Annotated in this window: 56 protein-coding genes, 1 pseudogene, 2 riboswitches and 1 other annotated feature (1 of these 60 running past the window's edge); of the genes and pseudogenes, 18 read left to right on the forward strand and 39 right to left on the reverse strand. The window is 43.2% G+C overall.

Annotated elements, in window-relative coordinates:
- Positions 1 to 248 precede the first annotated feature (248 nt).
- The 3 genes from hemG to DK415_RS07900 are packed head-to-tail and all read right to left on the reverse strand — an operon-like array spanning position 249 to position 2,833.
- Entirely contained in the window at positions 249 to 761 is a 513-nt protein-coding gene (gene hemG, locus DK415_RS07890) for a menaquinone-dependent protoporphyrinogen IX dehydrogenase (RefSeq protein WP_109433158.1), read from the reverse strand.
- Complete coding sequence (locus tag DK415_RS07895) at positions 761 to 2,224, reverse strand: TrkH family potassium uptake protein (protein ID WP_109433159.1); 1,464 nt, start codon at positions 2,222 to 2,224, stop codon at positions 761 to 763. Before DK415_RS07895 ends, hemG begins: the two co-directional genes overlap by 1 nt.
- 12 nt (positions 2,225 to 2,236) lie before the next feature.
- Positions 2,237 to 2,833, reverse strand: coding sequence for a YigZ family protein (locus tag DK415_RS07900; RefSeq protein WP_239305714.1), 597 nt, complete (start codon positions 2,831 to 2,833; stop codon positions 2,237 to 2,239).
- A 101-nt stretch (positions 2,834 to 2,934) separates the two neighbouring features.
- Here DK415_RS07900 and tusA point away from each other — a divergent pair, with 101 nt between their 5' ends.
- Positions 2,935 to 3,174, forward strand: a complete 240-nt coding sequence (gene tusA, locus DK415_RS07905) for a sulfurtransferase TusA (protein ID WP_006719522.1) — start codon at positions 2,935 to 2,937, stop codon at positions 3,172 to 3,174.
- A 69-nt stretch (positions 3,175 to 3,243) separates the two neighbouring features.
- Here tusA and ribB read toward each other — a convergent pair whose 3' ends face one another.
- Positions 3,244 to 3,888 (reverse strand): 3,4-dihydroxy-2-butanone-4-phosphate synthase, encoded by a 645-nt coding sequence (gene ribB, locus DK415_RS07910; RefSeq protein ID WP_109433160.1) that lies wholly within the window; start codon positions 3,886 to 3,888, stop codon positions 3,244 to 3,246.
- A 108-nt stretch (positions 3,889 to 3,996) separates the two neighbouring features.
- Positions 3,997 to 4,144: riboswitch (FMN riboswitch) on the reverse strand.
- Between the two features lie 234 nt (positions 4,145 to 4,378).
- Here ribB and nadR point away from each other — a divergent pair.
- The 3 genes from nadR (at position 4,379) to DK415_RS07925 (ending at position 7,684) form a co-directional block, all read left to right on the forward strand.
- Positions 4,379 to 5,650 carry a multifunctional transcriptional regulator/nicotinamide-nucleotide adenylyltransferase/ribosylnicotinamide kinase NadR gene (gene nadR, locus DK415_RS07915; protein ID WP_109433161.1) on the forward strand — a complete coding sequence of 424 codons (1,272 nt, stop codon included), beginning with the start codon at positions 4,379 to 4,381 and terminating at the stop codon, positions 5,648 to 5,650.
- 12 nt (positions 5,651 to 5,662) lie between these two features.
- Complete coding sequence (locus DK415_RS07920; protein WP_109433162.1) at positions 5,663 to 6,349, forward strand: metallophosphoesterase family protein; 687 nt, start codon at positions 5,663 to 5,665, stop codon at positions 6,347 to 6,349.
- A 111-nt stretch (positions 6,350 to 6,460) separates the two neighbouring features.
- Positions 6,461 to 7,684: an aromatic amino acid transporter gene (locus tag DK415_RS07925; RefSeq protein WP_109433163.1), complete on the forward strand. Its 1,224-nt coding sequence runs from the start codon at positions 6,461 to 6,463 to the stop codon at positions 7,682 to 7,684.
- A 65-nt stretch (positions 7,685 to 7,749) separates the two neighbouring features.
- Here the strand turns inward: DK415_RS07925 and DK415_RS07930 are convergent, their stop codons facing one another.
- Both DK415_RS07930 and DK415_RS07935 read right to left on the reverse strand, forming a co-directional pair.
- Positions 7,750 to 8,157 (reverse strand): MerR family transcriptional regulator, encoded by a 408-nt coding sequence (locus DK415_RS07930; protein ID WP_109433164.1) that lies wholly within the window; start codon positions 8,155 to 8,157, stop codon positions 7,750 to 7,752.
- 39 nt (positions 8,158 to 8,196) lie between these two features.
- Positions 8,197 to 8,508, reverse strand: coding sequence for a DciA family protein (locus DK415_RS07935; RefSeq protein ID WP_109433165.1), 312 nt, complete (start codon positions 8,506 to 8,508; stop codon positions 8,197 to 8,199).
- A 91-nt stretch (positions 8,509 to 8,599) separates the two neighbouring features.
- Here DK415_RS07935 and secM point away from each other — a divergent pair, with 91 nt between their 5' ends.
- The 3 genes from secM to mutT all read left to right on the forward strand — a co-directional run bounded on the left by secM (position 8,600) and on the right by mutT (position 12,186).
- The gene (secM, locus tag DK415_RS07940; RefSeq protein ID WP_109433166.1) at positions 8,600 to 8,917 is read left to right on the forward strand and encodes a secA translation cis-regulator SecM; all 318 of its coding nucleotides are present in this window, start codon (positions 8,600 to 8,602) and stop codon (positions 8,915 to 8,917) included.
- A gap of 75 nt (positions 8,918 to 8,992) precedes the next feature.
- On the forward strand, positions 8,993 to 11,701 hold the full coding sequence (gene secA / locus DK415_RS07945; RefSeq protein WP_109433167.1) for a preprotein translocase subunit SecA: 2,709 nt from the start codon (positions 8,993 to 8,995) through the stop codon (positions 11,699 to 11,701).
- Positions 11,702 to 11,787: 86 nt separating this feature from the next.
- Positions 11,788 to 12,186 (forward strand): 8-oxo-dGTP diphosphatase MutT, encoded by a 399-nt coding sequence (mutT, locus tag DK415_RS07950; protein WP_032998008.1) that lies wholly within the window; start codon positions 11,788 to 11,790, stop codon positions 12,184 to 12,186.
- Positions 12,187 to 12,246: 60 nt separating this feature from the next.
- Here mutT and DK415_RS07955 read toward each other — a convergent pair whose 3' ends face one another.
- From DK415_RS07955 to pyrR, 9 genes are all read right to left on the reverse strand, one after another.
- The gene (locus DK415_RS07955) at positions 12,247 to 12,507 is read right to left on the reverse strand and encodes a DUF5339 domain-containing protein (protein WP_032998009.1); all 261 of its coding nucleotides are present in this window, start codon (positions 12,505 to 12,507) and stop codon (positions 12,247 to 12,249) included.
- Positions 12,508 to 12,607: 100 nt separating this feature from the next.
- Positions 12,608 to 13,648: a DNA polymerase III subunit delta gene (gene holA / locus DK415_RS07960; RefSeq protein ID WP_109433168.1), complete on the reverse strand. Its 1,041-nt coding sequence runs from the start codon at positions 13,646 to 13,648 to the stop codon at positions 12,608 to 12,610.
- Positions 13,648 to 14,151: an LPS-assembly lipoprotein LptE gene (locus DK415_RS07965; protein WP_109433169.1), complete on the reverse strand. Its 504-nt coding sequence runs from the start codon at positions 14,149 to 14,151 to the stop codon at positions 13,648 to 13,650. The genes holA and DK415_RS07965 overlap by 1 nt, the downstream gene beginning before the upstream one ends.
- Before the next feature lie 60 nt (positions 14,152 to 14,211).
- On the reverse strand, positions 14,212 to 16,800 hold the full coding sequence (gene leuS, locus DK415_RS07970; protein ID WP_109433170.1) for a leucine--tRNA ligase: 2,589 nt from the start codon (positions 16,798 to 16,800) through the stop codon (positions 14,212 to 14,214).
- A 118-nt stretch (positions 16,801 to 16,918) separates the two neighbouring features.
- On the reverse strand, positions 16,919 to 17,551 hold the full coding sequence (locus DK415_RS07975; RefSeq protein ID WP_109433171.1) for a glucose-6-phosphate 1-dehydrogenase family protein: 633 nt from the start codon (positions 17,549 to 17,551) through the stop codon (positions 16,919 to 16,921).
- A gap of 8 nt (positions 17,552 to 17,559) precedes the next feature.
- Positions 17,560 to 18,387, reverse strand: coding sequence for a bis(5'-nucleosyl)-tetraphosphatase (symmetrical) ApaH (gene apaH, locus DK415_RS07980; protein WP_109433172.1), 828 nt, complete (start codon positions 18,385 to 18,387; stop codon positions 17,560 to 17,562).
- A gap of 15 nt (positions 18,388 to 18,402) precedes the next feature.
- Complete coding sequence (gene rsmA / locus DK415_RS07985; protein ID WP_109433173.1) at positions 18,403 to 19,266, reverse strand: 16S rRNA (adenine(1518)-N(6)/adenine(1519)-N(6))-dimethyltransferase RsmA; 864 nt, start codon at positions 19,264 to 19,266, stop codon at positions 18,403 to 18,405.
- Between the two features lie 78 nt (positions 19,267 to 19,344).
- Complete coding sequence (locus DK415_RS07990) at positions 19,345 to 20,268, reverse strand: peptidylprolyl isomerase (RefSeq protein ID WP_109433174.1); 924 nt, start codon at positions 20,266 to 20,268, stop codon at positions 19,345 to 19,347.
- A 70-nt stretch (positions 20,269 to 20,338) separates the two neighbouring features.
- Positions 20,339 to 20,875, reverse strand: a complete 537-nt coding sequence (pyrR, locus tag DK415_RS07995) for a bifunctional pyr operon transcriptional regulator/uracil phosphoribosyltransferase PyrR (RefSeq protein WP_109433227.1) — start codon at positions 20,873 to 20,875, stop codon at positions 20,339 to 20,341.
- A 252-nt stretch (positions 20,876 to 21,127) separates the two neighbouring features.
- Between pyrR and asd the strand changes: the two genes are divergently transcribed.
- Positions 21,128 to 22,240 (forward strand): aspartate-semialdehyde dehydrogenase, encoded by a 1,113-nt coding sequence (gene asd / locus DK415_RS08000; RefSeq protein WP_109433175.1) that lies wholly within the window; start codon positions 21,128 to 21,130, stop codon positions 22,238 to 22,240.
- A gap of 255 nt (positions 22,241 to 22,495) precedes the next feature.
- Positions 22,496 to 24,673, forward strand: coding sequence for a YadA family autotransporter adhesin (locus tag DK415_RS08005; protein WP_109433176.1), 2,178 nt, complete (start codon positions 22,496 to 22,498; stop codon positions 24,671 to 24,673).
- Positions 24,674 to 24,731: 58 nt separating this feature from the next.
- Here DK415_RS08005 and DK415_RS08010 read toward each other — a convergent pair whose 3' ends face one another.
- Entirely contained in the window at positions 24,732 to 25,346 is a 615-nt protein-coding gene (locus tag DK415_RS08010; RefSeq protein ID WP_109433177.1) for a ComEA family DNA-binding protein, read from the reverse strand.
- A gap of 249 nt (positions 25,347 to 25,595) precedes the next feature.
- Between DK415_RS08010 and clpB the strand changes: the two genes are divergently transcribed.
- The gene (gene clpB, locus DK415_RS08015) at positions 25,596 to 28,166 is read left to right on the forward strand and encodes an ATP-dependent chaperone ClpB (RefSeq protein ID WP_109433178.1); all 2,571 of its coding nucleotides are present in this window, start codon (positions 25,596 to 25,598) and stop codon (positions 28,164 to 28,166) included.
- 97 nt (positions 28,167 to 28,263) lie between these two features.
- On the opposite strand, the gene DK415_RS08020 is transcribed toward clpB, so the two are convergent.
- A complete protein-coding gene (locus tag DK415_RS08020; RefSeq protein ID WP_032998013.1) occupies positions 28,264 to 28,764 on the reverse strand; it encodes a surface-adhesin E family protein in 501 nt (166 codons plus the stop codon).
- Positions 28,765 to 28,948: 184 nt separating this feature from the next.
- Here DK415_RS08020 and purM point away from each other — a divergent pair, with 184 nt between their 5' ends.
- A complete protein-coding gene (gene purM / locus DK415_RS08025; protein WP_109433179.1) occupies positions 28,949 to 29,989 on the forward strand; it encodes a phosphoribosylformylglycinamidine cyclo-ligase in 1,041 nt (346 codons plus the stop codon).
- On the forward strand, positions 29,989 to 30,627 hold the full coding sequence (gene purN, locus DK415_RS08030; protein ID WP_109433180.1) for a phosphoribosylglycinamide formyltransferase: 639 nt from the start codon (positions 29,989 to 29,991) through the stop codon (positions 30,625 to 30,627). The genes purM and purN overlap by 1 nt, the downstream gene beginning before the upstream one ends.
- Positions 30,628 to 30,662: 35 nt before the next feature.
- Here purN and DK415_RS08035 read toward each other — a convergent pair whose 3' ends face one another.
- Positions 30,663 to 31,478: a Cof-type HAD-IIB family hydrolase gene (locus DK415_RS08035; RefSeq protein ID WP_109433181.1), complete on the reverse strand. Its 816-nt coding sequence runs from the start codon at positions 31,476 to 31,478 to the stop codon at positions 30,663 to 30,665.
- A gap of 155 nt (positions 31,479 to 31,633) precedes the next feature.
- On the opposite strand from DK415_RS08035, the gene DK415_RS08040 reads away from it, so the two are divergent.
- Positions 31,634 to 32,320, forward strand: coding sequence for a phosphoribosyltransferase family protein (locus DK415_RS08040; RefSeq protein WP_109433182.1), 687 nt, complete (start codon positions 31,634 to 31,636; stop codon positions 32,318 to 32,320).
- Positions 32,321 to 32,429: 109 nt separating this feature from the next.
- Positions 32,430 to 33,014 (forward strand): Fe-S biogenesis protein NfuA, encoded by a 585-nt coding sequence (gene nfuA / locus DK415_RS08045; protein ID WP_109433183.1) that lies wholly within the window; start codon positions 32,430 to 32,432, stop codon positions 33,012 to 33,014.
- A gap of 48 nt (positions 33,015 to 33,062) precedes the next feature.
- On the opposite strand, the gene hisIE is transcribed toward nfuA, so the two are convergent.
- The 12 genes and pseudogenes from hisIE to brnQ form a co-directional block, all read right to left on the reverse strand.
- Complete coding sequence (gene hisIE / locus DK415_RS08050; RefSeq protein WP_005704737.1) at positions 33,063 to 33,665, reverse strand: bifunctional phosphoribosyl-AMP cyclohydrolase/phosphoribosyl-ATP diphosphatase HisIE; 603 nt, start codon at positions 33,663 to 33,665, stop codon at positions 33,063 to 33,065.
- Positions 33,665 to 34,288: a DUF2726 domain-containing protein gene (locus DK415_RS08055; RefSeq protein WP_109433184.1), complete on the reverse strand. Its 624-nt coding sequence runs from the start codon at positions 34,286 to 34,288 to the stop codon at positions 33,665 to 33,667. The genes hisIE and DK415_RS08055 overlap by 1 nt, the downstream gene beginning before the upstream one ends.
- A 176-nt stretch (positions 34,289 to 34,464) precedes the next feature.
- The gene (gene hisF / locus DK415_RS08060) at positions 34,465 to 35,238 is read right to left on the reverse strand and encodes an imidazole glycerol phosphate synthase subunit HisF (protein ID WP_109433185.1); all 774 of its coding nucleotides are present in this window, start codon (positions 35,236 to 35,238) and stop codon (positions 34,465 to 34,467) included.
- On the reverse strand, positions 35,220 to 35,966 hold the full coding sequence (gene hisA, locus DK415_RS08065; RefSeq protein ID WP_109433186.1) for a 1-(5-phosphoribosyl)-5-[(5-phosphoribosylamino)methylideneamino]imidazole-4-carboxamide isomerase: 747 nt from the start codon (positions 35,964 to 35,966) through the stop codon (positions 35,220 to 35,222). Before hisA ends, hisF begins: the two co-directional genes overlap by 19 nt.
- A 77-nt stretch (positions 35,967 to 36,043) precedes the next feature.
- Positions 36,044 to 36,499, reverse strand: coding sequence for an IS200/IS605 family transposase (gene tnpA, locus DK415_RS08070; RefSeq protein ID WP_109433187.1), 456 nt, complete (start codon positions 36,497 to 36,499; stop codon positions 36,044 to 36,046).
- Positions 36,500 to 36,679: 180 nt separating this feature from the next.
- Entirely contained in the window at positions 36,680 to 37,285 is a 606-nt protein-coding gene (gene hisH / locus DK415_RS08075) for an imidazole glycerol phosphate synthase subunit HisH (RefSeq protein WP_420884518.1), read from the reverse strand.
- Positions 37,273 to 38,271: an HNH endonuclease gene (locus DK415_RS08080; protein WP_109433188.1), complete on the reverse strand. Its 999-nt coding sequence runs from the start codon at positions 38,269 to 38,271 to the stop codon at positions 37,273 to 37,275. Before DK415_RS08080 ends, hisH begins: the two co-directional genes overlap by 13 nt.
- Positions 38,272 to 38,353: 82 nt before the next feature.
- Positions 38,354 to 39,442 (reverse strand): bifunctional histidinol-phosphatase/imidazoleglycerol-phosphate dehydratase HisB, encoded by a 1,089-nt coding sequence (gene hisB / locus DK415_RS08085; protein ID WP_109433189.1) that lies wholly within the window; start codon positions 39,440 to 39,442, stop codon positions 38,354 to 38,356.
- 142 nt (positions 39,443 to 39,584) lie between these two features.
- The gene (hisC, locus tag DK415_RS08090) at positions 39,585 to 40,640 is read right to left on the reverse strand and encodes a histidinol-phosphate transaminase (RefSeq protein WP_109433190.1); all 1,056 of its coding nucleotides are present in this window, start codon (positions 40,638 to 40,640) and stop codon (positions 39,585 to 39,587) included.
- 12 nt (positions 40,641 to 40,652) lie between these two features.
- Positions 40,653 to 41,939, reverse strand: a complete 1,287-nt coding sequence (gene hisD / locus DK415_RS08095) for a histidinol dehydrogenase (protein WP_109433191.1) — start codon at positions 41,937 to 41,939, stop codon at positions 40,653 to 40,655.
- A 75-nt stretch (positions 41,940 to 42,014) separates the two neighbouring features.
- Complete coding sequence (hisG, locus tag DK415_RS08100) at positions 42,015 to 42,914, reverse strand: ATP phosphoribosyltransferase (RefSeq protein WP_109433192.1); 900 nt, start codon at positions 42,912 to 42,914, stop codon at positions 42,015 to 42,017.
- A 30-nt stretch (positions 42,915 to 42,944) separates the two neighbouring features.
- Positions 42,945 to 43,084 (reverse strand) — a sequence feature (His leader region).
- Positions 43,085 to 43,210: 126 nt separating this feature from the next.
- Positions 43,211 to 44,739 (reverse strand): annotated as a pseudogene (gene brnQ, locus DK415_RS08105) (branched-chain amino acid transport system II carrier protein).
- 25 nt (positions 44,740 to 44,764) lie between these two features.
- Between brnQ and pyrG the strand changes: the two are divergent.
- The 3 genes from pyrG to eno all read left to right on the forward strand — a co-directional run bounded on the left by pyrG (position 44,765) and on the right by eno (position 48,876).
- Entirely contained in the window at positions 44,765 to 46,399 is a 1,635-nt protein-coding gene (gene pyrG / locus DK415_RS08110) for a glutamine hydrolyzing CTP synthase (protein WP_109433194.1), read from the forward strand.
- A gap of 144 nt (positions 46,400 to 46,543) precedes the next feature.
- Positions 46,544 to 46,643: riboswitch (TPP riboswitch) on the forward strand.
- Between the two features lie 58 nt (positions 46,644 to 46,701).
- Entirely contained in the window at positions 46,702 to 47,364 is a 663-nt protein-coding gene (gene thiE, locus DK415_RS08115; protein WP_109433195.1) for a thiamine phosphate synthase, read from the forward strand.
- Positions 47,365 to 47,565: 201 nt separating this feature from the next.
- Complete coding sequence (eno, locus tag DK415_RS08120; protein WP_109433196.1) at positions 47,566 to 48,876, forward strand: phosphopyruvate hydratase; 1,311 nt, start codon at positions 47,566 to 47,568, stop codon at positions 48,874 to 48,876.
- A gap of 102 nt (positions 48,877 to 48,978) precedes the next feature.
- On the opposite strand, the gene ruvX is transcribed toward eno, so the two are convergent.
- The 9 genes from ruvX to uspA form a co-directional block, all read right to left on the reverse strand.
- Positions 48,979 to 49,398, reverse strand: coding sequence for a Holliday junction resolvase RuvX (gene ruvX, locus DK415_RS08125; protein ID WP_109433197.1), 420 nt, complete (start codon positions 49,396 to 49,398; stop codon positions 48,979 to 48,981).
- On the reverse strand, positions 49,398 to 49,955 hold the full coding sequence (locus tag DK415_RS08130) for a YqgE/AlgH family protein (protein ID WP_204098405.1): 558 nt from the start codon (positions 49,953 to 49,955) through the stop codon (positions 49,398 to 49,400). The genes ruvX and DK415_RS08130 overlap by 1 nt, the downstream gene beginning before the upstream one ends.
- Before the next feature lie 16 nt (positions 49,956 to 49,971).
- Positions 49,972 to 50,706 (reverse strand): 16S rRNA (uracil(1498)-N(3))-methyltransferase, encoded by a 735-nt coding sequence (rsmE, locus tag DK415_RS08135; RefSeq protein WP_109433199.1) that lies wholly within the window; start codon positions 50,704 to 50,706, stop codon positions 49,972 to 49,974.
- A gap of 80 nt (positions 50,707 to 50,786) precedes the next feature.
- Positions 50,787 to 51,104 (reverse strand): met regulon transcriptional regulator MetJ, encoded by a 318-nt coding sequence (gene metJ / locus DK415_RS08140; RefSeq protein WP_109433200.1) that lies wholly within the window; start codon positions 51,102 to 51,104, stop codon positions 50,787 to 50,789.
- Positions 51,105 to 51,255: 151 nt separating this feature from the next.
- Positions 51,256 to 52,143 carry a UTP--glucose-1-phosphate uridylyltransferase GalU gene (galU, locus tag DK415_RS08145; protein WP_109433201.1) on the reverse strand — a complete coding sequence of 296 codons (888 nt, stop codon included), beginning with the start codon at positions 52,141 to 52,143 and terminating at the stop codon, positions 51,256 to 51,258.
- A 70-nt stretch (positions 52,144 to 52,213) separates the two neighbouring features.
- Positions 52,214 to 53,578 (reverse strand): phosphohexomutase domain-containing protein, encoded by a 1,365-nt coding sequence (locus tag DK415_RS08150; protein ID WP_109433202.1) that lies wholly within the window; start codon positions 53,576 to 53,578, stop codon positions 52,214 to 52,216.
- 40 nt (positions 53,579 to 53,618) lie between these two features.
- Complete coding sequence (csrA, locus tag DK415_RS08155) at positions 53,619 to 53,801, reverse strand: carbon storage regulator CsrA (RefSeq protein WP_006719623.1); 183 nt, start codon at positions 53,799 to 53,801, stop codon at positions 53,619 to 53,621.
- 138 nt (positions 53,802 to 53,939) lie between these two features.
- On the reverse strand, positions 53,940 to 56,564 hold the full coding sequence (gene alaS, locus DK415_RS08160) for an alanine--tRNA ligase (RefSeq protein ID WP_109433203.1): 2,625 nt from the start codon (positions 56,562 to 56,564) through the stop codon (positions 53,940 to 53,942).
- 212 nt (positions 56,565 to 56,776) lie between these two features.
- Positions 56,777 to 57,202 carry a universal stress protein UspA gene (uspA, locus tag DK415_RS08165; RefSeq protein ID WP_006719626.1) on the reverse strand — a complete coding sequence of 142 codons (426 nt, stop codon included), beginning with the start codon at positions 57,200 to 57,202 and terminating at the stop codon, positions 56,777 to 56,779.
- Between the two features lie 157 nt (positions 57,203 to 57,359).
- On the opposite strand from uspA, the gene mazG reads away from it, so the two are divergent.
- Positions 57,360 to 57,671, forward strand: partial view of a nucleoside triphosphate pyrophosphohydrolase gene (mazG, locus tag DK415_RS08170; protein WP_109433229.1) — the start only. The gene runs 483 nt beyond the window's last position; only the first 312 of its 795 coding nucleotides appear in the window; its start codon is at positions 57,360 to 57,362; its stop codon lies off the right edge, out of view.

A 57,671-nucleotide genomic window follows, 5' to 3' on the forward strand; every position in this document is an offset into this window, starting at 1 on the left:
TCAATTTTAAAATCTTTAATGATAAAAACGAATCTTCAAGTGCCCACACAGTTTGTCTGATTGATTGTTAAAGAACATTTGCATAAGCAAGGTTGCGAATTATAAGTAAAGTTTCCATTTATCGTCAAGAAAAAATTTATTTATTTTTTCTCCCTTGCGGTGCGGAGGCGTATTATAGGGGTCAAGATAAATGGATCAAGCAATTTTTTGCATTTTCTTATCAATAGGTTAGAAAAAATACAATTCGCTTATTTTAGCTGCAAAAACGCCTCAGAAAATGACCGTACTTTTTGCCAGTCCGTATATTCGATCTCTTTCGTTGGATCCGTTTCGCCTCCCGTAATTCGCATAATGAACTGAATCATAATACGATCAAAGAAATTGTAGCGTGGATAAAATAACGCACCGGCAAATACGGCTGACATTGTCGGTTTCCAGGTAATACGCTGTAAAAATTTACGCACATAAACGTTCGTCTCTGGTGTCGACTTTTCGGGTTTTCGTGCAGTCAAATTGACCCCAAAGAAAGCCGTAGTTTTTTGGTTCAAAAGTGCGGTGTGTTTTTCCAACGTTTTATAAAGCGCTTTATTAAAATGCCCATAACGGATCGAGGCCCCGATAATAATGCGATCATAATTAGCCAACTCATACATATCAGTAATTGACTTCACATCAACATTTTCGTGAATAATTCCTGCAATGTAGTTGGCTATTTTTTTAGTTTGTCCATCACGAGTTGAATATAAGATAAGTGTTTTCATTAGGATTTCCAAAATGCCGGTGTAAATAAGACTAATAGTGAGAAAATTTCCAAGCGTCCACAAACCATAGTTAAAGTGAGGATCCATTTAGCGCTATCGGGAATACTGACGAAATTGCTACTCACCGAACCAAGACCCGGTCCGAGGTTATTTAAACAGGCAATAACCGCGTTAAACGCATCGAACGTTTCAACACCACAACTGATAACCCCTAGTAAGCACACCACAAAAACCAGTAAATAGGCAGAAAAGAACGCCCAAATGCTTTGTATCACTCGTTCATCAAGGACTCGTTTGCCCAGTTTGACGGGGTACACCAACGTCGGGTGAATTAAGCGTTTAAGTTCACGTTTTCCCTGTAGCGAAAGAACTAAAATGCGTATGACCTTTAAACCGCCGCCTGTAGAACCCGCACATCCACCAATAAAAGAAGCAAATAAAAGTAGAATAGGCAAAAATAATGGCCATTGGTCAAAGCTAGATGTGGTGTAACCTGCTGTCGTTGAAATCGATACGGATTGGAAAGCAGCTTGTTCAAGATTCTTGAAAGTCCCATCAAAATGATGATTGGTTAATAACATAAAAAAGCAGATCGTCACCAAAGCGATCTGAATAAACATAAAGAAACGAAATTCCGGATCGCGAAAATAACTAACAAAAATATTCCGTTTACCAAGATTAGAAAACGCATTGAAGTGCAGCGCATAGTTACAAGCAGAAATCAGTAAAAAAGCAACGGTAATAAGGTTGACGGCCGGACTATTAAAATACGCCATACTGCTATCATGTGTCGAAAAACCACCGATAGAAACGGTAGAGAAGCTGTGGGTAATCGCATCAAAAGGTGACATGCCCGCGAGCCAGTAGGCAAAGGCACAAAGTAGAGTTAAAGAAGCATAAATAAGCCACAAAGTTTTAGCGGTTTCGGCAATACGTGGACGCATTTTGTTTTCTTTAAGCGGCCCCGAAATTTCCGCCCGATAAAGAGACATACCACCGATTCCTAATAAAGGAATGATCGCCACCGCTAATACAATGATCCCCATCCCACCAAGCCATTGTAATAACTGGCGATAGAACAAAATCGCTTTCGGCAGATTATCTAACCCAACAATATTTGTTGCGCCGGTGGTTGTTAAACCGGAGAAAGCTTCAAAAAAGGCAGAAGATACGGTTAAATCCGGATTATCAGAGAGAATAAAAGGAATGGCACCGAGGCTTCCCATAACAACCCAAAAAGCCACAACAATTAAAAAACCTTCTCGCGAACGCAATTCCTCCTTATGTTCATGACAAGCCCACCAAAGGATCGCACCGCCAATCGCACTCATCACAAAGGATTGAATAAAGGCTTTACCGCCGCCATCACCGTATAATAACGCGACAAATGCAGGCAATAACATGGTGCAGGAAAAGCACATCACTAAAATCCCGACAATGCGTAAAATGGATAAAAAATGCACTAAAAATCTCTCTTATTCTATTTTTACTAAACCTAACTGCCCCGCGAATCGTTCCGTTAACGCTTGCTGAAAAAATGCGAATTTATCCGGGCGAATCGCCAAACGTAACGTAACCTGAGCCTGAAAATCTTGTTCCAAAATCAACACCGCATGGTGCTCACATAACGCCTGCAGTCCGCTAATCTGTGGATAATCGCACCGCACTTCATAATGCGTATAGTTCACTTTCGTGTCAGTTTCCAACAATTTTAATGCTTGTTGAACCCCACTACTATAAGCGCGAACCAATCCACCGGTGCCCAACAAAATACCGCCATAATAACGCACCGTCACCGCACTGATTTCACCCAATCCACTCCCTTGCAACGCGGCTAACATCGGTTTTCCGGCAGTACCGCTCGGTTCGCCATCATCAGAAAATCCAAATTGTTGAGAATCATTCGGACTACCGGCAACAGCTGCCCAACACCAATGACGCGCACTTGGATGCAATGCCTTAATTTCCGCCCAGAACGCTTTTGCTTGCTCCAAGCCTTCCGTATGTTGCAAATAAGTAATAAAGCGGCTTTTTTTAATTTCTTCGGAAAAATCTATCGCACTTTTCGGAATTCAGTATTCAATCATACGTTTGATGCGCTTAAGGAATTTTGCTGATTTTGTATCATACTTTCTGTATTATATCCCGTAATTTTTCCTAATAAATAGCAAAGATGGATAATATCAAAATCACTCAAACACTTGATACGATTGGATTACGTTGCCCGGAACCGGTCATGTTGATACGCAAACACATTCGCCATTTACAAGAAGGCGACGTACTGTTGATGCTTGCCGATGATCCGGCAACAACTCGTGATATTCCTAGTTTCTGCCAATTTATGGATCATACGTTGCTACATAGCGAAACGGATCAAATGCCTTATCGCTATTGGGTGAAAAAAGGAAAATAACCCAAAACAAAAGTGCGGTGGGTTTTAAAAATGTTTCTAAAACCCACCGCACTTTCCATCAAAGATTCATCACAATTTTTGTTGTAATTTATACTCAACTAAATCTTCAATTGTCACCACTGCATAGCCAAACTTTTTCGCAAATTCGACGATCTGCGGTGCTCTTGCCATCGTACCATCATCATTCGTGATTTCACAAATCACCCCGGCAGGTTTAAAGCCGGCAAGACGAGCTAATTCAACTGACGCTTCTGTATGCCCGCGACGTTCCAGCAGACCACCATTTGCCGCACGTAATGGAAACACATGGCCCGGACGGTGTAAATCTGCCGGTTTTGCGCCATCGGCAATCGCTGTTTTAATCGTTGTCACACGATCTGCTGCAGAAACACCGGTGGACACGCCTTTCGCCGCTTCAATCGTCACCGTAAACGCCGTCTTATTCACACTGGTGTTATCAGACACCATCGGTGGTAAGGCTAATTGTTGGCACAATTCATCCGTAATACATAAACACACAATGCCGCTACCATAACGAATTAACATCGTCATTTGTTCGGGAGTCATGGTTTCTGCCGGGAAAATCAGATCGCCTTCATTTTCACGATCTTCATCATCAAGAACAAGCACGCCATGGCCTTGTTTAAAGGTATTGATTGCGTTAATAACGCGTTCTTCTGCGGTGCCAAATTGGGATAATAATGACTGATTCATAGTAAATTCCTTCGTTAAAACTTGAGATACCAGAACCAGGGCTGATGAGGGAGTGCTGCCAATACCAATCGCATATAACAACAAGAGCAACCTAATAAATTAAGTCGCTAAAATTCTCTTTCATCCAGACTTTTACTGTCGGCTTTGGAATTACACCAAATCTGCTGACTTTGCCTATAAAGGCAAACGCTCGTGGGCTTTATGTTTAAACATATTTACCACCGGTAGGGAATTTCGCCCTGCCCTGAGAATGCGGGCACAGTATAGCGCAAAGCAAATGAAGAAAAAATGTTTTTATTTAGAGCTGATTTGCATACAATAGCGTAAATCATTCACCAAATTGAGGCATCTATGCTAGATCCCTCAAAATAGTGCATGTTATACAACATATTCCTGTATTAACGCATCTTCATCATTAAACTACTTGCGTAAAAACACGATAAATCTCGACCGCACTTTTGCCCATGCTTTCTTTCATAAGGAGATGAGTATGTCCGCTTTTTATTATTTACAAGAAAAACGTAAACAACTAAACCTCAAGGTCAATGATATTTGCCAACGCGCCAATATCACCCGCGCTTATTTCAATCAGTTAGTGAGCGGAAAAATTAAAAACCCAAGCGCAAACAAACTGAGTGCGATTCATCGTGCACTACAAATTACCGAGCCGAATCATAAAAAAGTCGGTGTTATTTTCGGTAAGTTTTATCCTGTGCATACCGGTCATATTAATATGATTTATGAAGCGTTCAGTAAAGTTGATGAAGTACATGTGATTGTGTGTAGCGACACCGAACGCGATTTGAAACTCTTTTACGACAGCAAAATGAAACGTATGCCAACGGTGCAAGATCGCTTGCGTTGGATGCAACAAATTTTTAAATATCAAAAGAACCAGATTTTCATTCACCATTTAATTGAAGACGGTTTACCAAGCTATCCAAATGGTTGGTCGGCTTGGGCTGAACGCGTGAAGGACTTATTTAAAGAAAAAGGATTTGAACCTAGTATCGTATTCAGTAGCGAAATTCAAGACAAAGCACCTTATGAAAAGTATTTAAATCTAGAAGTTTCTTTGGTCGATCCTGAACGAGAATTTTTTAATATTTCTGCTACAAAAATTCGTAATAAACCGTTCCATTATTGGAAATTTATCCCGAAAGAAGTACGCCCATTCTTCTCTAAAACCATTGCAATTTTGGGCGGCGAAAGCAGCGGGAAAAGCGTATTGGTGAGCAAACTGGCCACCGTATTTAACACCACGTCTGCGTGGGAATATGGTCGTGAATTCGTCTTTGAACAACTGGGCGGTGACGAACAGGCAATGCAATATTCCGACTATCCACAAATGGCCTTGGGGCATCAACGCTACATTGACTATGCTGTGCGTCATGCGCATAAAGTGGCGATTATTGATACGGACTTTATTACAACACAGGCCTTTTGCATTCAGTATGAAGGTAAAGCGCATCCATTTTTGGATTCCATGATTAAAGAATACCCTTTTGACGTGACTATTTTACTTAACAATAATACCCAATGGGTGGACGATGGTTTACGCAGTTTAGGCAGCCAAAAACAACGACAACGTTTTCAACATTTACTCAAAAAATTGTTAGATAAATACAAAGTGCCTTACATTGAAATTGAATCACCGAGTTATTTAGACCGTTACAATCAAGTTAAAGCCATCGTTGAAAAGATACTCAACGAAGAAGAACTCCCCGAACTCAATAGCGAGCATGGGCATTCCATTTTTTAAATTAGAGAGACTATGATTTTATTTGCAGGCGATCCCCATGGCAGTTTTGACCACCTTTATCCGTTCATCAAAGAACATAAGGATGTGGCATTGGTCATTCTTGGCGATTTACAACTCACCACCCCGGAACCGTTGGAAAAACTGGCGCAATATGCGGATCTTTGGTTTATTCACGGTAACCATGACAGTAAAACCGTTGCTGCCTTTGAATCCCTTTGGGGAACAGAATGGCATACGCGCAGCCTACATGGTCGGGTACAAGAAATTCAAGGGAAACGCATCGCAGGACTTGGCGGCGTGTTTCGTGGGCAAATCTGGATGCCACCAAACAAACCGCTTTTCTTTGACCCAATTCATTATTGCCAATATTGTCCACAAGAAAAAATCTGGCGCGGCGGTGTGCCGTTACGTCACCGCACCTCGATTTTCCCTTCAGATATTGAAGTGTTAGAACAACAGCAAGCCGACATTTTGATTTGTCATGAAGCGCCAAAACCGCATCCGTCAGGTTTTGCCGTCATCAATCAACTGGCTGAAAAAATGGGCGTCACACAAATTTATCACGGCCATCACCACGAAAATTTTCAATATACGACACCGGCACAACAAAGTTATCAAATTATCAACGTAGGATTTCGCAGCTTATGTGATATACAAGGCAACTACCTCCATATCGGCGTTGATGACCGAAATTTATAATTTTCTCAAAAATCCCCAAAAATCTGACCGCACTTTGCATAAAAGCTATTTATTTATAGGTCTGATAGGGTTATTTTATGTTACCTACTCGTTTACCTTTTAGGATTTTTTATGTTGTTAAAAAATAAAACCTTGGGCAGTGCCTTAATTATCGCAGGAACCTCTATTGGCGCCGGCATGTTAGCCATGCCATTAACATCTGCCGGCATGGGCTTTGGCTTTACTGCCGCCTTGTTGTTCGGACTTTGGTTACTTCTCGCTTACAGCGGATTGTTGTTTGTAGAAGTGTATCAAACCGCACAACGTAAAGATGACGGTGTCGCCACCTTAGCAGAAAAATACTTCGGCATGCCAGGACGCGTCATTTCTACGGTCTCTTTGTTTGTTCTCCTTTACGCCTTATCGGCTGCCTATATGACCGGCGGTGGTTCATTATTAGCTAACGTATTACCGACAGATTTATTCGGTTCAAATGACAACACGCTGAAAATGTCTATTCTTGCTTTCACCGTGCTTCTTGGTGCCTTTGTCGTCATTGGTACCAGTGGTGTTGATGGCATTACCCGTTTACTCTTTTCCGGCAAAATCATCATCTTCATTCTTGTATTAGCCATGATGTTGCCCCGCATTAGCCTTGAGAACCTCATGGAAAAGCCGTTGGATTATGCATTGATTTTATCCGCCGCCCCGATTTTCTTTACCTCTTTCGGTTTCCACGTGGTCATGGGCAGCATCAATAGCTACTTAGATGGCGATGTAAAACGTTTCAAAAACGCCATTATTATCGGCACATCCATTCCATTAGTTGCCTACTTATTATGGCAGCTCGCGACTCACGGCATTTTAAGCCAACGTGAATTTGTCGCAGTATTAAAAGACAATCCGACGCTCACCGGCTTAATTAACGCCATCAAAGCCCTGACCGGCAGTTTGAGTAACGTATTAAGTGTCTTTTACTCGCTTGCCTTAATCACCTCCTTCTTAGGTGTGGCATTAGGCTTATTTGAAGGGCTCAATGATTTATTCAAACGCGCCAAAATGCCGGCAAACAGAATTAGCTTAACCATCACCACCTTTATTCCGCCGTTGCTATTCGCCCTGTTCTATCCAAATGGCTTCTTGGCAGCATTAGGTTATGCCGGTTTATTGTGTGCTTTCTACTGTCTCATTTTGCCTATCGGATTAGCATGGCGCACAAGAAAACAACATAAAAATTTACCTTATCGCGTTGCCGGTGGAAACTTCGCACTGGTTGTCGCTTTGCTTATTGGGATTTTAATCATCGTTATCCCATTCCTGATTCAAGCCGGTGTTCTCCCGCAAGTTATCGGCTAAAAAAATAAATAAAAAAAGCACCGCACTTTTTTACTAAGTGCGGTGCTTTTTTATGGCGTTTCAAATTATTTTATTGGTCTAAACTTCGCATGACTACGTTGCAAGATCTGCAGTAAATTCTGCTGCTTAGACTCACCACATTGCTGTTTTAACTGTAACAAATTCATGCGCAAATGCTGTAATCGGTGAATATGCTTGGCGATATCTTGAATATGCCGATCGAGTAATTGATTAATTTCTGTTTTTTGTTGTTCCGATGCAGTGTCCAAACTTAAGAGCAATTTGATTTCTTCCAGGGACATATCCAAAGATCGGCAATAACAAATAAATGACAACCGTTGCAAATGTTCGTCAGTGTATAAACGGAAACCACCGGCAGAACGCAACGGGCGTGGCATGATGCCTTTTTGTTCATAAAATCGAATGGCATCTACACTACAGCCAACTGCTTTGGCTAACTTCCCTATTTTCATCTCATCTCCGTAAAAACACCTGAAAAAGATACCGCACTTTTATGCCTCAGAACGAAATTCAGGGTTAATGTAAAAAATTAATTCGGTAATTTCCGGCAACTGCTGCTGAATAACAGCCAATAATGCCTGTTGGCGAAACAAAAAGCTTTGGCGAACCATGGCATTGGCCACCTCAATGCGCAAACTCTGTTGTTCAATATTGGCAATACGATACAACCCGGCGAATTCAGCGGGGAAGAAATCTTTCATTTGCTGATTTAATGCATTCAATCGAACGCCTTTTTGCATCATTTTCGCCAAGGGTGAATCTTGCAATAAGGTGTGAATGTTGATCGGTTTTTGATAACGCATTGCCTTGTTTTCCGCCTCTCTGCCCTAATATTTATGACATTGTAGCGAAATTCCGCTACAATACCGACAATTTTTTGATAGTGAAATCCCTATGATTATTTCCAACAAAAGCAAACACAATTTTTGGTCGCGACTGCTCCTCGGCATGCTGGCGATTTTTGTTTTGCCCACTACGCAGGAACTGAATTATCCGGCCTCTGTTGGTAATGAAAACTATCAAAATACGCAACAGCAAAATGCGCCTCAAATTTTAACGGCGGTGTCTTTATTACAACAAACCCGCCAGCAACAATTTCAACCGCAACATACCTTACCGGCAGTTGAAATTCTCTCCCAAAACGAACCGCACTTTACGCGTTCGCCTTTTATGCCTAACGCGCCAATTCGCGCCGGGCCTGCATTCATTTAACCTCGACTATCTAATTTACGCCATCGTTTAATATCATTAAACTATTTCATTTATCTGTTTTTAAAAGAAAAAATTATGCTTAGAACTATTGCAACCAAAATTTTTGGCAGTCGTAATGATCGTGTTTTACGTCGCCTCAATAAAATCGTCGTCAAAATTAATAAACTTGAGCCGGAATACGAAGCGTTAAGCGATGAACAACTCAAAGCCAAAACGGCGGAATTCCGTGACCGTTTAGCACAAGGCGCGACCTTGGAAAGTTTAATGCCGGAAGCATTTGCTACTGTGCGTGAAGCCAGTAAACGTGTGCTTGGTATGCGTCATTTCGACGTGCAACTTATCGGCGGTATGGTGCTTAACAGTCGCTGTATCGCGGAAATGCGTACCGGTGAAGGGAAAACCTTAACCGCGACATTGCCTTGCTATTTAAACGCATTACCGGCCAAAGCGGTACATGTGGTTACCGTGAATGACTATCTTGCCCGCCGCGATGCGGAAACCAACCGTCCATTATTCGAATTTTTAGGTCTGACTGTCGGCGTAAACGTGCCGGGCATGTCACCGGAAGAAAAACGCGCAGCATACGCAGCGGACATTACTTATGCCACCAATAGCGAGCTAGGCTTTGACTATTTACGTGACAACTTGGCGCATTCACCGCAAGAACGTTTCCAAAAAGATCTTTACTATGCATTGGTGGATGAGGTGGACTCCATCTTAATCGATGAAGCACGTACGCCGTTAATTATTTCCGGTCAGGCAGAAGACAGCTCCGAACTGTATATTGCTATCGACAAATTGATTCCTGTCTTAATTAAACAAGACAAAGAAGATACCGAAGAATATCAAGGTACCGGCGATTACACGTTGGATTTAAAAACCAAACAAGCTTATTTGACCGAACGTGGACAAGAAAAATGCGAACAATGGTTAATTGAACATGGGTTCATGAAAGACACCGAATCCCTTTATTCACCGTCTAAAATTTCTTTGTTACACCACGTTATGGCGGCACTTCGCGCTCATACCTTATTTGAACGTGATGTGGATTACATTGTAAAAGATGGCGAGATTGTTATCGTAGATGAACACACCGGTCGTACGATGGCAGGTCGTCGTTGGTCGGACGGCTTACACCAAGCCATCGAAGCCAAAGAAGGGGTTCGCATTCAAAGCGAAAACCAAACTGTCGCCTCTATCACTTACCAAAACTATTTCCGTTTATACGAGAAATTAGCGGGGATGACCGGTACGGCAGATACAGAAGCCTTTGAATTCCAAAAAATCTACGGCTTAGAAACCGTCGTCATTCCGACCAACCGTCCGATGATCCGTGATGATCGCACTGATGTGATGTTTGAAACGGAAGAATACAAATTTGATGCCATTATTGAGGACATCAAAGATTGTGTGGCACGTAACCAACCTGTTTTGGTCGGTACAATCTCCATTGAAAAATCCGAACTGCTTTCCAATGCGCTGAATAAAGCCGGCATTAAACACAATGTGTTGAACGCCAAATTCCATGCACAAGAAGCGGAAATCGTCGCCAATGCAGGTTATCCGGGAGCCGTTACTATCGCCACCAACATGGCGGGACGTGGTACCGATATCGTGTTGGGAGGTAACTGGAAAGCGGAAGTGGATAAACTGGAAAATCCAACAGCAGAACAAATTGAGGCGATCAAAGCCGCATGGCAAGAACGCCATAACATTGTAAAACAAGCCGGTGGCTTGCATATTATCGGTACAGAACGCCACGAATCCCGCCGTATCGACAACCAGTTGCGCGGTCGTTCCGGCCGTCAAGGCGACCCGGGTTCTTCTCGCTTCTATTTGTCCTTAGACGATGCGTTAATGCGTATTTACCTTAACGAAGGCAAACTTAACATGATGCGTAAAGCCTTCAGCAACGCAGGCGAAGCCATGGAATCTAAGCTGTTGGCAAAAGTCATTGCCTCTGCGCAAGCCAAAGTGGAAGCACACAACTTCGATGGGCGTAAAAACCTACTTGAATTTGATGATGTGGCAAATGACCAACGCCATGCGATTTATGAACAACGTAATGAATTGTTAGAAAATGACGATATTTCCGATACTATCGATGCGATTCGTCAGGACGTCTTCAACAGCGTTATCGATCAATACATTCCGCCACAATCACTGGAAGAACAATGGGATGTGCCGGCATTGGAACAACGTTTAAAACAAGATTTCGCGCTGGATTTACCTATTACCAAATGGCTGGATGAAGACAATCATCTGCATGAAGAAACCTTGCGTGAGCGTATTATTCAAGCGGCTACGGATGAATATAAACGCAAAGAAGAATTGGCCGGTGAACAAACTATGCGCAATTTTGAAAAAGGCGTGATGTTACAAACCCTAGATGAACTTTGGAAAGAACATTTATCTGCGATGGATCACCTACGCCGTGGTATTCATTTACGCGGTTATGCACAAAAAGATCCAAAACAAGAGTACAAAAAAGAGTCTTTCCAAATGTTTACCGAAATGTTGGATGCCTTGAAATTAAGCGTGGTCACCACCTTAAGTCGCGTCCAAGTTCGCACACAAGAGGAAATGGAAGAAGCAGAACGTTTACGTCAAGAATTGGCTCAGCGCGAGGCGGCAGCAATGCAGTATCACAATGAAGAATCACAGGATGAACAAGGCGCTCAAAATGAGGTGGAAGAACACCATAAAATCGGGCGTAATGAACCTTGTCCATGTGGTTCCGGTAAAAAATACAAACATTGCCACGGCAGTCGTGCCAGACATTAATTGGAAATAAATAAAAGTGCGGTTAGAAAAACAATTAAATTTTTAACCGCACTTTTTTTCATGAAGATTCAGTGAAGGATAGAAAAATGAGGAAACCGCTTGTACAGGTTGCAGCAGGGATTATTCGTAACGAATTCGGGCAAATTTATTTAACCCAACGCCTGGAAGGTCAAGATTTTGCTCAATCGCTGGAATTTCCTGGTGGCAAAGTCGATAAAGGTGAAACACCGGAACAGGCATTAAAACGGGAACTAGAAGAAGAAATCGGTATTGTGGTACTCAATGCACAGCTGTTTGAGCGTTTTGAATTTGAATACCCAACTAAAGTGATTTCTTTCTTTTTTTATCTGGTAGAAGAATGGGTTGGCGAGCCCTTTGGGCGTGAGGGACAAGAAGGTTTCTGGTTGGCACAAAACGAACTGGATGCCGGTCAATTCCCTCCGGCAAATGCCAAACTCATTCAACGTTTATTAGCCGAATCTTAACTCTCGCCCATAAAAAAGACCCAACAATTGTTGGGTCTTTGAGAAAAACAAAAAGCTTAATTATTTGCCCATTGCCGCTTTAACTTGTTTTAATTGTTCAGTTGCTTGGGAGCAAGCTTGCTCTTGTGCAGCTTCTGGCAAAGCAGATAATTGTTGTTTGCTTGCGTCATATTGTTGTTTCAACATCGCTTGTTGTGCTGCAGGTGCTGCACTCACAAAAGAATCGATTTCAGCAAAATATGCTTCGCAGCTTTTAGATAAGCCTGCAGATGCGGACATTGCAAAACCGGATAATAATACTGCAACTAATAGTTTTTTCATTTTTTTCTCCATAATGGTTTGAAAATATCGCCTCAAGTCAGGCGACGGTCTATTATACGAATTTTAGCGATAAAAGAGAAAAAATAATAACCATTAGGCATTATGAGGTACCACAAAACTCAATAGACAACGCTTCCAGTTGCTGCCAAACATCATCATTAAATTCTTGCTTTGCGTTACGCTCAACTTCCGCCAGCTGTTGACAGAAAAGATAAAGTTTACGGTAAGTTAAACGTTGGACGGCTTGCGTAAACAACGCCCGGCGGTTCTGCCATATTTTTAAACGATCAAAGTGTTCACGCAGCTGAGAGGTAGGTAATAACGAATCAAGCGATGGTCGTTGCTCAGTTTTGCCAAGTTCCAATAATGTCATTAAATCCCGCTGCAACGTGCGTAATAAAACAATCGGCTGAACATCTTCCTCTTTTAAACCATTTAAAATCCGGCAAGCGCGAGTCGCTTTCCCCGACAGCATGGCATCCACCCATTGAAACGGGGTAAATACCGAAGACTGCTCCACCACGCTATTAACACGAGCAAACGTCAATTTACGATCAGGATACAATAAATCCAGTAATTGCAGCGTTTGTTTGAGTGCCAACAGATTATTTTCATAACTATAACAAAGCAACTGCACCGCTTCCTGCTCAATACTTAACCCCAACGATTTTGCCCGATTAACCACCCAGCGAGGCAGTTGTTCCGCATTTGGTGTTTGGCAATTAATGACGACAGCTTGCGGTTCATATTGGTTAGCCGCTACAAACCATGCTTGTTTTTCCATAGCTTTGGTCAACTTAGCAAAACGAAACACCGGCAACACATCAGGCGTCAGTAAAGAGATAAACTCTGATAGTTTGTTTTGTAAAAGTGCGGTCAAATTTTCAGGTAAATCTAATACGATAGTCTGCTTATTGAAAAATAAGCCCATAGATTGCACCCGCTCGAACAAGTCATTCCAGTCGGTGGAGGCGTTAATTTCTAGCCCTATTTTTTCATCAAATAGCGCTTTCATTGCCGCTTGTTGAATGGCATCCAGACTTTCTTCAATTAATAGAGGATCTTCCCCCACTAAAAAGTAGAGCGCAGCTAATTTGCGCTCTAACGAAGGAATAAGTTGCTCAGGAAATAAACGGTTCATTATTTCGGTTGGATTTGATGTTGCAAGGCAACCATTTTGTTTATTAACTGACGTGCTGCTTGCTCGCGCATGTCTTGCCAAATCACCTCTTTTTCCGATGATTTCGCTAAGGCGGCACGTGAATAATCAAAGAACGTACGATTCACTTTAGTCGAAATTGGGAAAGCCTCTTTATTTGGCAATTTCACACTGGCTTCCACATCTAAAACTAATAGTTTTTCTGCTTCACGACCTTGTTTAAAAATAGAAACCACATGCTCAGATGTCGTTGTCTTATTCAAACGTAAAACCGGTACACCCGCCTTAGCTTCCACCAAATTAACATTATTCAACTGTAATTGACGACGCATAGATACCGCCATGTCACTATAAGGATCGCTACTTTCCAAGTGTAAGGTTTGCAATTCTTGCGGAATCAATTCACCGTTTTGGAAGTGAAATCCGCAAGCGGATAAAGCAAAAACACTGGCGGTAAGAAGTAAGGATTTGAGCTGTTTAAACATAAAAATCACCTTAAAAATCGACCGCACTTTGCGTTAAGTGCGGTCATTTTTTTGATTAGATTACTGCGGTTTCACCACAACATTAAGCAACTTGCCGGCAACATAAATCACCTTAACGATTTGCGTTCCGTCGGTAAAGCGTTTGACGTTTTCATCGGCAAAGGCGATCGCTTTCAGACTTTCTTCGTCTGCATCTGCAGCGACAGTGACTTTACCACGCACTTTTCCGTTCACCTGAACCACAATCAATTTTTCATCTTCAATCATCGCATCAGGCTCCGCTTCCACCCAAGGCGCAAAGTCAATAATGTCTTGATTACCCAGTTCTTTCCATAAACGGAAACAAATGTGCGGCGTAATTGGATAAAGCATACGTACGACAGCGCTCAAGGCCTCAGCCATCACAGCACGATCTTGTTCGTCATCCAACGGCGCGCGGGTCAACTTGTTCATTAATTCCATGATTGCCGCAATCGCCGTATTGAACGTTTGACGACGGCCGATGTCATCGCTTACTTTCGCAATGGTTTTGTGGACATCACGACGTAACGCTTTTTGAGCGCTAGAAAGTGCGGTCGGATTGACGGCTGTTTTTGTTGGATTTTTGCTGTATTCAAACACCAAATTCCATACACGCGCTAAGAAACGTTTCGCGCCTTCCACACCAGATTCTTGCCACTCCAAGGTCATTTCCGCAGGCGAGGCAAACATCATGAACAAGCGCACAGTATCCGCACCGTATTTTTCCACCATTTCTTGCGGGTCAATACCGTTATTTTTGGATTTCGACATTTTCGTCATACCGGCGTGCACCAGCTCATGACCTTCGTCATCCACCGCTTTCACGATACGACCTTTGTCGTCACGCTCTAAAGTCACTTTGGTTGGTGAAACCCAAATACGCTCGTTGGTCGGGCTGGTGTAATAGAACGCATCCGCTAACACCATGCCTTGGCATAACAATTTATTTGCCGGTTCATCACTGGTCACCAAGCCTGCATCACGCAATAATTTATGGAAGAAGCGGAAATACAATAAATGCATGGTCGCATGCTCAATACCGCCGATATATTGATCCACAGGCAACCAGTAGTTCGCTTCTTCGCTATTTAACATGCCTTGTTGATATTCCGGGCAAGTGTAACGGGCGTAATACCAAGAGGATTCCATAAAGGTGTCGAAGGTGTCGGTTTCTTTTAACGCCGGCTTGCCTTGATAGGTCGTTTTCGCCCATTCAGGATCCGCTTTAATCGGGCTGTTCACGCCATTCATCACCACGTCTTCCGGCAGGATGATGGGTAAATCTTCCATTGGTACCGGCACTACATCGCCATTTTCCAAGGTTAACATTGGAATCGGCGCGCCCCAATAACGTTGACGGGAGACGCCCCAGTCGCGTAAACGGTAATTCACTTGGCGTTTGCCCACGCCTAATTTTTCTAATTTGTCGGCAATGCCATTAAATGCCGCATCAAATGGCAAGCCATTAAACTCACCGGAATGAATCAGTTTGCCGTGTTCGGTAAAGGCTTGTTTAGTTAAATCAATTTCTTCACCGTTCATCGGTTCGATCACTTGTTTTAGCGCCAAACCGTATTTTTGCGCAAACTCATAGTCGCGCTGGTCGTGTGCCGGCACAGCCATTACCGCGCCGGTACCGTAATGCATTAATACAAAGTTCGCCACCCAGACAGGCACTTGTTCACCGGTTAACGGATGCACCGCATACAAACCGGTAGCCATACCTTTTTTCTCCATGGTGGCAATGTCCGCTTCCGCAACTTTCGTGTTTTTCGCTTCTTGAATGAACTCTGCTAATTCAGGATTATTTTGCGCCGCAAGCGTTGCCAATGGATGAGCTGCCGCTACCGCCACATAACTCACGCCGTAGAAGGTGTCCGGACGCGTGGTGTAAACCGCTAATTTTTCGTTGGTATCTTTAATATCAAAGGTGATTTCCACGCCTTCAGAACGACCGATCCAGTTGCGTTGCATGGTTTTGACTTGATCCGGCCATTGTGGCAAATCGTCTAAGCAGTTCAATAATTGCTCGGCATAGTCGGTAATTTTAATAAACCATTGCGGAATTTCTTTTTGTTCCACCGGCGTATCACAGCGCCAGCAGCAACCTTCATGTACCTGCTCGTTTGCCAAGACGGTTTTATCGTTCGGGCACCAGTTCACCGTAGAGGTTTTCTTATACACCAAGCCTTTTTTGTATAACTCGGTGAAGAACCATTGCTCCCACTTATAATATTCCGGACGGCAGGTGGTTACTTCGCGATCCCAGTCATAACTAAAGCCTAACAGTTGCAACTGGTTTTTCATGTATTCAATATTTTCGTAAGTCCATTTTGCTGGGGCGGTATTATTTTTTACCGCCGCACCTTCTGCAGGCAAACCAAACGCATCCCACCCCATTGGTTGCAATACGTTTTTGCCAATCATGCGTTGATAACGGGAAACCACATCACCGATGGTGTAATTACGCACATGCCCCATGTGCAAACGGCCGGATGGATACGGCAACATGGAAAGACAGTAATATTTTTCTTTGTTGTTATCTTGTACCGCTTTGAAAGTTTTATTGTCCTGCCAGAATTTTTGCACTTCCGGTTCAAGCAAATCAGGACGATATTGTTCTTGCATAAAAAATCACCTTAAAAATAGACCGCACTTTAGCGGGTTTTAACTTAGAAAATACGCCATAGAATAGCGTAAAATGGGGAAAAATAACAGGAAGTGCGGTGGGAATTTCGGATATTTTTTACGGCTTAACTTGATGGCAAGCCTCATATAATGGCAATAAATCGCGAATGCTTGCCACGATAAATTGCGTCACATCTAATTTATCCAATTCCGCTTTTTCTACATTTCGCCCAATGCACCAAAAATCCTCGTCGGAACACAAAGTTAAATCCTTTTGGCTCAACTGGCTGACTTTACGGAAATCATCGTATTCGCTTTCATCACCACGCCAAATATCCAATTCGGCAAAGCGAGCAAAATCCACATGTTCGAGCCATTGATTATATTGCTGCACGTTAATTTGTGACCGATCAGCGCGATAACAATGCCAATCTAAACTCACCGATAAACGACGACGATTGAGCAACACCGACAAAATCGCGGCGGAATTGAGGTTATATTCATATTTAAAATAGGCAAAGAAATGGCCTCGTACTTGCCAACCGTTCGTCCAACTTTCAATATGCGGCTTGGCAAAGGGCGTACCGAGTTCGGCAGCCACCTGCAAAATCGTTGCTTTCCACCGTTCCCAATGGGCTTTGTAATCCGCCTTAATACGCGGAATATCTTCGGGACAAAACTTTTTCATTTGGGCAAATTGGAAGAAGGGAATGTTGAAGAGATCGCATGCATCAGCATTAATGAAATTCATAATTTTTCCTAAAAATCACTGTAATTTTTAACCGCACTTTGGGTGAAATAGCGCTTATCTTCCCAGCGCAACATGGTGAGGCGATTATTCCAAACACAGCCGGTATCGAGGGCATAAATATTCGGTGGCGTGATTTCATCCACTAAGCTCGCCCAGTGGCCAAAAACAATATTTTCGGTTTGATACAGCGGATTGTCTAAAGCAAACCACGGCGCAAGGTTTTCCGGTGCATCCTTGATGGGCAGTTTACATGCAAAATCGAGGCGATGATCCCGATAGCAAAAACGCATGCGAGTAAAGGTATTAATAATGTAACGCATACGATCCAGTCCTTTTAAATTTGGCGACCAACGATCAGGCTGTTCCGAATACATATTTTCAATGAGATAGCGATAATCACCATGGCACAGCACATTCTCCACTTCATTAGCACAGGCTTTGGCGGTTGCCAAATCCCAATCAGGCGAAATACCGGCGTGCGTCATGACGAAATTCAGTTGTTCGTGGTGAATCAACAAAGGTTGTTGACGTAGCCAATGGATTAATTCAAAAAAATCCGGTGCGGCAAAAATCGGTGCAACACGATCACGAGGTTTGATTTTTTTAATGCCAAGTGCGGTGGAAATTAAATGTAAATCATGATTACCTAAGACGGTGTAAGCGGCACTCCCCAAGGATTTAACAAAACGCAGACATTCCAGCGATTTATCACCCCGTGCCACCAAATCACCGGTTAAATAAAGTGTATCTTGTGTTGGATCAAATTTCACTCGATCCAATAACATCTGCAATTCGTCATAACAACCTTGTAGGTCGCCCACTAAATATGTCGCCATTTTTGACCGCTCTTTTTATTCTTCCGAATCCACCACATCCTCTTTGCTCACATCTGCCGGCGGATTATCCGCCAACCAGTTCGCTAAACGGGCATAATCAGCAATGCTGAGATTTTCTGCTCGTGCATTTAAATCGATGTTAAGTGCGATCAGATTTTCCGGTAAAAATAAGCCCGACAAGGCATTACGCAACGTTTTACGACGTTGATTAAATGCTTGCGAACAGACGCGATTAAGCCAATATAAATCTTTCACCGGGTGCGGCAATGTGGCATGCGGGATTAAGCGAACCACCGCAGAATCTACCTTCGGCGCAGGTTTGAAGGCACTTGGCGGCACTTCCAACACCGGCATGACTTGGCAGAAATATTGCGCCATGATAGTCAATCTTCCGTAAGCCTTGCTGTTTGGTGCGGCACATAGGCGTTTCACCACTTCTTTTTGCAACATGAAATGCATGTCTTGAATAATGTGATGATATTTAAACAAATGGAACATTAACGGCGTAGAAATGTTATACGGCAAGTTACCAAACACGCGCAGTTTTTGACCTTTCTCTGCCAAATGCTCTTGTTCATAAAGGGAGGAAAAATCAAACTGCATGGCATCGGTTTCGATGACATTGAGTTTTTGATGTAAAAACGGGTGATGGCGTAAGCGTTCCGCCAAATCACGGTCAAGCTCCAATACAGTCAAGCGATCTACCTGCTCCGCAACCGGCTCTGTCAATGCGCCCAACCCGGGACCGATTTCCACTAAAAATTGATTGGCTTGCGGATAAATTGCCGCCACGATATTTTGAATCACATTGTTGTCGTGCAAGAAATTTTGCCCGAACCGTTTACGCGCCGTGTGGCCTAAATGCTTTTTTGAATTCATTGAATAAGATCTTATAAAAATAACGAAAAGTGCGGTGTATTATAAAGCAAAATCCCGACCATTGGGTCGGGATTTCCGTTAATTTATGTATTTAATATTCGCTCGTTTACGCAATGCTTGTACCCAGTCGCGGGCTGAATCTTGCAATTGCTGATTGACGATTTGATCGTAAGCTTTTTGACGATAAGCATCTTCTGTGCGGTCAGCCTGACGGGTATTGGTCACTTCCAAGATATGCCAGCCGAATTCGGTTTTAAACGGCGCACTAATCACGCCTGGTTTTGTTGTACGTACTGCTTTATTAAACGGCCCCACGTACATTTCCGGGAAAGCATACCCTAAGCTACCGCCGTTAGCACCGGATAAATAATCTTTGGAATATTTTAGCGCAGCATCGGCAAACATTGTTTTACCGGCAAGAATATCCGCACGGATTTGTTCAAGCTGTGCTTTGGCCTGTGCATCGTTTAATAACGGGTTGAGTTTTAACAAAATATGACGCACTTCGTATTGAGTATCCGTCAGTTTCGCCACGTTGCCTTTTGCCTTAGCATCCGCCAACATTTTTTTCGCTAATGCTTCAACCTGTTCACGAGAGACATCAACGCTTTGGCTAATTGCGCGATTACGTACTTCCGACATCATCAGTTGTTGCGCAATTTGTTGACGATATGCCGCATAACTAATGCCTTGATAATCAAGAGCATCGAGTAACTGACCGAAAGTTAAACCGTTTTGCGCTGCGATGCCTTCAATAATTTGATCCACTTGCGCATTATTAACGGAGACACCGGATTCTTTTACTGCCTGCGCAACCAAAATATCGTCAATCACTTTATCTAAAGCAGCTTGGCGATTACTTTTCTTCGTTAAAGCACTTTTTACTTGGCTTTCCAACACAGGAACGCCGTTTACTGTCGCAACCACTTTTTCCTCAGCTTGCGCATTTGCAATAAATGCCAAAAAACCAAGTGCGACAAACAAAACAGACTTCAAATTCATCTTCGTTAATATTCCGTTATAGGGTTGAAATTGTTGGTTAGATTATCAATTTTAATAAAGGTTCACAAATTTATTTCGTTAATAACGCCACTTCGTAACATTGGTCAAACTTCATGGTTCGTACCTGAATATTTTCACTGCGACTGGTCGGCACATTTTTTCCCACATAATCGGCTCGAATTGGCAATTCACGATGCCCTCTATCCACAAAAATCACCAATTCCACTTTTGCTGCACGCCCAAAATCCACTAACGCATCCAACGCAGCACGAATCGTACGACCGGTAAACAGCACATCGTCCACTAAAATCACTTCTTTATGCTGGATGTTAATAAAATCGGAAGCACCGCTATAAATCGGCACCCGCTCTTCTTGGGCTGGCGCAAGATCATCGCGATAAAAGGTAATATCCAAATCAAAAGATGGGAGTTCAACTTGCGTTAATTCTTTAATTTTATGTTTAATTAACGCCGCAATTTCCGCGCCACGTCGTTTAATACCGACAATCACTAAATTATCTAACGTATGATGTTTTTCAATGATCTCATGCGAAATACGGGAAATCGTTCTAAAAAACTGATTTTCATCAATAATGATTTTTTCCATAAAGTTAAAGCCATCCATTAAAACAATAAAAATGATATTTAACATAGCATAAATTCCATCGCTTTGCTCATATCAACTCCCCATTTTCTGACCTTAACATTAAGACAAATAAAAGAAAAAGTGCGGTCAGTTTTGGGATTATTTTAAAAAGTAAAAAAATATCGGAAAAATACTTGCTTTTATTTGCGTTCTCTTGCTATTAATTAAGCGCTTACACAACATATTTTCAATCTTATTTAGAAGGACAAACTTATGAAAAACGTTGGTTTTATCGGTTGGCGCGGAATGGTCGGTTCCGTTTTAATGGATCGCATGCAGCAAGAAAATGATTTTGCAAATATCAATCCGGTTTTCTTTACAACTTCCCAAGCAGGACAGCCTGCACCGACTTTCGGTGGCAAAAACGCAGGCACCTTAAAAAATGCATTCGATATTGAAGAACTGAAAAAACTCGACATTATCGTCACCTGCCAAGGCGGCGATTACACCAACGAAGTTTATCCAAAATTAAAATCTACCGGTTGGAATGGCTACTGGGTCGATGCAGCATCTGCACTTCGCATGGAAAAAGAGGCGATTATCGTGTTAGATCCGGTAAACCAGCACGTCATCAGCGAAGGCTTGAAAAATGGTGTAAAAACCTATGTGGGCGGTAACTGTACCGTAAGTTTAATGTTAATGGCATTAGGCGGTTTATTCGAGAAAGATTTAGTGGAATGGATCTCCGTTGCGACTTACCAAGCCGCCAGTGGTGCCGGTGCGAAAAACATGCGTGAATTACTCGTGCAAATGGGCGAATTAAACGGTGAAGTGAAAGGCTTATTAGCCGATCCGAATTCCTCTATTTTAGATATTGAACGCGCTGTTACCGCGAAAATGCGCGACAACAATTTCCCTATTGATAATTTTGGTGCACCTCTTGCAGGCAGCTTGATCCCTTGGATCGACAAATTATTAGAAAGCGGTCAAACCAAAGAAGAATGGAAAGGCTATGCGGAAACCAATAAGATTTTAGGCTTAAGCGACAATCCAATTCCGGTTGACGGTTTATGTGTGCGTATCGGCGCATTACGCTGCCATAGCCAAGCGTTCACCATCAAATTAAAACGCGACATTCCACTGGCAGAAATCGAGCAAATTTTGGCATCACACAACGAGTGGGTGAAGGTCATTCCGAACGATAAAGAAAGCACCTTGAGTGAACTCACGCCAACCAAAGTCACCGGCACATTAAGCGTTCCGGTAGGACGTTTACGCAAGCTCAACTTAGGGCCTGAATATTTGGCGGCATTCACTGTCGGCGACCAATTATTATGGGGCGCAGCAGAACCAATTCGCCGTATTTTAGTGCAATTAGTAAAATAATCTCTATTTTCTAAAAACAAAGGGCTGTTCAATACAGCCCTTCTTTTTTATCCCGTAAATGAAAATGCACATGGGATTTCACTTTTTCTAATGTAGCATCGCCAATGCCGGACAAACTTGCTAAAGACTAATATATTATAAAAAAATAACTTACAGTTATAAAGCTAAAAAAATATAGTCATATTATTTATGTGGAAAATGACCAATGATAGTTGTAAAATTGACCACATATTGAGCAACTCACGGGAGAGAAAAATGAATAACAATTTGAAAAATAGACAAAATGCAATCAACCAAAACTGCTGTACTAATGACGCGTCACCAAAGCTTACAGGTAACTTAACTGGCAACATGGCAAAAGTTGCTATTTCGCTGTTTCTATCAGCCGGTTTTGCTAATGCGGCAGACACAGCTACAGGTGCGGGAAATGGTGTTGCTTACGGTACCGGAAGTAATGCACCGAAGGCTGAAAATGTAGCAATAGGTAAAAAAGCAGGCATAAGTTATTCAAATGGAGCAAGCAATGCAACGGGTGATATCGCTGTCGGTAATGATGCGAATATTGACAATTATGCAAGCCAAGGCGGAAGTGTTGCTATTGGTAAAAACGCAAAAATAGAAAATATGGCGGGTGGTCAAGAAGCTTCCTTTGGTTTTGGACAAACAACATATAGTGGTACTACTTTCTCCTCTCCAAGAATTCCAGCAGATCCAACGAAAGTCGTCGGAAGTGTGGTGATTGGGAATAACACCTTTGCTCGCACAGGTAGTACCATGATCGGTTCTCACAATTACCGAGGGGCACTAGGCGATGTCACTGTGGACAGTAATGCATCTAGAGCATCTAATCTACATGTTTATACAACGAATATCGGGGCGAATAGCTTCATCAACGGTGCTTTTGCAACCAGCACCGGGGTATATAACATCATGTCGAGTGATTATACTGGCGGACGCCTTTCAAACGGGCTTAAAAACTTTGGTGCAACTATTAACGGCTCATTAAACAGTATTGAGTCTTCTTCCGCCGAAAGGTATTCCGGTATTGCTAATGCAGTAACAGGATTGGCTAATAGAGTCGCTAATTCAAATGGCGCGTTAGTGTATGGTGCAGGAAATGAAATCACAAACTCCATTCAATCTTTATCAGGCTTACCAAGCGAAGGAGGCAATTCTGCAAACGAACTCTCCCAAGCCTTAAGAAATGCAATAAAAAGTAGTAACAGCGGTGGCTCAACCATGGCATTTGGTGGTGGAAACAAAGCAGATTACACATTTCGTTCTGCACTTTTAGGAACTAATAATACGCTAACGGGTGTTAAGGGCAATGTAAGTACAGAAAATATGCTTAACGGTCATAAAAATACGGCAAACAATGTAAGCAATGTGACCGTCATTGGCTCAGAAAATACGGTCACCGACTCGAAAAAGAACATTATCTTTGGTGACAAACATAAAATCACCGGCGTTTCCCATAATGTCATCTTAGGTTCTTCTGATGATGAACTTGAAACTACAGTTGAAGATGTGGTCATGATTGGTCATAACGCGAAAGCTAATATTAAAAAATCTATTGCGTTAGGTGAAGGTACTAAAACATTGACAGCATCAGAATCAGCATCAACAAAAGGTATTGATGCCTATGCTAATGACACATTTACATTCGGCGGTATCAGTAAAACATTGTCGTTTGCAGGTGGCTCAGCCAGCGGTGTAGTTTCCGTTGGGGATGTTGGCAAAGAGCGCCGTATTCAAAATGTAGCGGCCGGTTTGATTTCGGCAACAAGTACCGATGCAATTAACGGTAGTCAGTTGTACAGCGTATTAGAAACACTAGGCTTTAATGGTGTAAAACCTGTTATTGCAGGTAAGAATATTGAAGTAAAAAAAGAAACTGACCCAACAACAACGATGGATGGATATAAAGTTGCACTTAAAGATAATGTAGATGTTAATTCAATAACCACCAAAACAGTAAAAGCTACGGAAAAAGTTGAAGTAGGAAATACAACGATCAAATCTGATGGTTTAACCATCAATAATGGTCCTAAAGTAACATCTACCGGTGTAGACGCTGGCAACAAACGGATTTCCAATGTAAGCGCAGGAGTAAATCCAACTGATGCAGTGAATAAAAGCCAGCTAGACGCCGTAAACCACAAAGTAGGAAATATAGAAAGCAAGCTTAACAATACACGTAAGGAAATGCGTGGAATTGGTGCAAATGTGGCTGCAGGTATCTCATTACCACAATCCAATATACCAGGTAAGTCAATGGTGGCCGTAGCTGTAGGTGCTTATAAAAATGAATCTGCTCTTGCTGTCGGTTGGTCAAATACGTCTAATACTGGTAAAGTAATCATCAAATTAACCGGTACAGCAAATACTGCCGGCGATATTTCCGGTGGTGCAGGTCTAGGCTACCAATATTAACAAAGTAGGCATAGTAGGTTTTTACCCTGCTATGCCTTTATTTTCTTATTCTTAAAGATTAATTAAAGCGCACATGGGATTTCACTTTTTCTAATGTTGCATCGCCAATGCCCGGTACGTTAGATAAATCATCTAGATTTTTAAACTTACCGTTTTTCTCACGATACTCAATAATCGCTTTGGCTTTCGCCTCACCAATACCGGACAAACTTTCTAACGTCGCCGCATCTGCTGTATTAACATCCACTTTTTTACCTTGTGTCATTTTGGCTTTATTTTCCACCGCACTTTTTTCTTTCGCGGTAGATTTATCTTCCACCTGTGCCGGTTTGTCATTGCGTAATTTGTCTTTTATCGCTTTCTTACCTTCTGCAACTTTTTCTTGAGTAACCTCTTTCGCCTCAGTCAACTTTTCTTTTGTTGCATCTTTAACTTCGCTAAATTTCTCTTTGGTTGCATCCTTGGCCTCGCCGAATTTTTCTTTCGTCGTCTCTTTTACTTTCACTGCACCATTCTTTATTTTAGTGCCAGCTGCTTTACTGTCTTCTTTCACAGTTTGCCATGCAGATTTTGCGCCTTCTTTCACTTCAGATAAAACATTTTCTTCCGCCAATGCAGTGGAGGAAACAGCAATAGCAATCGCTAACGCCAACAAAGATTTTAATGATTTCATGTTTTCTTCCTTTTTTTACTAAATAATAAAAATACGGTGAAAAAACACCGCACTTTTCTATGATAAACGCTTTTGTTAGAGACAAAGATGTACTAAAAGTTCAAACAAATAAAACCTATTAAATCTAAAAAATTAATAGACAAGACTAAATTTTTCATTTTTTCTCTTGAAATCCCTTAAAACGATCTTATTTAAATTTGGCGAACAAATGTTCAACAGAACATCCATGGAACGAAGAAGGAAATACTTATGAATATTGAAAAATTTACCACTAAATTCCAACAAGCCATTGCTGAAGCGCAATCTTTAGCGATTGGCAAGGATAATCAATTTATTGAACCGGTGCATTTATTGAGTGCCTTGTTAAATCAACAAGACGGTTCGGTGGCACCGATTCTAACCGCAAGCGGTGTGAATGTTGCCGCGTTGCGCAACGAACTCAACAACGAACTTGCCAAACTTCCGCAAGTGTCCGGCAATGGCGGTGATGTACAACTTTCCCGTCAGTTGCTTAACCTTTTGAATTTATGCGACAAATTGGCACAACAACGGCAGGATAAATTTATTTCCTCCGAACTCTTTTTACTTGCTGCCTTGGAAGAAAAAGGTGCCGTCAGCGAGATACTGAAAAAGTGCGGTGCGAAAAAAGAACAAATTTTACAAGCCATCGATCATATTCGTGGAGGACAAAACGTGAATGATCAAAATGCGGAAGAAAGCCGCCAAGCCTTAGAAAAATATACTATCGACTTAACCGCTCGTGCGGAAAGTGGCAAATTGGATCCTGTGATTGGGCGTGATGAAGAAATCCGCCGCACCATTCAAGTGTTACAACGCCGCACCAAAAATAACCCGGTGCTTATCGGTGAACCGGGTGTGGGTAAAACCGCCATTGTGGAAGGATTGGCGCAACGTATTGTAAACGGCGAAGTGCCGGAAGGCTTGAAAAACAAACGCGTACTTTCACTTGATATGGGCGCGTTAATCGCCGGGGCAAAATATCGCGGTGAATTTGAAGAACGCCTGAAAGCCGTATTAAAAGAATTGGTGCAGGAAGAAGGTCGCGTTATTTTATTTATTGATGAAATTCACACCATGGTGGGTGCGGGTAAAACCGATGGCGCCATGGATGCCGGCAACTTGTTAAAACCAAGTTTGGCGCGTGGCGAATTGCATTGTGTGGGTGCGACCACGTTAGACGAATATCGCCAATACATTGAAAAAGACGCGGCTCTTGAACGTCGTTTCCAAAAAGTGTTTGTGGGAGAACCAAGCGTGGAAGATACCATTGCTATTTTGCGTGGCTTACAAGAACGTTATGAATTGCACCACCACGTTGAAATTACCGACCCTGCGATTGTCGCAGCGGCAACCCTGTCGAATCGTTATATCTCCGATCGTCAGTTGCCGGACAAAGCCATCGACTTAATCGACGAAGCAGCATCCAGCATTCGGATGGAAATCGATTCCAAACCGTTGCCATTGGATCGCTTGGAACGACGCATTATCCAACTGAAGTTAGAACAGCAGGCATTGAAGAAAGAAGATGATGATGCCAGCCGCAAACGCTTGGAAATGTTAGAAAAAGAATTGGCGGAAAAAGAACGTGAATACGCTGAATTAGAAGAAGTGTGGAAATCCGAAAAAGCCGCCCTTTCCGGTACGCAGCATATCAAGGAAAAACTAGAAGACGCGCGCACCCAAATGGAACAAGCCCGTCGTGCCGGCGATTTAAATAAAATGTCCGAATTGCAATACGGCGTGATTCCATCGCTAGAAAAACAATTGGCGCAGGCAGAAACTGGCGAAGGCAAGGAAATGACCCTGTTACGCTACCGCGTGACCGATGAGGAAATTGCTGAAGTGCTTTCCCGTGCCACCGGCATTCCGGTCGCCAAAATGATGGAAGGTGAAAAAGAAAAACTCTTACGTATGGAAGAGGAATTGCACAAACGGGTTATCGGGCAAAACGAAGCCGTGGATGCTGTGGCGAATGCCATTCGTCGTAGCCGTGCCGGTCTTTCCGATCCAAATCGCCCAATTGGTTCCTTCTTGTTCTTAGGGCCAACCGGTGTGGGTAAAACCGAATTGTGTAAGACTTTAGCTAAATTCCTATTCGACAGCGAAGATGCCATGGTGCGTATCGACATGTCCGAATTCATGGAAAAACACAGCGTGTCCCGTTTGGTCGGTGCACCTCCGGGCTATGTGGGTTATGAAGAAGGCGGTTATTTAACCGAAGCTGTGCGTCGTCGCCCGTATTCCGTGATTTTGCTCGACGAAGTGGAAAAAGCGCACCACGATGTGTTCAACATCTTGTTGCAAGTGTTGGATGACGGCCGTTTAACCGACGGACAAGGCAGAACCGTGGATTTCCGCAATACGGTGGTGATCATGACGTCTAACTTGGGTTCCGATTTGATTCAAGGCAACCAAGAAGAAAGCTACGACGACATGAAAGCGTTAGTGATGTCTGTGGTGAGCCAACATTTCCGTCCGGAATTTATTAACCGAATTGACGAAACCGTGGTGTTCCATCCGTTGAATAAAGACAACATTCGCGCCATTGCGGAAATTCAGTTAAAACGCTTAATCAACCGCATGGAAAGCCGTGGCTATGTGTTGCACTTTACGGATGCCACTCTCGATTTCATCAGCGAAATCGGCTATGACCCGATTTACGGCGCGCGTCCATTAAAACGTGCGATTCAGCAAGAAATTGAGAACCCGTTAGCGCAACAAATCCTTTCCGGCAGTTTGTTACCGGAAAAACCGATTAGCGTGGATTATGTTGACGGCAAAATTGTGGCTAAACAATAAAACATAAAAACAAAAGCCATTTAGTGAATGCTAAATGGCTTTTTTGTTATCTCGATGACAGAAAGTGCGGTCAAAATCTACCGCACTTTTTCTTTTCTTATTTCCGACGGTACATGTTCGCACACATCACTTGCCCTAACGTATAAAGGGAAGATTGTGGCTGTAACGCGATAGTATGTTGAGATTGACGTTTCGGCGCGGTGCGAATACCGTCACCCCAAAAATCAGCGTAGAAATCGCTGCGTACGTGAGTGAAATAGTGGCTCTCACAATTTAAAATTTTATATTGGCGCATGGATTTGGCATAAAGAGTCGGATGATCTTTGAATACATATAACCCTTTGTCCAAGTTAATCACCACATCAAAATGAATCAGGCGTTTGTCCTTGTTATCCACCCAAACGGAATTGGTGTCCACATAATAAAAAATACCCGGTACAAGCTGTAAAAAACCGTTTTTCGTTTCTTTCGGCGGAACAAGCGGCACATCGCCCTGCGCTTTCGCGTTGACTTGAGAATTTAACGCCGGCTTGGTGGAAGGCGAGGAAGAGCAAGCAGCCAATAAAAGTGCGGTTAAAAATACAAACGTTTTTTTCATATCAGACTCCTTATTCACGCCAAAGGGCACTATTCCTATGCCTTTCATTTTGGCACAATTCCTGTTCAATAGCTAATTGAAAGCCGACTTTCGGAGAAAAATCCTTTACACATATCGCAAACGTTTGCGTAAGCGTGTACAATGGCGCCCTAATTAATTTAGTCATCATTAACGGGAAGCCATCGTGAGTACACAATCCTTAAGTTATAAAGATGCCGGCGTGGATATCCATGCAGGTAACGAATTAGTTGAACGCATTAAACCTGAAGTAAAACGCACCACTCGTCCTGAGGTGATGGGCGGTTTAGGCGGTTTCGGTGCACTTTGTGCTATTCCGTCTAAATATAAAGAGCCGATTTTAGTGTCAGGTACTGACGGTGTCGGCACAAAATTGCGTTTGGCCATTGATTTAAATCGTCACGACAGTATCGGTATCGATTTGGTGGCAATGTGTGTAAACGATTTGGTGGTACAAGGTGCCGAACCATTGTTCTTCCTGGATTATTATGCCACAGGAAAATTGGATGTAGATGTTGCCGCCAACGTCATTAAAGGTATTGCAAACGGTTGTGAACAATCCGGCTGTGCTTTAGTGGGCGGCGAAACGGCTGAGATGCCGGGTATGTACCACGAAGGCGATTACGACCTTGCCGGTTTCTGCGTTGGCGTGGTGGAAAAATCGGAAATCATTGATGGCAGTCAAGTCAAAGTTGGCGATGCGTTAATCGCCCTCGCTTCTAGTGGCCCACACTCTAACGGCTATTCTTTAATTCGCAAAGTGATTGATGTTGCCGGCGTGAACCCCGCCGAAGCACAGTTGGAAGGTCGTCCATTAGCCGATCATGTGCTGGCACCAACAAAAATCTATGTGAAATCCATTCTGCAATTAATCAAACACGTAAATGTTCACGCTATCGCTCACTTAACCGGTGGCGGTTTCTGGGAAAATATACCACGCGTATTACCAAACAGCGTCAAAGCGGTGATCAATGAAAACAGCTGGCAATGGCCTGCGGTGTTTGATTGGTTGCAACAACAAGGCAATATCACCGACTACGAAATGTATCGCACCTTTAACTGTGGGGTGGGTATGGTGATTGCATTGCCACAAGAAGACGTGGAAACCGCACTAGGTCTGCTACAACAGGCAGGTGAAAAAGCCTGGGTCATCGGGAATATTCAACATCTCGCTGATGAAAACGAACCGCAAGTTGTTATTCGTTAATGAAAAAAATCGTTGTTCTTATTTCCGGTTATGGCGCGAATTTACAGGCGATTATTGATGCTTGTGAATCGCGCTATATTGACGGTGAAGTCGTTGGCGTATTGAGCAATCAAGCGGATGCCTTTGGGCTACAGCGGGCGAAAAGTGAGGGTATTTTTCACCGCACTTTTTTGCGTAGCGATTATGTCGACAATCTCGCCATGGATCGCCATATCGCAGATGAAATCGACAATCTCGGTGCGGATTTAATCGTACTGGCCGGCTACATGAAAATCCTCACGGCAGAATTTACCCAACGCTTTACGGGAAAAATTCTCAACATTCACCCTTCCTTATTACCAAAATATCCCGGGCTGCATACCTATCAACGCGCTATCGAAGCCGGTGAAACGGAACACGGCATGACCATTCATTTTGTCAATGAAGACGTGGATGGCGGCGCCATTGTGCTACAAGCCAAAGTGCCCATTTTTGCCGAAGATGATATTGCAGATATTGAACAACGGGTCAAAGAACAGGAAATTCGTTTTTATCCGTTGGCAATAAAATGGTTTGCTGAAGGAAGACTCAGATTAATCGACAACCACGCCTATTTAGACGGCAACCGCTTACCACCGCAAGGTTATGCGATTGACTAAAGATATAAAAAACGCGCTTTTCAGCGCGTTATTTTTTATTCGTCAATTAATCCGGCTTTAAGTAAAAACCGATAAATGCCGTCTTGGTCAAGCGGTTCCGCCACATGATTGGCAATCGCTTTGAGTTTTTCATGTCCATTGCCCATCGCCACACCTACGCCCACGGTGCTTAACATTTCCAAATCGTTTAACTGATCGCCGAACGCCATGACATTGTCCATTTGTAGTCCCAAGTGTTTGACCACCGCTTGAATACCGCGAGCCTTTGAACCTTCCGCATCGAATAAATCCACAGAATCTTCATGCCAACGCACCACGCGCAAGCCATCTAATACGCCTGAATTTTGCACCAATTCATCATGCTCTGCGCGATAAAACGGCAGCACTTGGCCAATATCGTTTTCTTCAAAAAAAGTTTTATCCACGATGTAATCTTTCAAGATCGGATCCATCGCAAACTGCACCACTGAATTCCGCTCCGAAACCGCCACCGTATGATCCGACACAAACGCATAAGGCATATTATGTTGCTCAAAAAAATGCACCAAATGGCGAATTTTGTCTGTTGGAATCACATGTTTCTCAATGACCTGACCACGATAACTTGCCATTTGCCCGTTCATAGTCACAAATAAATCGATGCCTTCCCGCTCTATCACCTGCTTCAATTTATGCGGGAAAGCGCAGCGGGTACGCCCTGTGGCAATGGCAGGAATAATGCCGTTTTCTTTCAATTTACGCATAAACACAGGCACCGTTGCCGGTAGAAAATCACGTTGTTTCATAAACAACGTGTCATCGATATCAAAAAATACCACTTTGATTTGATCGCGATAATTCGGAATGGTCATGCTTTTCTCTTCTCTTTAAATTCAACGTTTGGCAGAAATGTCATCCGATTTTAGCATTTTTGCGAGGCAGATCCTAAAATCGGGCAAAAAAACACCGAAAAAAAGCACCGCACTTTATGATGTGCCGGTTTTCTTAATCAAGTGCGGTCGCTTTTATGAACGTTTTTCGATCCAGCTGCGTGCATTGTCACACGCCTCTTAAACTTACCAAACATGGCTTATGCAGCCGTTGTAGCCGAACCATTCGGCGTTTTCCTTATTGCGGTTGCTGTGGTTCAGAACTGATGGAAAATGCCTTGCACTGCGGCAACTGTTTGCAGCAGGAACCGGCGTGGGATCGCATGGTGATTATCGGGCGTTACAACGAACCACTTTCCACGCTGATTCATCGCTTTAAATTTCAAAAACAATTTCAACTCGACCGCACTTTAGCGCGCCTGTTGTATTTGGCCATCCGCGAAGCGCGACGAAATCATCAATTGCCTTTGCCTGAGGTGATCCTGCCTGTGCCGTTACATCATGTTCGGCAATGGCAACGGGGATACAACCAAGCGGATTTATTGGCGCATCAACTGAGCCAATGGCTCAAGATTCCCGTCAAAAAGGACTTAATTACTCGTACCAAACGCACACCGACCCAACGAGGCCTTAGTGCCAAAGATCGACGACAAAATCTCAAAAATGCTTTTCAACTTTCCGCTAAAGCCCGAGATTTTCCTTATCGTCACGTTGCCTTAATAGACGATGTGATCACCACCGGTTCTACGTTAAATGAAATCGCCAAGTTATTACGCAAAGCGAATGTGACACATATTCAAGTGTGGGGGCTGGCGCGAACATAAAACGCATGATAAGGCAGCGGCATTTTTTATTACTCCAAAAGGTGGAAAAAAAGCCGCATGAAGCGTATCATATCCGACAAATTTAATTAGGTTTTATCGTGGGAGCGTTATGCAACAAATTACCATTTCAGCGGAAGCACAAGCACACTTCCGTCGCTTATTAGATCAACAAGAAGAAGGCACCAACATTCGTATTTTCGTCGTCAACCCGGGCACGCCTAGTGCGGAATGTGGCGTCTCTTATTGCCCGCCAAACTCAGTGGAAGCAAGCGATACCGAATTCAAATACGACACCTTTTCTGCCTTTGTGGATGACATCAGTCTGCCATTTTTGGAAGACGCGGAAATCGACTATGTTACGGAAGAATTGGGTGCACAACTCACCTTAAAAGCACCAAACGCCAAAATGCGTAAAGTGGCAGATGATGCGCCGTTAATCGAACGCGTGGAATATGTCATTCAAACCCAAATAAACCCGCAATTGGCAAGCCACGGAGGCAAAATCACGTTATTAGAAATCACCGATGACGGCTATGCGATTCTGCAATTCGGTGGTGGTTGCAACGGTTGCTCCATGGTGGATGTTACCTTGAAAGATGGTGTAGAAAAACAATTGGTCAGCCTTTTCCCTGAGGAGTTAAAAGGTGCAAAAGACGTGACAGAACACCAACGCGGCGAACATTCTTATTACTAAGCCCAAATAAAAAACCACCGAAAGGTGGTTTTTTGTTGCCTGTGAAAACTATTTTGCGTGACGCTCTTTCAATTTACCAATCACATCCGCCCAGCTTAAGTCCGCATCTTGCAATAACACCGTCAAGTGATATGCCAAATCCGCCGCTTCACAAATAGTTTCATTACGATCTTTCACAGTCGCCGCCAACGCCGTCTCCACGCCTTCCTCGCCCACTTTCTGCGCAATGCGTTTCGTGCCACGCGCATATAATTGCGCCGTGTAAGAGGTTTCTGGATCCGCCCCTTTACGTGCCTTCAGCAGTTTTTCCAATTTACTGAAAAAGATCCAGTTCGGTTCATTTTGTAACTGACTAAAACAGCTTTCTGTACCCGTGTGGCAAGTTGGCCCAACAGGATCCGCCAAAATCAACAACGCGTCCTGATCACAATCCAAACTCATATCCACCACATGTAAGAAATTGCCCGAGGTTTCCCCTTTCGTCCACAAACGGTTTTTCGTACGGGAAAAGAACGTCACTTTCTTCTCTGCCAAGGTTTTCTCCAACGCCTCCGGGTTCATATACCCGAGCATAAGCACCTCGCACGTCGTCGCGTGTTGCACGATAACGGGGAGGAGGTTGTTGATTTTTTGCCAGTTGATTTCTAACATTATTTTTCCCTCTTTCTATTAAATTCTAAATTTAAAACATGTGATATTCGTTCAAAATGTAATTCGTCATATTTTTGTGGAAATTCAATATATTCAATTCTAGCTTTTCGACAGGCTTCTTTTTTAATAGCATCACGTTCAATAGCATTATTTTGATAATGTCCACCACCTTGATATTCAATTACAACGACCGGATTACCAAATTTATCCGTAATTAAAAAATCGACACGTTTGTTATTAACCAAACGAAATGCCTCTGAATTTTCACTTTGAATAAATTCGCCCATAGCCACTTGTGAAAATAAACGATATTTCTGTTCCTGATGAGATTTCTCTAATAAGGAAATCAATCGAGTAAACAAGCGATATTCGCTTTTATTCAAGAGTAACTTACGACGAAATTCGGCGTTAGCAACAACCCCAAAATTTGGGCTAGAAAAAGTATTTGAATTTATTTTTACATGCCTATCTGCTATTGATGGTTCAACATAACGATATGTTTTCTTTGTTCTTCTTCTTTGCTTCCTTAATAATTCTTTTAGAATGGTTAATAAAACAGCAATACCAATAAAAATTAATATTAAAAAGAACGTCTCACTTCTTATTAATTGCTCTAATATCATTGAGTTACCTTAGTTATTCAAAAATATCTGACCACGGATAGCGCCCGTTTCCCAACGGGTGCTTGTAACTTACTTTTTATTATTTATTTCGGCACGCGTTAGGAAACGCGCGCCATCGTTCAACCTTTGTTACATAACACCAAAAACACGTCCAAAAACGACCGCACTTTTTTGTGTTACCGCCGTACTTCCACGCCTTCCCGTGCCAAATAATCCTTCAATCCGCCGATATTAATGATCTGCTTATGAAACACGCTCGCGGCTAAAGCGCCGTCCACATTGGCGTCAATAAAAGCATCACGGAAATGCACCATTTCGCCCGCGCCGCCGGAGGCAATAAGCGGGATATGGCAAGCTTGCCGTACCAGTTTCAGTTGCGCTAAATCATAGCCCTTGCGTACGCCGTCTTGGTTCATCATATTCAACACAATTTCACCCGCGCCACGTTGTTGCACTTCTGCCACCCAGTCTAACAACTGCCAATTGGTTTGTCGGGTACGTTTTTCGTCTCCGGTGTATTGGTTCACCCAATATTTGCCCGTTTCCTGCTCGAACCAGCTGTCAATGCCCACCACGATGGCCTGCACGCCAAAACGATCCGCCAAGCGGGAAATCAAATCAGGGTCGGCAAGGGCGGGAGAATTAATGGAAATTTTATCCGCGCCGAAAGCAAAAATCTGTTCCGCATCCGCGATGGTTTTAATGCCACCCGCCACACAGAATGGAATGTCGATGACTTGCGCCACGCGTTCCACCCAGCTTTTATCCACGGTGCGACCGTCCGAAGAGGCGGTAATGTCATAGAACACCAGTTCGTCCGCGCCTTCCTGCGCGTAACGTTGCGCCAGCGGTACGATGTCGCCGATGATTTCATGATTGCGAAACTGCACGCCTTTCACTACCTGCCCATCGCGTACGTCCAAACAAGGAATTATCCGTTTTGCCAACATTCGATTGCCTCCGCTACATTAAATTTTCCTTCTAACAACGCGCGCCCCACGATCACGCCCGCCACGCCAGTGCCTTTGAGAGCTTCGATATCTGCCAGCGAACCGATGCCGCCGGAAGACTGGAACTGCACATCCGGGAACTTAGCGCACACTTCACGATAAAGCTGCACGTTAGAACCTGCCAGCGTGCCGTCGCGGGAAATGTCGGTGCAAAGCACACGTTGCAAGCCAAAAGTGCGGTAGTTTTCCACGACGTTTTCAAGGGTTAGCGCACTGGTTTCCTGCCAGCCTTTAATCGCCACTAATTTCTGCCCGTTTTCAATGCGCACGTCTAACGCCAACACGAATTTCTCCGCGCCATATTTGTTAAACCAGCCTTGTACCATATCGGGTTGTGTCACCGCCGTAGAACCAATCACCACGCGGTTCGCGCCCACCGCAAGCAAATCGGCGACATCCTGTTCGGTACGAATCCCACCTCCCACCTGAATGTTGCTTTGTGTAGCGGCGATAATTTTGCCGATAAGTGCGGTCTGTCTTTTCGACGGATCTTTCGCACCGGTTAAATCCACCAAATGCAACTGTTTCGCGCCTTGTTGAATATAGCTTGCGAACTGCTCAATAGGATTGTCGCTGTAAGTGGTTTGCTGCGCATAATCACCCTGATGCAGGCGGACAACGTGCCCGTCGATAAGATCGAGGGCGGGAATGATGATGGCGTTTTTCATGATGACTATCCTCTCAGGGTATGCCTAGGGTAGCAAAGCCACCCTAGGTTAAGCATAAACCTACCCCGCTGGGGTAGTTATAAATGTTTTTCAAAATAAGTTTCATCAAACTTTATTTCTTCTTCAAGAAAGAGTGTTTTAATTTCATCTATAAAATTTTGCGATTGATGATGTTGTTTCTGATTTTTAATGTAATTAATGATTTTTGCTTTATCTCGGTCACTATAACTTAATGCACAATAACCAATGGACCATTCCGTAAAATCCGGAAATAAATCGGGATGACTTTCTAAAAATTGGTGCGTAGTGATTTTTAATTTACGAACAAATTCAGAAATCGGCAATGTTTGATGAATATCCACAAATAAATGAATATGATCAGGCATGCCATTTACACGATATAAAATGCAATGATGAGCTTGCGTAAATTTCCAAATACAACGATATAGTTCTTTCTCGTATTGCTCATTAATGCTGGGCACACCATGCTTTGTCCGAAAAATAATATGATATAACAAACGCGTATAGCTCATTTTCTTTCCTAATTTCTACCCCAACGGGGTAGGTTTATGCTTAACCTAGGGTAACTTGTTACCCTAGGCGGAAAGAAATCGCAACAACGCTATTTTATTTTTCGAGCTAGATCGCATTTTTAATCCGAGGGTAATAAATTACCCTCGGTTAAGCATTATCGTTCCCCTTTGGGGAACGGATTATTTCACCTTTTCCACAAAATTCTTCAACAACAACGCGCCGTTTTTGCCCGAGCGTTCGGGGTGGAACTGTACGCCGTAGAAATTTTTGTTGGCGATGGCAGCGGAGAAGTCCACGCCGTAACAGCTTGTCGCAATTGTGTTTTCATTGGGTTGTACGGCGTAGCTGTGTACAAAGTAAAAATGGCTGTCTTGTTCGATGCCGGCAAACAGCGGATGATCTGGCGTATAACGCACCTCGTTCCAGCCCATGTGCGGCAACGGTAAGCCGCTGTCAGGGATGAGATCCGTCTGCCCACTCATTAAGCCGAGCGTCGCCACATTGCCTTCAGTAGAAAATTCGGTCATCAGCTGCATGCCCAAGCAAATACCGAGCATCGGTTGGGTAGCGTTGCGGATGCAGTTAATTAGCTTGCGCTCCTGCAAATTCCGCATCGCCGCCATCGCCGTGCCCACACCGGGCAACAGCAATTTATCGGCAGATTGGATTTTTTGAATATCCCGTGTAATTTCGGCGTGATAACCCAAGCGATCAAAGGCAAATTTGACGGAGGAGAGGTTGGCACAGCCGGTGTCGATGATGGTTACTAACACTATAGTTTGCATAAATTTAAACACCCTTGAAACTTTATCCATTCAGAAGAATATGGATACAAATATTGCAATTCTTTCTTTTGGTTTAAACAATAAATATATACACCAACCTGCCTAGAACCAATTAAATTCTCATTTGACAGAGTTACTAATGAAATAAATTTTTCATATAAAGATATAAAATAGCCTGTGCCTTCAGTTGGTGTTGTTAATGGAACAACCATAAATATAGTCCCAAATCTATCCTTTAAACATTTAGCTAATCTTGCATATTCAGTTTCTGAGCCAATAGTTTGTAAGGAAACATATTTTTTTGCTTTCTCTGATTCTGCATTTTTTAAAATTTTAGCTATGTCTTTTATATCTTGATGATCCAAATAGTGAGGATAATTTGTAACAAAAAATTCATATGCAATCTTTAATGATTCCAGAAAGAAGGGATTAAAATCAAATAATTCTCTCTTGTGTAAAGGTTTTGGCTCTTTGACCTCCTTAGTGAATTCTGCAGATAAAAGACTTTCCAAATTAAATTCCAAACCGAGTTTTTTATACTCTTTATCTAAATACTTTTTGTGTTTATTTAATAATTTAATTCTCTCATCATTAGAAAAATATCCATATTTTTCAAACGACACTGATACTTGCACTTGATCTGAATTTAGGTTTTTAATTTCTATTTTAGGTCTATCGTCAAGCAATATTGGAGCAGAATTTGGACTTTCTACCCTATATTTATTACCAGAGTCATCTTGGTAATCACCTTTTAAAGGAAAATCAATTTTCCCGTTTCTTCCAATAATTTGATTTTCTTCGATATGCAATCGACTAACTATCGTTCTTGCAAATGGTGCATCAATTTTTGTTCCCATACTACTATTACAATTTTTACAAATCGTGTGTATAACATAATTTCCACCAATAGAATACGGAATAACATGCTCTTGAGTAGCTGGATTCTTCTCAGTAAATTTTTGTCTACAAATAATACAATTATTCATTTCACTATAACCTATATTGTGTTTCCAAAATACTATAAACCAACCGCACTTTTCGGACAGACATAAAGTCTGTCCCTACGAATCATAACACGCCCTTACTACTCGGCAACTCCTCCCCCTCAATTCTAATCGCCTGTCTCAACGTCCGCCCAAACACCTTAAACAAACTTTCAATTTTGTGATGGTCGTTGTCGCCGGTGGCTTTGAGGTGCAGCGTGGCAAGCAGCGAGAAGGCGAGGGATTGGAAGAAATGTTCGGTAAGTTCGGTGCTGAAATCACCTACGTTGTCCCGTTTGAATTTGGCGTTGAATTTGATCCACGGGCGCCCGGATAAATCCAAAGCGCATTCTGCTTTGCATTCGTCCATCGGTAACACAAATCCGAAGCGAGCGATGCCGCGTTTGTCGCCGATGGCTTGTTTTAAAGCTGCACCGAGGGCGAGAGCGGTGTCTTCCACGGTGTGGTGTTCGTCAATCCACAAGTCGCCGTTGCATTGCACGTTCATTCTAAAGCCGCCGTGGGTGGCGATTTGGTCGAGCATATGGTCGAAAAAGCCTACGCCCGTTTTGATATTGTTCACGCCCGTTTCGTCCAGCCATACTTGCACTTTGATGTCCGTTTCTTTGGTTTTGCGGGTGACTTCTGCGTAGCGTGGCGGGCGGTTGCCGATGTTGCTGACGGGTTCGCCGAGCAGTTTTTCTGCGATCAGATCCCAGTTTAATTTTTCAGGGTGATATTGCAGTGCGCGAATGCCGAGATTTTCCGCTAACTGGACGTCGGTGGCACGGTCACCAATCACAAAAGAGCGGTCAGGATCAAACAAGTTTTTTTGAATGTATTTTTTCAGTAACTTGGTTTTCGGCTTGCGGCAAGCACAGTTATCTTCCGGTTTGTGCGGACAAATCAGCACATCGTCAAATTCAATGCCCTGCGATTTAAACAGCGCCATCATGGCATTGTGCGGCTTGTCGAAATCGTCTTGCGGGAAAGAATTCGTGCCTAGTCCGTCTTGGTTGGACACCATCACAAAACGGTATTTGCCTTTGAGCTTAAGCAAGGCGGGAATCACGTTCGGTTCAAATTTCAGTTTTTCCAGACTGTCAATCTGAAAATCGGTTTTCGGTTCGTCAATCAGCGTGCCGTCTCGGTCGATGAAAAGGGTTGGTTGCATATATTCTTCCTCTGTCTGCCTAGGGTAGCCAAGCTACCCTAGGTTACGTATCATTCTGCCCCTTTGGGGCAAGCTGGTTTGTACTCCAAAGGAGTACAGCTATAACTAACCTAGGGTAACTTGTTACCCTAGGCATGGAGCGTTAGATTTGCCCAATCGCCCCTACTACGCTCTCGCATTCTTCCTTCGTCCCCACGGTAATCCGAATGCAATTTTGTAAATTTAACGCTTTGTTTTGATCTCGCAGGATAATGCCTTGCTGCCACAACGCCTTGAATACCTGCTCGCCATCTTGGCATTTTATAAGCAAATAATTGGCTTCGCTGTCGTACACGTTTTCCACTTGCGGCAAACCTGCTAAGGCTTCTGCCAGCCACTGACGGTTGGTTAAGATCTCCTGTGCGCGGGCTTGCACAAGGGCGATATTCTCTGCTTGCAAGGCTTGTTCAGCGATGTCGGCGCTTGGCACAGGGATGGGATAAGGGGCAATGACTTTGCTGAGAATTTGGATTAACGCCGCATTGGCTAACACAAAACCACAACGCAACCCCGCCAAGGCAAAGGCTTTGGAAAGGGTGCGGATAATGGCTAAGTGCGGGTAATTTTTCAGCTCTTTTGCGAGTGTGGCTTCAGGGCAAAATTCAATGTAGGCTTCATCCACCACCACAATGGCTTTGCCGGCAGTGAGTTGCAAAAGCTCAAGCAAATCCGACCGTTTGAGTAAATTGCCTGTCGGGTTGTTTGGGCTACACACAAAGACGACTTTCACGCCCTCTAGTTGCTGTTTAATTTCAGCAAGATTCAGTTGGAAATCTGCCGTTAATGGCACGGTTTTACACGCCACACCTGCTGTTTCGGCACTCACAGCGTACATGCCATACGTGGGTGGGCAGAACAAAATGGCGTCTTGGTTCGGTTCGCAAAACGCACGGATAACCAACTCAATGCCTTCATCACCGCCACGGGTCACCAACACATTTTCAGGCGATACGCCTGCATAATTGGCATAACCTTGCACCACCGCTTGCGGTTGCGGTTCGGGGTAGCGGTTTAAATCTTTGCCTGAAAGTTGGAACGTCGGCGAAGTTGGGTATTCGTTCGCATTTAGCCAAATCGTGCCGTTGCCCCCCAGTTTGCGGGCGGATTGATAGGGCGTGAGCGCTTGCACGTTTTGTCGGGATAATGTTGTGATTGTCATGTGGTTTTCCTCTTATTGCAACTTCGCTAATCTCAAACTCACTGCCATTTTGTGCGCATCCAGCTGTTCTGCCTGCGCCATCAATTCCACGGTTTCCGCTAAGTCTTTGAAGCCTTGCGGGGTGAGTTCCTGCACGGTCATGCGTTTGCTGAAATCCGCCAAACCAAGGCTGGAATACGTGCGTGTGTAGCCGTAAGTTGGCAGAACGTGATTGGTACCGCTGGCGTAATCGCCCATGCTTTCCGGCGAATAAGCACAGAGGAAAATAGACCCGGCGTTATCCAGTTGAGGCAATAATTCACGGGCGTTTTGTGTTTGCACGATTAAGTGTTCCGGCGCGTATTCATTGCTAATAGCGACACATTGCGCCAAATCATCGGCAATCAGAATTCGACTGTGGGACAACGCCTTGCGGGCGATTTCCGCGCGGAGCAGTTGGGCAAGCTGTTGTTCCACACAAAGTGCGGTCTGTTTTGCCAGCGTTTCGCTCGGTGTGACCAAAATCACTTGTGAATCTGCGCCGTGCTCTGCCTGTGAAAGCAAATCGGAGGCAACGAATTCAGGATCGGCCTTTTCATCAGCAATCACCAACACTTCCGATGGCCCTGCCGGCATGTCGATGTTGGCGCCGTTAATCATTTGGCTGACTTGGCGTTTGGCTTCCGTCACAAAGGCATTGCCCGGCCCGAAAATTTTATCCACCTTCGCCACGCTTTGTGTACCTAACGCCATGGCGACCACTGCTTGCGCACCGCCCACCGCATAAATGGTTTGCACCCCGCACAGATTGGCAGCGTAAAGAATTTCATCCGCAATCGGTGGCGGTGAACACAGCACGATTTTCTTACAACCTGCGATTTTCGCCGGAATGGCAAGCATGAGCACCGTAGAAAATAACGGCGCGGAACCGCCAGGAATATACAAACCGACACGATTAATCGGGCGCGTCACCACCTGACAACGGACACCGGGCTGGGTTTCAATATCCACCGCCTGTGGTTTCTGTGCTTCGTGAAAGGCAGTGATATTGCGCTTAGCATTCTGAATCGCCATCTTCAACGGCTCATGAATACGCGCCGTCGCCTCCGCAATTTGTTGTGGCGTGACAATCAAGCTGTCGAGTTTGGTTTTGTCGAATTTCTCTGTAAGTTCAAACAACGCCTTATCGCCGTCCTGTTGCACAAATTTAACGATATTTTCCACCGCACTTTTGATCTCATTTGAGGCGGAAATCGCAGGGCGGGTAAGGGCTTGTTGTTGCTCTGTGGCTGAAAGATTATTCCAATTTAGTGTTTCCATAATACAAAACCTTCCTTTTATTTAACGTTGTTTTTCTTTGGTTGCTTTCTTTGGCGACACAAAGAAAATAACAAATCACTCCATCATCTTCTCAATCGGCAACACCAAAATCGAACTGGCGCCGATGTCTTTCAACTGCTCCATGGTTTCCCAAAACAGATTTTCCTGACTGACCACATGCATGGCTACTTTAGAATCGTCATGCGCCAGCGGCAGAATTGTTGGGTTTTCCACACCGGGTAAAAGTGCGGTGATTTCTTCGAGTTTATTTTTCGGCGCGTGTAACATGATGTATTTGGATTCCGCGGCTTGTTGCACGCCTTGAATGCGGGTGAGCAGTCTGTCTACCAGGATTTGTTTATCGCTGCTTAAAGGTTCGGCACATTGGATTAAACAGGCTTTGGAACGGTAAATCACTTCCACTTCTTTCAAACCATTCGCTTCCAAGGTAGCGCCGGAGGACACTAAATCGCAAATGGCATCGGCAAGTCCAGCGCTGGGGGCAACTTCCACAGAGCCGTTCAACAACGTGCTTTTGAACGGTACGTTTTGTGCTTTCATGTAACGTTTGAGTAGATTCGGGTAGGAGGTAGCGATGCGGGCATTAGCGAAATCCTGTACGCCGTTGTATTGCTGATCGCGATCAATTGCCAAAGATAAACGGCAACCGCCGAAATCCAACTGACGCAGCTTTTTATAAGCGACTGTTTCTCCGGCTGCTAAGCGCCCCAATTCTTCTTCCTCGAGCACGTTTTCGCCGATAATGCCGAGATCCGCCACGCCGTCAAAGATCAAGCCGGGAATGTCATCATCACGCACGCGCAGGATTTCAATAGGCATATTTTCCGAATAAGCGATAAGCCGTTGCTCGTTCCAATTAATTTTTACGCCGCATTGGCTCAGCAATTCTGCACAGTCTTTGCTTAAGCGCCCTTTCTTTTGCATGGCGATGCGTAAACGTTTTTTGTCACTCATGTTGTTGCCCTCATTTTGTTAAAACCTAAAAAGCAAAACCCCTCGAAAGTTGCCTTCCGAGGGGTTGTTTAAACGGTGATTGATTATGTCTGCATTTCACTCGTACTCGGAAGTTATCTCCCGAACACGCCGAATGCCCGAAAGATTATTCAGGTAAACGGTGATGATGGTGTAATGCGTTAGTTAAGTACATAATGAATCCTTTTTAATCAAAAGATGGATAGAATATAGCCAAGAAAATTTTGCGATGCAAGGGCTTTTTTGCAGAAATTTTCTTCAGTATAAAAATTCATCCATTATTTCTTCGCGCTTTTACCTACCAACATGGTTAAGAACATCACGCCTAATGCCGGAATTAACCACGCCAAGCCATTATCATATAATGGGAAATTGGCAAGAAATTGTTTCATGCCATCAGACAATAATCCCACGTTATTTAAGCTGTCGCACAGACTAAAACATACGGTGACAGCAATCGTGGCGTTATAGGTTAATTTCACGCGTGGTAATTTAGCACGGACGAATTGCAACACCACCAACATGATTGCCACAGGGTAAATTAACAACAATGCAGGAATAGTCACTTGTAATAATTTCGTTAAGCCGTTTTCGGAAATGATGGTTGTCATGATAGTGAACACAACCACCCAGAAAGAATACGGCAAACGGTTAGAGAATTTAGCGAAGTAGTATGCACAAGCACTGGTTACGCCCACTAAGGTGGTTAAACTTGCCAAGAAGATGATGCCGGACATCATCCAAGAACCTTCTTTACCGAATAACACGTTCACATAACGAGAGAAAATTTGACCGCCGTTACTTGCGCCTTGCGCCACTTGGTCACTGGTCGCGCCAAGATAGAAAAGGGAAAAATAAAGTGCGGCTAATAAAACCACTGAAATGCAGCCCGCAGAAATGGTGTAACGCATGATTTTTTGTGGTTCAGTGACGTTTTTCGCACTTAACGCACGGGCAACAATGCCGCCGAAAGCAATTGCCGCCAAAACATCCATGGTTTGGTAACCGCTGATTAAACCGGTGGTCAACGCTGAGCTGTCCGCATAACTTTTGCTTGGTGCTGCAATTTCAGACAATGGCGACATAAAGACTGTCACGGTCACTACCACTAATAACACCAATAAGGCTGGGGTCATAAATTTGCCTACGCTGGAAATAATGGTGTTTGGTTTTAGCATGAATAACATAGCAATAATGTTAAAGACTACGGCAAAAATCAGGTGATTTGCCGGTGTATCCGTGACAATCTCTAACGGCACTAACGCCATTTCATAGGCTACGTTAGTAATTCGTGGCATCGCAAACGTAGAACCAATTACTAAATATAAGGTGGCTAAAAATAAAATTTCCGCCCATTTTGGTAGGTCGCGAGTAAGTTCTTCGCCACGTCCTAAAACAGACACAATCACTAAGGTGATAAATGGCATTAATACGCCTGTCACCACAAAACCTAATGCCGCTGTCGCCCAATGTTGCCCAGCAGTGTAGCCTTCCATAGGTGGAAAAATGATGTTTCCTGCACCTAAAAACAGGGCAAAAATCATCATACCTAAAACAATAATATCTTTACGTGAAAACATAATAAATTTCTCTTGTGATAAAAAATAAATTTCTCTTTTGTTATAAAAAGTCGGCGGATTTTACACTAAAAATGGCGAATTTCGTAATAAAATATAAAAAAAGTGTGATGTTTTTCCACCGCACTTTCTGTTAAATCCGCAGGCTCGGCGATTGAGTTCATCCGACCTTTGTTGTAAACTACGCTCCCGTCTTGATAGATTATCTTTATTCTAATTTTTCCATTCATTCCAATAGCAACAAACAGGTTTCTTATGGCTACCAATTATATTTTCGTCACAGGCGGCGTGGTTTCTTCGCTTGGTAAAGGTATTGCAGCGGCATCACTTGCGGCAATCTTAGAAGCGCGTGGTTTGAACGTCACGATCATGAAACTCGACCCTTATATCAACGTCGATCCGGGCACCATGAGCCCGACCCAGCACGGTGAAGTTTTCGTGACCCAAGACGGCGCGGAAACCGATTTAGATTTAGGTCACTACGAACGTTTTATTCGTACCAAAATGACCAAACGTAACAACTTCACGACCGGTAAAATCTATTCCGAAGTGTTACGCAAAGAGCGTCGCGGAGATTATTTAGGCGCCACCATTCAAGTGATTCCACACATTACCAACGAAATTAAAGCACGCGTGATTGATGGCGCGGCAGGCCATGATGTGGCTATCGTGGAAGTTGGCGGCACCGTAGGTGATATTGAATCCCTCCCGTTCTTGGAAGCCTTGCGCCAACTTGCCGCACAAGTGGGACGTGAACGCACGATTTTCATGCACTTAACACTTGTGCCGTACATTCCAACTGCAGGTGAAGTTAAAACCAAACCGACACAACATTCCGTGAAAGAATTGTTGTCCATCGGGATTCAACCGGACGTCCTTATTTGCCGTTCTGACCGCATGATTCCACCAAATGAACGCGCTAAAATTGCTTTATTCTGCAACGTGCCAGAACGCGCGGTGATTTCTCTGAAAGATGTGTCTTCCATTTACCAAATCCCGGCACTCTTGAAATCTCAAGGATTGGACGATTTCATTTGCAACCGCTTCCACTTAACTTGCCCGGAAGCAGATTTGTCCGAGTGGGAACAAGTGTTGTATCAACAAGCCAATCCGACAGGTGAAGTCACCATCGGTATGGTAGGTAAATACACCGAATTGCCGGATGCGTATAAATCCGTGAACGAGGCCTTAAAACACGCTGGGTTCAAAAACCGCTTAACCGTGAATATTAAATACATCGACTCACAAGACGTGGAAACTAAAGGCGTTGAAATTTTAAAAGGCTTAGACGGTATTTTAGTACCGGGTGGCTTTGGTTCTCGTGGCGTGGAAGGCAAAATCCTCACCGCCAAATACGCGCGTGAAAACAATATTCCGTATTTAGGTATTTGCTTAGGGATGCAAGTGGCACTCATCGAGTTCGCCCGTAATGTTGCCGGCATGAGCCATGCAAACTCCTCCGAATTCGACCGCACTTGTCAGCAACCGGTGGTAGGTTTAATTACCGAATGGCAAGATGCTGACGGTAATACAGAAGTCCGTAGCGATGAATCCGATTTGGGTGGCACCATGCGTCTTGGCGCACAAAAATGCCATTTAATTGAAGGCAGCTTAGCACGTCAATTATACGGTGCAGAAACCATTGAAGAACGCCATCGTCACCGTTACGAAGTAAACAACGTATTGCTTCCACAAATCGAAAAAGCAGGCTTAAAAGTGACCGGTTTATCCGCCGATAAAAAACTGGTGGAAATCATTGAAGTGCCCAACCATCCTTGGTTTGTCGCTTGCCAATTCCACCCGGAATTCACCTCTACGCCACGTGACGGTCACCCGTTATTCGAAGGCTTTGTGAAAGCGGCAAAAACCAATCAGAAAAAATCCAACTAACGGCTTTCTGAAAAATTGAAATAAAAGTGCGGTCAGAAAAACACTTAGATTTTTGACCGCACTTTTTTATTTTCTCGCCGTGATCCACTTCACAAAAAATGGCCTTTGCTCTTGTTCTGCCTCTTGTCTTTCACTATATTGAGAACCCTCTTGTCGGAGTGCCGGAAGGCTGAGATCGCAATGAATGCGAGATCCGTGGAACCTGTGGGTTAATCCCCGCGCAGGGAACAAGTGGCCTGTGATTTTCATTTCATCATACCTTCCGCACAAACTACCTTTTATTTACCTTACCGGAGATTACCATGTCGGAAGCTGTGCCTCATTTATCAGAAATCATCCCGCCTAAAGCGCCTTTTGCGCCCACCGAATTTAAGTTGGGATTGTATGTCATCGTGGACAGTTACGAATGGATTAAACGGCTCATTCATGCCGGCGTGAAAACCTTGCAAATTCGCATTAAAGATCGCTCGCCGGAACAAGCAGAAGAGGAAATCGCCCGTTGCATTGCCTTAGCCAAACAACATCAAGTGCGGTTATTTGTGGATGATTTTTGGTCGTTAGCGATTAAATATCAGGCTTATGGCGTCCATCTTGGGCAAGAGGATCTACTCACGGCCGATTTAAACGCCATCCAACAAGCGGGACTGCGTCTCGGTGTTTCCACCCACAACCAAGAAGAAGTCGATCTGGTGTTACCGTTGCACCCTTCCTATATTGCCCTCGGACATATTTTCCCGACACAAACCAAAGAGATGCCTTCCGCCCCTCAAGGCATTGCCAATTTAGCCGCACAGGTGAAAAACTTAGGTAAAATACCGACTGTCGCAATCGGCGGCATCAGTGCTTCGCATTTTCCTGATATTTTGGACACAGGAGTCGGTAGCATTGCCGTGATTTCTGCTGTAACCAAAGCACAAGACTGGCAACGTGCGGTGAAAAATTTACTGCAATATTTTGCCGAATGACGAGACATTTTCGTTCAAATTCGTGGTGAAATAGCTTGAAAAATTCATCTTAAAATTGAACCGCACTTCAGACGCCGGAAAACATAGAGCAAAATCAAATTGTCTGTAGTTTTTGCAAGACAAAGGAACAAAATAGCTTTATGATACCGACATTTTTAGAGCAAACTAACCCGTTTTAATTAACTTAATGAGGAAAATAAAATGGCAAAAATCGTTAAAGTCATTGGTCGCGAAATTATCGACTCTCGTGGTAACCCAACAGTGGAAGCCGAAGTGCATTTAGAAGGCGGATTCGTCGGTCTTGCAGCGGCGCCATCAGGTGCATCTACCGGTTCTCGCGAAGCCTTAGAATTACGTGACGGCGACAAATCCCGTTTCTTAGGTAAAGGCGTATTAAAAGCGGTTGCCGCAGTAAACGGCCCGATTGCTGAAGCAATTCTTGGCAAAGATGCCTCTAACCAAGCTGAAATCGACCAAATCATGATCGATTTAGACGGCACCGACAACAAATCTAACTTCGGTGCAAACGCCATCTTAGCGGTATCCTTAGCAAATGCAAAAGCAGCCGCAGCGTCTAAAGGTTTACCACTTTACGCTTACATCGCTGAACTTAACGGTACTCCAGGCGTTTACTCTATGCCATTACCAATGATGAACATCATCAACGGTGGTGAGCACGCAGACAACAACGTTGATATCCAAGAGTTCATGATTCAACCGGTTGGTGCTAAAACTTTACGTGAAGCACTTCGTATCGGTGCTGAAGTGTTCCACAACTTAGCAAAAGTATTAAAATCTAAAGGCATGAGCACGGCTGTAGGTGACGAAGGTGGTTTCGCACCAAACCTAGCCTCTAACGCTGACGCGTTAGCCTGTATCAAAGAAGCTGTAGAAAAAGCAGGTTATGTGTTAGGTAAAGACGTGACTTTAGCCATGGACTGCGCATCTTCTGAGTTCTATAACAAAGAAACCGGCAAATACGAAATGAAAGGCGAAGGCCGTTCATTTACTTCTCAAGAATTCACACACTATCTTGAAGAATTAACCAAACAATACCCAATCGTGTCTATCGAAGACGGTCAAGATGAATCTGACTGGGAAGGCTTCGCATACCAAACTAAAGTGTTAGGCGACCGCGTTCAATTAGTAGGTGATGACTTATTCGTAACCAACACAAAAATCTTAAAAGAAGGTATCGAAAAAGGTATCGCAAACTCCATCTTAATCAAGTTCAACCAAATCGGTTCTTTAAGTGAAACCTTGGCTGCGATTAAAATGGCAAAAGATGCGGGTTATACCGCTGTTATCTCTCACCGTTCCGGTGAAACCGAAGATGCAACTATTGCTGACTTAGCAGTGGGTACCGCAGCAGGTCAAATCAAAACCGGTTCTATGAGCCGTTCTGACCGTATTGCGAAATACAACCAATTAATCCGTATCGAAGAAGCATTAGAACGCGCGGGTACCCCGGCGCCGTTCTTAGGTTTAAAAGCGGTTAAAGGTCAAGCGTAATTCGTAACCGTCGCGGTTATTAAAACGCGCTAAAAAAACACCGCGCTTTTTGTTGAAAGATAAAAAGTGCGGTGATTTTTTTATGTGTTTTTTTAAAGCAATTTATTCACCGTATTGCTCAAACCAACTTTCCAATATTAAACAAGCGGAAATGCCATCCACTTTGCTTTTATTCAAAGCACGATAACCACCGCGCCCAAAAATTTCGCTACGGGCTTCCGTGGTAGTGAGCCGTTCATCCTGTAACTCCACCGGCAAATTGAAACGCCCATGAAGGCGGTTAGCAAATTTTTTTGCCCGCAAGGTTAGCGGTTGTTCCGTACCGTCCATATTTAACGGTAATCCGACCACAAGCCTTTCAGGTTGCCAATCTTGAATACACTTCTCAATGGCTTCCCAATTTGGAATGCCATCTTGCGCTTTGAATGCGGGTAAAGATTGTGCCGTACCGGTAATACTTTGCCCGACAGCGCAACCGATACTTTTTGTGCCGAAATCAAAGGCGATAACCGTAATGCCCATTAACTGTGCCCTACTTGACCGGCAAAGTTATGGGAGTCAATGCCTAACAATTGATTTGCTGCCAACCAGCGCTCTTCATATGGCAAATCAAATAGGATCTGTTCTGTTGCCAGCACAACCAACCAAGAATTATTCATGATTTCCCGCTCTAGCTGATGTGGTTCCCAACTCGCACAACCGAGTGCCACCAAGTATTTTTCCGGCTCTAATAACGTACCAAAAGTATCCACGACATCAGCAGAAGTCGTCAGCATGAGATTGTCGTTCACCCGATAACTATGATCAAAAGGCTCATGGGTGTTGGTATGCAAAATAAAACCACGATCAACATTGACCGGCCCGCCGGCAAGTACCAACTTATCACTATAAGTGCGGTTGCTAACCATCATGAAATTCATTTTAGCGCCCAACTCCGCAATACTTAAATCTGTCGGTTGATTTAATACCAATCCCATAGAACCTTTTTCATTATGTTCACAAATATAAATAACCGAGCGGTAAAAATAACTGTCATCTAAATTGGGCATAGCAATCAAGAGATGATCTTGTAAATCCATCATATTTCGTTCTTCTCTATCCTAAATCACCAAAACACACCTGCAAGGCGGTAATTGCCGCCATCGCTGCGGTTTCAGTGCGTAATACACGTTTTCCTAATAATACTTCCACAAAGCCATGTTCCTCGGTTTGTGCAATTTCTTGTGGGGACAAACCACCTTCCGAACCAATTAATAAGCGAACCCCTGCCTTAGGGATTGCCGGCAGAGTACGAATGGAATAACTGGCTCTTGGATGTAAATTTAATTTGAGTGCGTCATCCGGTTCAGCACACCACTGTTGCAGCTTCATTAACGGACGAATTTCCGGGATGGTATTCCGCCCGCACTGCTCACAAGCAGCAATCGCAATTTTTTGCCATTGTTGAATTTTTTTCTCCATGCGTTCGCCGTCTAATTTCACACCGCAACGTTCTGACCACAGAGGCGTAATAACATTCACACCCAGTTCAACGGATTTCTGAATCGTAAATTCCATGCGTTCCCCACGGGAAATCACTTGTCCTAAATGGATCGCAAGTGGACTTTCACGATCATCTAACTGACGACTCAAAATATCGACATCAACGGATTTTTTCGTTACCGCATTGATGACCGCTTGATAGATATGGTTACTGCCATCGAAAAGTTCAAGTTGATCGCCCGGTTGCATACGTAAAACACGACCGACATGGTTAGCACCATCTTCAGAAAGTGTGCAAGAGGTGAGTGAATTAAGAGAAGTGGGATGGTAAATTCGAGGTATTCGCATAATAGAACAAATAAGTAAAAATAATTTGTTCTATCATAGCAGAAAAGCGGATGGCAAAACGTAAAATACGAAATGAAAAATTAATATTCCCACTGTGTAGGATCAATACCTAACTCACGCATAATCGCTTTTGCTTCTTCTGGAATTTCGTCACTACGTTCCTTTAACAAATCTTCATCCGTTGGTAAAGGTTGACCGGTAAAAGCATGTAAAAACGCTTCACATAACAGTTCACTGTTGGTCGCGTGACGCAAATTACGAATTTGGCGACGGGTACGTTCATTGGTCAAAATTTCAAGCACTTTAATCGGAATAGATACTGTAATTTTTTTAACTTGTTCGCTTTTTTTACCGTGTTCCGCATAAGGACTGATATATTGTCCGTTCCAATCCGCCATAATTGATTCCTAAAATAACCTTATTAATTGTCGAGATATTCTAATAAAAAAGAATAAAAATAACAATCTAGCCGTGAAGACTGCTAGATTTCTAGCACTAAAAATAGAAAAAAATAAAGGCATCTTATCGATGCCTTTTTATTCAACAAAATTAAAACGTTTTTACTAAATCTTTTAAATAAGATTTAAATTCACCACCCAGTTTATTGTGATGCAAACCATATTCGACGAAGGCTTTCATATAACCAATTTTATCGCCACAATCGTAAGAAATACCGGTCATATGGAACGCTTCTACCGTTTCTTTTTCAATTAACATATCAATCGCATCGGTTAATTGAATTTCATCACCAACACCAATCGGTGTTCTTTCCAACAAATCCCAAATTGCCGCAGAGAAAACATAACGACCCACGACTGCTAGATTAGATGGCGCTTCATCAACACTTGGTTTTTCCACAATACTATGAATTTTCGCACTTTCTCCCGGCGGAATTTCAATGCCACCGCAGTCGGCAATACCGTAGCTGCTGACAGCTTCCGGTGCAACAGGACTTACCATGATTTGGCTGGCTTTCGTTTGATTAAAGCGTTTTAACATGGCCGCGAGGTTTTCTTTTTTCTGATTAGCCGAAAATTCCGCCAATAACACATCCGGCAAGATCACTGCAAAAGACTCATCTCCAACTAACGGACGACCACATAATACGGCGTGTCCCAAGCCTTTCGCATTCCCTTGGCGAACATGCATAATGGTGACATCTTTTGGCACAATAGAACGAACTTCTTCCAAGAGTTGGCGTTTTACCCGTTTTTCTAACATCGTTTCCAATTCGAAAGAGGTATCAAAATGGTTTTCGATAGCATTTTTGGAAGAGTGAGTAACCAACACAATTTCTTTGATGCCTGCGGCAACACATTCATTTACAACGTATTGAATAAGTGGTTTATCCACCAGCGTTAACATTTCCTTCGGAATCGCCTTTGTTGCAGGTAACATACGTGTGCCTAAGCCGGCAACAGGAATAATTGCTTTCATGTCTATTTTCCTTATATAAAAAGACCGCACTTTTCTCTTCTGAAAAGTGCGGTAAGTTTTTTATGTGTTTTTACTGACGAAGTAATGCCAAAATCTCTTCAGTTTTTTCCGCCATCAGTTGTTTATCACCGCGAGTTTCCAAGTTTAAACGAACCACCGGCTCGGTATTTGATGAACGCAGATTAAAACGCCAATTCGGATATTCAATACTAATCCCGTCAATATCATCAACATGAACCGCTTCTTTTTCATATGCAGCACGTACACGCTCAATCGCGCTTTTTGCATCAGCTAAGTTGCTGTTAATTTCGCCTGGAGACGGGAATGTATTCACGCTATTGTTCACTAGCTCACCTAATGATTTACCGGTAACAGAAACAAGTTCCATCACGAGCAACCATGGGATCATACCACTATCACAATAGAAGAAATCACGGAAATAATGGTGTGCGCTCATTTCTCCGCCGTAAATAGCGTCTACTGCACGCATTTTCTCTTTAATGAAAGAATGGCCTGATTTAGACATAACAGCTTCACCGCCATTTTCTTCCACTAATTTCAGCGTATTCCAAATTAAACGCGGATCATAAATGATTTTTGCGCCTTTATTTTTTTGCAAGAAGGCTTGGCTTAACAAGCCGACAATGTAGTAGCCTTCAATAAAATTCGCGCGTTCATCAAATAGGAAACAGCGGTCAAAATCACCATCAAAGGCAATTCCCATATCCGCTTCATTTGCCAAAACCGCATCAATCGTATCTTGGCGGTTTTCCGGCAATAAAGGATTAGGAATACCATGTGGGAATGTCCCATCCGGATTGTTATGAACCTTAATAAACTCGACCGGCACTTGTTTTGCTTTAAATTGAGCTTCAATTGCGTCAATAACGTGTCCTGCCGCGCCATTACCGGCGTTAATCACTAATTTTAAAGGCTTCAACTGTGCCAAGTTAATGTAGGACAACAAGTGTTCAACGTAATCGCCGAGCACGGAAAGCTGTTTATATTCACCACGTTGAGTCACCGGTGGAAAATTATTTTCTTCCGCCAAGCGTTGAATATCCGCCAAGCCGGTATCTGCACTAATCGGACGGGAACCTTCACGTACTAATTTAAGTCCATTGTAATCCATCGGATTATGGCTTGCGGTAACTTCAATACCACCATCGGTTTTCAAAAATGACGTAGCAAAATAGACTTCCTCTGTCCCTGTTTCACCTAAATCAATTACATTAACACCGGAATCCAATAAGCCATTTGTTACCGCACTTTTTAGTTCTTTGCTCGTTAAACGAACATCTCCACCAACGACAATGGTTTTAGGCTTCAAAAACTGCCCAAATGCACGACCTATACGATACACAATATCCACGTTTAACTCTTCGCCTAAGCGACCACGGATATCGTAAGCTTTAAAGCAAGTCAATTTACTCATAACTACTCCATTTTAATTGTCCATAAAATGAAATTTGCTACTATGCTTTGTTTTCATCCTTAGCTTGATGAATACGCTGGTAAATTTCTTCTCTATGAACAGAAACATCCTTGGGGGCTTGCACGCCAATTTTTACTTGGTTGCCTCGTATATTGAGAATCGTGATAGAAACATCATCGCCGATGAGCAAGCTCTCGCCAACTTTACGGGTTAAGATCAGCATATAAACTCCTCACCTTTTATAGTTTATTTCCAACTTCCCTATTTTGCTTCCAACATCCCTATCAAACATTAAACAATACTTTGTACTTTGGCACTCATGAAATCATAAGTGCCATAATTAATTAACAAGAAACAAAGATTACAAATTTGCTTTTAACCAATCAGAGCAAACGGATAATGCTTTGTTGATATTTTGTGGTTCAGTACCACCGGCCATCGCCATATCCGGGCGACCACCGCCTTTACCACCGACTTGTTGAGCCATTAAATTCACGAGCTCACCGGCTTTTACTTTGGCAGTTAGATCCTGAGTTACGCCAACAATTAAGTTAACTTTTTCATCCAACGCGGAAGCAAACACCACGACGGCAGAGCCTAATTGATTTTTCAGGCTATCAACCATTGCACGTAAAGACTTCGCTTCAATACCATCAAGCTGCTGCACAATCACAGAAACACCATTAATTTTGACCGCACTTTTAGCCAAGTCATTACCGGCCTGAAGTGCAGCTTTCTCTTTTAATGTTTGTAACTCTTTCTCAACTTTCTTACATTTATCTTGCAACAGAGAAATCTTATCCGTAACGGAATTAACGTCCGATTTCAGTAATTCGGCGCTTTGATTCAATAAAGTTTGTTGATGTTGTAACCATTCAATCGCAGTTTCACCGGTAATCGCTTCAATTCGACGAATACCTGCTGCCACAGCAGTTTCTGTGACGATTTTAAATAATCCGATATCTCCCGTGCGTTTTGCATGAATACCACCACACAACTCAATAGAGAAATCACCCATCGTTAAGACACGAACCTGTTCGGAATACTTCTCACCGAATAACGCCATCGCACCTTTTGCTTTTGCGGCTTCCAACGCCATAATGTCGGTTTGGATTGGATTATTTGCTCTCACTTGCTGGTTCACAATACGTTCAACTTCAGCTAATTGTGCTTTGCTAATTGCTTCATGTTGAGCAAAGTCAAAACGTAACAACGTATCGGAAACAAGTGACCCTTTTTGCGCGACATGTTCACCTAATACTTGACGTAATGCAGCATGCAACAAGTGTGTTGCGGAGTGATTTAACGAAATACGTTGACGGCGAACATCGTCAACAACCGCATTTACAGACTGGCCAACAGATAAACTACCTTGGGTAAGCTCACCAATATGACCAAACACTTGACCATATTTTTGAGTGTCTTTTACGTCAAAACAAAAACCATTACCTTCTAAACGACCGATATCACCAATTTGGCCACCGGATTCTGCATAGAACGGCGTATTATCTAAAATAACTACGGCGCTTTGGCCCGCTGAAATCGATTCTACCGGATTTCCCTCATGGAAAAGTGCGGTCACTTTTGCCAGTGTTTCTGACTCAGTATATCCTTCAAAACGGGTTGTCCCGTCAACACGGATTACACTGTTATAGTCCATACCGAATTGACTTGCAGATTGTGCGCGAACGCGTTGCAATTCCATTTCACGCTCGAAACCTACTTCATCAATCGCAATACCACGCTCACGGCAAACATCTGCGGTTAAATCCAATGGGAAACCATAGGTATCATATAACTTAAAGGCCACTTCACCGGACAAGATATTCTCTTTTACATTGGCTAATGCTTCATCCAACAAGGTCAAACCACGTTCTAATGTGCGAGCAAATTGTTCTTCTTCCAAGCGCAAGAATTTTTCCACTGTCGCTTGCTGTTTTTTCACCTCTTCACCCGCTTCCGCCATCACATCAATCAGTGTTGGCACTAATTTATAGAAGAACGCTTCTGTAGCGCCAAGTAAATGCCCATGACGTACTGCACGACGAATAATACGACGAAGCACATAACCACGTCCTTCATTGGAAGGCACCACACCGTCAGCAATTAAATAAGCGCAAGAACGAATATGGTCGGCAATAACACGTAATGATTTATTGGCTAAATCTTTCTCACCGGTTAACTCAGCCACTTTGGCAATTAAGGTTTTAAAAATATCAATATCATAGTTGGAGTTGACGTGTTGCAATACCGCACTGATTCGCTCCAAGCCCATGCCGGTATCCACAGACGGTTTTGGAAGTTTCTCCATAGTGCCGTCAGCATGGCGGTTAAATTGCATGAACACGATGTTCCAGATTTCAATATAGCGGTCGCCATCCTCTTCAGGAGAACCCGGAGGGCCACCCCAAATGTGATCACCATGATCGTAGAAAATTTCAGTACAAGGGCCACAAGGACCTGTATCACCCATTTGCCAGAAGTTATCCGACGCATAAGGCGCACCTTTGTTGTCGCCAATACGAATAATACGCTCTGCAGGAATACCGATTTCTTTATGCCAAATGTTGTAGGCTTCATCATCGGTTTCGTACACGGTCACCCATAATCTTTCTTTCGGTAAGCCCAACCATTGTGGTGAAGTTAAAAATTCCCAACCGTAATGAATTGCATCTTGTTTAAAATAATCACCAAAGCTGAAATTACCTAACATTTCAAAGAAAGTATGGTGTCTGGCGGTATAACCCACATTTTCTAAATCGTTATGTTTTCCCCCCGCGCGTACACAGCGTTGTGCTGTAGTTGCTCGGGTATAAGGGCGCTTTTCTAATCCTAAAAAAACATTTTTAAATTGGTTCATCCCGGCGTTGGTAAATAATAACGTCGGATCATTGTCTGGAACCAAAGAACTACTTGCTACAACTTGATGCCCTTTACTATGGAAAAAATCAAGGTACGACTGTCGAATTTGTGCTGTTGTTTTCATGTACACGCCTTAGCTTTTAAATCTTATTAAATACCGTCAATTCACGGAGTAACTCTGTATTCTTACATATTTTTGAAATTTATAAAAAAACTTTTTATACCGCACACTTTATTTTCCTAACAATAAATAAAATAAAACCGCACTTACGCTCTGAACTCGTGAAAGTGCGGTCGGTTTTTATAATATTTTTAATAACTGGCTACGCTTTGTAATCATTCTTCACGAAGAGGAACTACGAGCATATCAATGGTAATTGAGTTCATCACCTGGCGAGTAGAAGACATCAATTTACTCCAGAAATCTTGATGGTGTCCTGTTACCAATAAATCAACATCATATTGTTCAATAGCATCTGTCAATACTTGACCTAAGTCGCCGCTACCGCTAAGTTTTTCATTAATCGGATAACCGGCTTGTTCTGCTAATTGTAATAACGCCTGTTGCGTTTCACTGGAAATACGATCCTGCATTGATACCATATTTACATCAATCAGCCCTGTATAAAGATCCGAAAAATTTACATCAACATGGATAATAGATAATTTCGCATCGTGGCGTTTTGCAACCCCCACTGCTTTTTTCAAGAGAATTGGACTTTCTTCTGAAAGATCTACTGCAACTAATACATGTTTATACATAATCGACTCCTTATCCGATCAGGGTTAATTAATCTTCATTAGTATAGTATCACTAGGTTTCAAGAAAAAATATGTGCAAGATCACATTTTGGAAAAAAGATCCTAAATGTCTTTTATGTTATTATTTTGTCTCCTTTTTCTCTCTATTTTCAAAAATATGACCTATTCAATAAACGACTTTTTAAAATTAATTGCCCAATTACGCGATCCCGTAAATGGCTGTCCATGGGATATTAAACAAAACTACCATTCCATGATTTCTTGTTTAAAAGAAGAAACCTACGAAGTCATTGAAGCAATTGAAAAAAATGATGTTGAAAATCTAAAAGAAGAACTGGGCGATTTATTACTTCAGGTAGTATTTCTGAGTCAACTTGCGACGGAAGAAAATAAATTTACGTTTGACCACGTCGTACAAAACGTAGCCGAAAAGATCGTTCGGCGCCACCCTCATGTGTTTGGCGATAAA

The sequence above is a fragment of the Aggregatibacter segnis genome, assembly GCF_003130075.1.
Taxonomy (GTDB): Bacteria; Pseudomonadota; Gammaproteobacteria; order Enterobacterales; family Pasteurellaceae; genus Aggregatibacter; species Aggregatibacter segnis_A.

Coding starts and splice junctions, on each gene's coding strand:
- hemG (WP_109433158.1), bottom strand. CDS start 761: ATGAAAACACTTATCTTATATTCAACTCGTGATGGACAAACTAAAAAA.
- tusA (WP_006719522.1), top strand. CDS start 2,935: ATGGATAATATCAAAATCACTCAAACACTTGATACGATTGGATTACGT.
- ribB (WP_109433160.1), bottom strand. CDS start 3,888: ATGAATCAGTCATTATTATCCCAATTTGGCACCGCAGAAGAACGCGTT.
- nadR (WP_109433161.1), top strand. CDS start 4,379: ATGTCCGCTTTTTATTATTTACAAGAAAAACGTAAACAACTAAACCTC.
- DK415_RS07920 (WP_109433162.1), top strand. CDS start 5,663: ATGATTTTATTTGCAGGCGATCCCCATGGCAGTTTTGACCACCTTTAT.
- DK415_RS07925 (WP_109433163.1), top strand. CDS start 6,461: ATGTTGTTAAAAAATAAAACCTTGGGCAGTGCCTTAATTATCGCAGGA.
- DK415_RS07930 (WP_109433164.1), bottom strand. CDS start 8,157: ATGAAAATAGGGAAGTTAGCCAAAGCAGTTGGCTGTAGTGTAGATGCC.
- DK415_RS07935 (WP_109433165.1), bottom strand. CDS start 8,508: ATGCGTTATCAAAAACCGATCAACATTCACACCTTATTGCAAGATTCA.
- secM (WP_109433166.1), top strand. CDS start 8,600: ATGATTATTTCCAACAAAAGCAAACACAATTTTTGGTCGCGACTGCTC.
- secA (WP_109433167.1), top strand. CDS start 8,993: ATGCTTAGAACTATTGCAACCAAAATTTTTGGCAGTCGTAATGATCGT.
- mutT (WP_032998008.1), top strand. CDS start 11,788: ATGAGGAAACCGCTTGTACAGGTTGCAGCAGGGATTATTCGTAACGAA.
- DK415_RS07955 (WP_032998009.1), bottom strand. CDS start 12,507: ATGAAAAAACTATTAGTTGCAGTATTATTATCCGGTTTTGCAATGTCC.
- holA (WP_109433168.1), bottom strand. CDS start 13,648: ATGAACCGTTTATTTCCTGAGCAACTTATTCCTTCGTTAGAGCGCAAA.
- DK415_RS07965 (WP_109433169.1), bottom strand. CDS start 14,151: ATGTTTAAACAGCTCAAATCCTTACTTCTTACCGCCAGTGTTTTTGCT.
- leuS (WP_109433170.1), bottom strand. CDS start 16,800: ATGCAAGAACAATATCGTCCTGATTTGCTTGAACCGGAAGTGCAAAAA.
- DK415_RS07975 (WP_109433171.1), bottom strand. CDS start 17,551: ATGAATTTCATTAATGCTGATGCATGCGATCTCTTCAACATTCCCTTC.
- apaH (WP_109433172.1), bottom strand. CDS start 18,387: ATGGCGACATATTTAGTGGGCGACCTACAAGGTTGTTATGACGAATTG.
- rsmA (WP_109433173.1), bottom strand. CDS start 19,266: ATGAATTCAAAAAAGCATTTAGGCCACACGGCGCGTAAACGGTTCGGG.
- DK415_RS07990 (WP_109433174.1), bottom strand. CDS start 20,268: ATGAATTTGAAGTCTGTTTTGTTTGTCGCACTTGGTTTTTTGGCATTT.
- pyrR (WP_109433227.1), bottom strand. CDS start 20,875: ATGGAAAAAATCATTATTGATGAAAATCAGTTTTTTAGAACGATTTCC.
- asd (WP_109433175.1), top strand. CDS start 21,128: ATGAAAAACGTTGGTTTTATCGGTTGGCGCGGAATGGTCGGTTCCGTT.
- DK415_RS08005 (WP_109433176.1), top strand. CDS start 22,496: ATGAATAACAATTTGAAAAATAGACAAAATGCAATCAACCAAAACTGC.
- DK415_RS08010 (WP_109433177.1), bottom strand. CDS start 25,346: ATGAAATCATTAAAATCTTTGTTGGCGTTAGCGATTGCTATTGCTGTT.
- clpB (WP_109433178.1), top strand. CDS start 25,596: ATGAATATTGAAAAATTTACCACTAAATTCCAACAAGCCATTGCTGAA.
- DK415_RS08020 (WP_032998013.1), bottom strand. CDS start 28,764: ATGAAAAAAACGTTTGTATTTTTAACCGCACTTTTATTGGCTGCTTGC.
- purN (WP_109433180.1), top strand. CDS start 29,989: ATGAAAAAAATCGTTGTTCTTATTTCCGGTTATGGCGCGAATTTACAG.
- DK415_RS08035 (WP_109433181.1), bottom strand. CDS start 31,478: ATGACCATTCCGAATTATCGCGATCAAATCAAAGTGGTATTTTTTGAT.
- DK415_RS08040 (WP_109433182.1), top strand. CDS start 31,634: ATGAACGTTTTTCGATCCAGCTGCGTGCATTGTCACACGCCTCTTAAA.
- nfuA (WP_109433183.1), top strand. CDS start 32,430: ATGCAACAAATTACCATTTCAGCGGAAGCACAAGCACACTTCCGTCGC.
- hisIE (WP_005704737.1), bottom strand. CDS start 33,665: ATGTTAGAAATCAACTGGCAAAAAATCAACAACCTCCTCCCCGTTATC.
- DK415_RS08055 (WP_109433184.1), bottom strand. CDS start 34,288: ATGATATTAGAGCAATTAATAAGAAGTGAGACGTTCTTTTTAATATTA.
- hisF (WP_109433185.1), bottom strand. CDS start 35,238: ATGTTGGCAAAACGGATAATTCCTTGTTTGGACGTACGCGATGGGCAG.
- hisA (WP_109433186.1), bottom strand. CDS start 35,966: ATGAAAAACGCCATCATCATTCCCGCCCTCGATCTTATCGACGGGCAC.
- tnpA (WP_109433187.1), bottom strand. CDS start 36,499: ATGAGCTATACGCGTTTGTTATATCATATTATTTTTCGGACAAAGCAT.
- hisH (WP_420884518.1), bottom strand. CDS start 37,285: ATGCAAACTATAGTGTTAGTAACCATCATCGACACCGGCTGTGCCAAC.
- DK415_RS08080 (WP_109433188.1), bottom strand. CDS start 38,271: ATGAATAATTGTATTATTTGTAGACAAAAATTTACTGAGAAGAATCCA.
- hisB (WP_109433189.1), bottom strand. CDS start 39,442: ATGCAACCAACCCTTTTCATCGACCGAGACGGCACGCTGATTGACGAA.
- hisC (WP_109433190.1), bottom strand. CDS start 40,640: ATGACAATCACAACATTATCCCGACAAAACGTGCAAGCGCTCACGCCC.
- hisD (WP_109433191.1), bottom strand. CDS start 41,939: ATGGAAACACTAAATTGGAATAATCTTTCAGCCACAGAGCAACAACAA.
- hisG (WP_109433192.1), bottom strand. CDS start 42,914: ATGAGTGACAAAAAACGTTTACGCATCGCCATGCAAAAGAAAGGGCGC.
- pyrG (WP_109433194.1), top strand. CDS start 44,765: ATGGCTACCAATTATATTTTCGTCACAGGCGGCGTGGTTTCTTCGCTT.
- thiE (WP_109433195.1), top strand. CDS start 46,702: ATGTCGGAAGCTGTGCCTCATTTATCAGAAATCATCCCGCCTAAAGCG.
- eno (WP_109433196.1), top strand. CDS start 47,566: ATGGCAAAAATCGTTAAAGTCATTGGTCGCGAAATTATCGACTCTCGT.
- ruvX (WP_109433197.1), bottom strand. CDS start 49,398: ATGGGCATTACGGTTATCGCCTTTGATTTCGGCACAAAAAGTATCGGT.
- DK415_RS08130 (WP_204098405.1), bottom strand. CDS start 49,955: ATGGATTTACAAGATCATCTCTTGATTGCTATGCCCAATTTAGATGAC.
- rsmE (WP_109433199.1), bottom strand. CDS start 50,706: ATGCGAATACCTCGAATTTACCATCCCACTTCTCTTAATTCACTCACC.
- metJ (WP_109433200.1), bottom strand. CDS start 51,104: ATGGCGGATTGGAACGGACAATATATCAGTCCTTATGCGGAACACGGT.
- galU (WP_109433201.1), bottom strand. CDS start 52,143: ATGAAAGCAATTATTCCTGTTGCCGGCTTAGGCACACGTATGTTACCT.
- DK415_RS08150 (WP_109433202.1), bottom strand. CDS start 53,578: ATGAGTAAATTGACTTGCTTTAAAGCTTACGATATCCGTGGTCGCTTA.
- csrA (WP_006719623.1), bottom strand. CDS start 53,801: ATGCTGATCTTAACCCGTAAAGTTGGCGAGAGCTTGCTCATCGGCGAT.
- alaS (WP_109433203.1), bottom strand. CDS start 56,564: ATGAAAACAACAGCACAAATTCGACAGTCGTACCTTGATTTTTTCCAT.
- uspA (WP_006719626.1), bottom strand. CDS start 57,202: ATGTATAAACATGTATTAGTTGCAGTAGATCTTTCAGAAGAAAGTCCA.